Source organism: Endozoicomonas ascidiicola (assembly GCF_001646945.1).
GTDB classification, from domain to species: Bacteria; Pseudomonadota; Gammaproteobacteria; order Pseudomonadales; family Endozoicomonadaceae; genus Endozoicomonas; species Endozoicomonas ascidiicola.
In genome coordinates, this window is the sequence record NZ_LUTV01000002.1 from 57,672 (window position 1) to 115,342 (window position 57,671).

46 protein-coding genes (2 of these 46 cut by a window edge) are annotated in these 57,671 nt (G+C 46.5%); 20 read left to right on the top strand and 26 right to left on the bottom strand.

Going from position 1 to position 57,671, the window contains the following annotated elements; translation table 11 throughout:
• Nucleotides 1-2,055: the final stretch of a WD40 repeat domain-containing protein gene (locus AKL11_RS04400; protein WP_067515433.1), read on the top strand. 4,161 nt of this gene lie to the left of the window's left edge; 2,055 of the gene's 6,216 nt are visible here — the last part of the coding sequence; its start codon lies beyond the left edge, outside the window; its stop codon occupies nucleotides 2,053-2,055.
• A gap of 267 nt (nucleotides 2,056-2,322) precedes the next feature.
• On the opposite strand, the gene glnA is transcribed toward AKL11_RS04400, so the two are convergent.
• Entirely contained in the window at nucleotides 2,323-3,726 is a 1,404-nt protein-coding gene (gene glnA / locus AKL11_RS04405; protein ID WP_067515434.1) for a glutamate--ammonia ligase, read from the bottom strand.
• Between the two features lie 522 nt (nucleotides 3,727-4,248).
• Between glnA and thiI the strand changes: the two genes are divergently transcribed.
• The 3 genes from thiI (at nucleotide 4,249) to AKL11_RS04420 (ending at nucleotide 9,179) form a co-directional block, all read left to right on the top strand.
• Nucleotides 4,249-5,709, top strand: a complete 1,461-nt coding sequence (gene thiI, locus AKL11_RS04410; RefSeq protein WP_067515435.1) for a tRNA uracil 4-sulfurtransferase ThiI — start codon at nucleotides 4,249-4,251, stop codon at nucleotides 5,707-5,709.
• A 67-nt stretch (nucleotides 5,710-5,776) separates the two neighbouring features.
• Nucleotides 5,777-6,292, top strand: coding sequence for a dihydrofolate reductase (locus tag AKL11_RS04415; protein ID WP_067515436.1), 516 nt, complete (start codon nucleotides 5,777-5,779; stop codon nucleotides 6,290-6,292).
• A 118-nt stretch (nucleotides 6,293-6,410) separates the two neighbouring features.
• A complete protein-coding gene (locus AKL11_RS04420; RefSeq protein WP_157673417.1) occupies nucleotides 6,411-9,179 on the top strand; it encodes a hypothetical protein in 2,769 nt (922 codons plus the stop codon).
• 27 nt (nucleotides 9,180-9,206) lie between these two features.
• On the opposite strand, the gene argA is transcribed toward AKL11_RS04420, so the two are convergent.
• The 5 genes from argA to AKL11_RS04445 all read right to left on the bottom strand — a co-directional run bounded on the left by argA (nucleotide 9,207) and on the right by AKL11_RS04445 (nucleotide 15,923).
• Nucleotides 9,207-10,529 (bottom strand): amino-acid N-acetyltransferase, encoded by a 1,323-nt coding sequence (gene argA / locus AKL11_RS04425; RefSeq protein WP_067515438.1) that lies wholly within the window; start codon nucleotides 10,527-10,529, stop codon nucleotides 9,207-9,209.
• A gap of 84 nt (nucleotides 10,530-10,613) precedes the next feature.
• The gene (gene argE, locus AKL11_RS04430; RefSeq protein WP_216636757.1) at nucleotides 10,614-11,765 is read right to left on the bottom strand and encodes an acetylornithine deacetylase; all 1,152 of its coding nucleotides are present in this window, start codon (nucleotides 11,763-11,765) and stop codon (nucleotides 10,614-10,616) included.
• A 103-nt stretch (nucleotides 11,766-11,868) separates the two neighbouring features.
• Complete coding sequence (locus tag AKL11_RS04435; RefSeq protein WP_157673418.1) at nucleotides 11,869-13,521, bottom strand: ankyrin repeat domain-containing protein; 1,653 nt, start codon at nucleotides 13,519-13,521, stop codon at nucleotides 11,869-11,871.
• Between the two features lie 430 nt (nucleotides 13,522-13,951).
• A complete protein-coding gene (locus tag AKL11_RS04440) occupies nucleotides 13,952-15,223 on the bottom strand; it encodes an inorganic phosphate transporter (RefSeq protein ID WP_067515441.1) in 1,272 nt (423 codons plus the stop codon).
• Nucleotides 15,224-15,242: 19 nt separating this feature from the next.
• The gene (locus tag AKL11_RS04445) at nucleotides 15,243-15,923 is read right to left on the bottom strand and encodes a TIGR00153 family protein (protein WP_067515442.1); all 681 of its coding nucleotides are present in this window, start codon (nucleotides 15,921-15,923) and stop codon (nucleotides 15,243-15,245) included.
• 78 nt (nucleotides 15,924-16,001) lie between these two features.
• Between AKL11_RS04445 and AKL11_RS04450 the strand changes: the two genes are divergently transcribed.
• From AKL11_RS04450 to AKL11_RS04460, 3 genes are all read left to right on the top strand, one after another.
• Nucleotides 16,002-16,622 carry a CYTH domain-containing protein gene (locus AKL11_RS04450; RefSeq protein WP_067515443.1) on the top strand — a complete coding sequence of 207 codons (621 nt, stop codon included), beginning with the start codon at nucleotides 16,002-16,004 and terminating at the stop codon, nucleotides 16,620-16,622.
• Between the two features lie 119 nt (nucleotides 16,623-16,741).
• The gene (gene tfpB, locus AKL11_RS04455) at nucleotides 16,742-18,514 is read left to right on the top strand and encodes a type IV pilus assembly ATPase TfpB (protein ID WP_067515444.1); all 1,773 of its coding nucleotides are present in this window, start codon (nucleotides 16,742-16,744) and stop codon (nucleotides 18,512-18,514) included.
• A gap of 171 nt (nucleotides 18,515-18,685) precedes the next feature.
• Complete coding sequence (locus AKL11_RS04460; RefSeq protein WP_067515445.1) at nucleotides 18,686-19,726, top strand: OmpA family protein; 1,041 nt, start codon at nucleotides 18,686-18,688, stop codon at nucleotides 19,724-19,726.
• 28 nt (nucleotides 19,727-19,754) lie between these two features.
• Here AKL11_RS04460 and AKL11_RS04465 read toward each other — a convergent pair whose 3' ends face one another.
• The gene (locus AKL11_RS04465) at nucleotides 19,755-20,834 is read right to left on the bottom strand and encodes a ricin-type beta-trefoil lectin domain protein (protein WP_067515446.1); all 1,080 of its coding nucleotides are present in this window, start codon (nucleotides 20,832-20,834) and stop codon (nucleotides 19,755-19,757) included.
• Between the two features lie 132 nt (nucleotides 20,835-20,966).
• On the bottom strand, nucleotides 20,967-22,745 hold the full coding sequence (locus tag AKL11_RS04470; RefSeq protein WP_067515447.1) for an acyl-CoA dehydrogenase C-terminal domain-containing protein: 1,779 nt from the start codon (nucleotides 22,743-22,745) through the stop codon (nucleotides 20,967-20,969).
• A 265-nt stretch (nucleotides 22,746-23,010) separates the two neighbouring features.
• Here AKL11_RS04470 and AKL11_RS04475 point away from each other — a divergent pair, with 265 nt between their 5' ends.
• Complete coding sequence (locus AKL11_RS04475; protein ID WP_067515448.1) at nucleotides 23,011-23,253, top strand: hypothetical protein; 243 nt, start codon at nucleotides 23,011-23,013, stop codon at nucleotides 23,251-23,253.
• A gap of 56 nt (nucleotides 23,254-23,309) precedes the next feature.
• Here the strand turns inward: AKL11_RS04475 and AKL11_RS04480 are convergent, their stop codons facing one another.
• The 7 genes from AKL11_RS04480 to bioB form a co-directional block, all read right to left on the bottom strand.
• On the bottom strand, nucleotides 23,310-25,100 hold the full coding sequence (locus tag AKL11_RS04480; RefSeq protein WP_067515449.1) for an acyl-CoA dehydrogenase C-terminal domain-containing protein: 1,791 nt from the start codon (nucleotides 25,098-25,100) through the stop codon (nucleotides 23,310-23,312).
• 198 nt (nucleotides 25,101-25,298) lie between these two features.
• Entirely contained in the window at nucleotides 25,299-25,979 is a 681-nt protein-coding gene (bioD, locus tag AKL11_RS04485) for a dethiobiotin synthase (RefSeq protein WP_067515949.1), read from the bottom strand.
• 25 nt (nucleotides 25,980-26,004) lie between these two features.
• Complete coding sequence (locus tag AKL11_RS04490; protein ID WP_067515450.1) at nucleotides 26,005-26,556, bottom strand: hypothetical protein; 552 nt, start codon at nucleotides 26,554-26,556, stop codon at nucleotides 26,005-26,007.
• Between the two features lie 93 nt (nucleotides 26,557-26,649).
• On the bottom strand, nucleotides 26,650-27,501 hold the full coding sequence (gene bioC / locus AKL11_RS04495; RefSeq protein ID WP_067515451.1) for a malonyl-ACP O-methyltransferase BioC: 852 nt from the start codon (nucleotides 27,499-27,501) through the stop codon (nucleotides 26,650-26,652).
• A complete protein-coding gene (locus tag AKL11_RS04500) occupies nucleotides 27,483-28,235 on the bottom strand; it encodes an alpha/beta fold hydrolase (protein WP_067515452.1) in 753 nt (250 codons plus the stop codon). Before AKL11_RS04500 ends, bioC begins: the two co-directional genes overlap by 19 nt.
• Nucleotides 28,232-29,458 carry an 8-amino-7-oxononanoate synthase gene (bioF, locus tag AKL11_RS04505; RefSeq protein WP_095210179.1) on the bottom strand — a complete coding sequence of 409 codons (1,227 nt, stop codon included), beginning with the start codon at nucleotides 29,456-29,458 and terminating at the stop codon, nucleotides 28,232-28,234. Before bioF ends, AKL11_RS04500 begins: the two co-directional genes overlap by 4 nt.
• Nucleotides 29,458-30,573: a biotin synthase BioB gene (gene bioB, locus AKL11_RS04510; RefSeq protein WP_216636577.1), complete on the bottom strand. Its 1,116-nt coding sequence runs from the start codon at nucleotides 30,571-30,573 to the stop codon at nucleotides 29,458-29,460. The genes bioF and bioB overlap by 1 nt, the downstream gene beginning before the upstream one ends.
• Nucleotides 30,574-30,945: 372 nt before the next feature.
• Between bioB and AKL11_RS25860 the strand changes: the two genes are divergently transcribed.
• The 4 genes from AKL11_RS25860 (at nucleotide 30,946) to AKL11_RS04530 (ending at nucleotide 33,853) form a co-directional block, all read left to right on the top strand.
• Nucleotides 30,946-31,401 carry a ComF family protein gene (locus tag AKL11_RS25860; protein ID WP_157794254.1) on the top strand — a complete coding sequence of 152 codons (456 nt, stop codon included), beginning with the start codon at nucleotides 30,946-30,948 and terminating at the stop codon, nucleotides 31,399-31,401.
• 76 nt (nucleotides 31,402-31,477) lie between these two features.
• Entirely contained in the window at nucleotides 31,478-32,266 is a 789-nt protein-coding gene (locus AKL11_RS04520; RefSeq protein ID WP_067515454.1) for a threonine/serine exporter family protein, read from the top strand.
• Entirely contained in the window at nucleotides 32,263-32,757 is a 495-nt protein-coding gene (locus AKL11_RS04525) for a threonine/serine exporter family protein (protein ID WP_067515455.1), read from the top strand. The genes AKL11_RS04520 and AKL11_RS04525 overlap by 4 nt, the downstream gene beginning before the upstream one ends.
• 97 nt (nucleotides 32,758-32,854) lie before the next feature.
• The gene (locus AKL11_RS04530) at nucleotides 32,855-33,853 is read left to right on the top strand and encodes a serine/threonine protein kinase (protein ID WP_067515951.1); all 999 of its coding nucleotides are present in this window, start codon (nucleotides 32,855-32,857) and stop codon (nucleotides 33,851-33,853) included.
• A 9-nt stretch (nucleotides 33,854-33,862) separates the two neighbouring features.
• Here the strand turns inward: AKL11_RS04530 and dnaB are convergent, their stop codons facing one another.
• From dnaB to rpsF, 7 genes are all read right to left on the bottom strand, one after another.
• A complete protein-coding gene (gene dnaB / locus AKL11_RS04535) occupies nucleotides 33,863-35,266 on the bottom strand; it encodes a replicative DNA helicase (protein ID WP_095210180.1) in 1,404 nt (467 codons plus the stop codon).
• Nucleotides 35,267-35,550: 284 nt separating this feature from the next.
• Nucleotides 35,551-36,138 (bottom strand): DUF4145 domain-containing protein, encoded by a 588-nt coding sequence (locus AKL11_RS04540; protein ID WP_067515456.1) that lies wholly within the window; start codon nucleotides 36,136-36,138, stop codon nucleotides 35,551-35,553.
• Nucleotides 36,139-36,328: 190 nt separating this feature from the next.
• On the bottom strand, nucleotides 36,329-37,363 hold the full coding sequence (locus tag AKL11_RS04545) for an ankyrin repeat domain-containing protein (RefSeq protein ID WP_157673419.1): 1,035 nt from the start codon (nucleotides 37,361-37,363) through the stop codon (nucleotides 36,329-36,331).
• Between the two features lie 262 nt (nucleotides 37,364-37,625).
• Nucleotides 37,626-38,072 carry a 50S ribosomal protein L9 gene (rplI, locus tag AKL11_RS04550; protein WP_067515458.1) on the bottom strand — a complete coding sequence of 149 codons (447 nt, stop codon included), beginning with the start codon at nucleotides 38,070-38,072 and terminating at the stop codon, nucleotides 37,626-37,628.
• Between the two features lie 25 nt (nucleotides 38,073-38,097).
• Nucleotides 38,098-38,967 carry a hypothetical protein gene (locus AKL11_RS04555; RefSeq protein ID WP_067515459.1) on the bottom strand — a complete coding sequence of 290 codons (870 nt, stop codon included), beginning with the start codon at nucleotides 38,965-38,967 and terminating at the stop codon, nucleotides 38,098-38,100.
• Nucleotides 38,968-38,998: 31 nt separating this feature from the next.
• Complete coding sequence (gene rpsR, locus AKL11_RS04560) at nucleotides 38,999-39,223, bottom strand: 30S ribosomal protein S18 (protein ID WP_020584246.1); 225 nt, start codon at nucleotides 39,221-39,223, stop codon at nucleotides 38,999-39,001.
• A gap of 78 nt (nucleotides 39,224-39,301) precedes the next feature.
• Nucleotides 39,302-39,760, bottom strand: a complete 459-nt coding sequence (rpsF, locus tag AKL11_RS04565; RefSeq protein ID WP_067515460.1) for a 30S ribosomal protein S6 — start codon at nucleotides 39,758-39,760, stop codon at nucleotides 39,302-39,304.
• A 413-nt stretch (nucleotides 39,761-40,173) separates the two neighbouring features.
• Between rpsF and tamA the strand changes: the two genes are divergently transcribed.
• From tamA to AKL11_RS04580, 3 genes are all read left to right on the top strand, one after another.
• Nucleotides 40,174-41,868 (top strand): autotransporter assembly complex protein TamA, encoded by a 1,695-nt coding sequence (tamA, locus tag AKL11_RS04570; protein WP_067515953.1) that lies wholly within the window; start codon nucleotides 40,174-40,176, stop codon nucleotides 41,866-41,868.
• Nucleotides 41,865-45,728, top strand: a complete 3,864-nt coding sequence (gene tamB, locus AKL11_RS04575) for an autotransporter assembly complex protein TamB (protein WP_067515461.1) — start codon at nucleotides 41,865-41,867, stop codon at nucleotides 45,726-45,728. Before tamA ends, tamB begins: the two co-directional genes overlap by 4 nt.
• Nucleotides 45,729-45,997: 269 nt before the next feature.
• Nucleotides 45,998-48,943, top strand: a complete 2,946-nt coding sequence (locus AKL11_RS04580; protein ID WP_067515462.1) for a ricin-type beta-trefoil lectin domain protein — start codon at nucleotides 45,998-46,000, stop codon at nucleotides 48,941-48,943.
• Nucleotides 48,944-48,979: 36 nt separating this feature from the next.
• Here AKL11_RS04580 and AKL11_RS04585 read toward each other — a convergent pair whose 3' ends face one another.
• Together AKL11_RS04585 and rlmB are read right to left on the bottom strand one after the other, a co-directional pair.
• Nucleotides 48,980-50,392, bottom strand: a complete 1,413-nt coding sequence (locus tag AKL11_RS04585) for a hypothetical protein (RefSeq protein WP_067515463.1) — start codon at nucleotides 50,390-50,392, stop codon at nucleotides 48,980-48,982.
• A gap of 74 nt (nucleotides 50,393-50,466) precedes the next feature.
• Nucleotides 50,467-51,219 (bottom strand): 23S rRNA (guanosine(2251)-2'-O)-methyltransferase RlmB, encoded by a 753-nt coding sequence (rlmB, locus tag AKL11_RS04590; protein WP_067515464.1) that lies wholly within the window; start codon nucleotides 51,217-51,219, stop codon nucleotides 50,467-50,469.
• Nucleotides 51,220-51,645: 426 nt separating this feature from the next.
• On the opposite strand from rlmB, the gene AKL11_RS04595 reads away from it, so the two are divergent.
• A complete protein-coding gene (locus AKL11_RS04595) occupies nucleotides 51,646-52,437 on the top strand; it encodes a MipA/OmpV family protein (RefSeq protein WP_067515465.1) in 792 nt (263 codons plus the stop codon).
• Nucleotides 52,438-52,448: 11 nt separating this feature from the next.
• On the opposite strand, the gene pdxR is transcribed toward AKL11_RS04595, so the two are convergent.
• Nucleotides 52,449-53,921, bottom strand: coding sequence for a MocR-like pyridoxine biosynthesis transcription factor PdxR (gene pdxR, locus AKL11_RS04600; protein ID WP_095210182.1), 1,473 nt, complete (start codon nucleotides 53,919-53,921; stop codon nucleotides 52,449-52,451).
• Nucleotides 53,922-54,047: 126 nt separating this feature from the next.
• On the opposite strand from pdxR, the gene AKL11_RS04605 reads away from it, so the two are divergent.
• A complete protein-coding gene (locus AKL11_RS04605) occupies nucleotides 54,048-54,692 on the top strand; it encodes a pyridoxamine 5'-phosphate oxidase family protein (RefSeq protein ID WP_067515466.1) in 645 nt (214 codons plus the stop codon).
• A 9-nt stretch (nucleotides 54,693-54,701) separates the two neighbouring features.
• On the opposite strand, the gene AKL11_RS04610 is transcribed toward AKL11_RS04605, so the two are convergent.
• Entirely contained in the window at nucleotides 54,702-56,360 is a 1,659-nt protein-coding gene (locus AKL11_RS04610) for an FAD-dependent oxidoreductase (protein WP_067515467.1), read from the bottom strand.
• 155 nt (nucleotides 56,361-56,515) lie between these two features.
• On the opposite strand from AKL11_RS04610, the gene AKL11_RS04615 reads away from it, so the two are divergent.
• The 3 genes in view from AKL11_RS04615 to AKL11_RS04625 are tightly spaced (at most 21 nt apart) and all read left to right on the top strand, a layout consistent with a single transcriptional unit that may run on beyond the window.
• Nucleotides 56,516-56,812 (top strand): ArsR/SmtB family transcription factor, encoded by a 297-nt coding sequence (locus AKL11_RS04615; protein WP_067515468.1) that lies wholly within the window; start codon nucleotides 56,516-56,518, stop codon nucleotides 56,810-56,812.
• A gap of 21 nt (nucleotides 56,813-56,833) precedes the next feature.
• Complete coding sequence (locus AKL11_RS04620; protein WP_067515469.1) at nucleotides 56,834-57,253, top strand: YeeE/YedE family protein; 420 nt, start codon at nucleotides 56,834-56,836, stop codon at nucleotides 57,251-57,253.
• A 13-nt stretch (nucleotides 57,254-57,266) separates the two neighbouring features.
• Nucleotides 57,267-57,671, top strand: partial view of a YeeE/YedE family protein gene (locus AKL11_RS04625; protein ID WP_067515470.1) — the 5' portion only. It continues 15 nt past the right edge of the window; the window shows 405 of its 420 coding nt (coding positions 1-405); the start codon lies at nucleotides 57,267-57,269; the stop codon falls past the right edge of the window.

A 57,671-nucleotide genomic window follows, 5' to 3' on the forward strand; every position in this document is an offset into this window, starting at 1 on the left:
AAGATTTTTACATATGCCAAGTCACTCATTGATGAAAGCCGTATCAGCAGCAATCAAAAGAAGCAGTTAACAGACAATTTAAAAAACACCTTGAAAAGTCATTTAAGAAAAACAGATTTAACTATGTTTATTAGGGATTTTAAGGAATGGAAGAAGCTGATTGTTGATTTTTTGATGCTGCCAACTCATTCCGAATCATTCAGCTCTTTCATGTTTTCCTCTATTGACTGGAGTAGAAATCATCTCGAAAATTATTATGATTACAATCAAACTTTAAAAGCATTTCGTCACATAAAAGATAATGATCATGGCTTTACACTGCTTAAAATGGCAGTGCTTCAGGCCATGAAAGACAAAGATTTCGGGAAAAGCTGCATCTATACAAGCCTGATCATATCTGCCGTATCAGCAGCATTGCATCAGTTGAATGGGGTGCTCAGCCTGAACAATGTAACTCCTTGGAAAGTCACGTTACTCAAGGGTTCAAGCATTTTATGTGCTTTATATAGGCACATATCATCAGTAGAACCAGCAGTATTTATGCCCTTTAGGCAAGCAAGACTTCGCGCACATAATTCATACATCAATCAGGCGGAGCACCCGTTGAATGGAACAGTGCCGGAATGCGGCGAGGCTTTGAACTCACGTAACAACGTGTTGAAATCGTACTTGGTAAAAGCGATTAAATCCGAAGGCCACAACACGGGCATCCTGTTAAAAGCTGCCATGAACATTTGTGGGCAGAAAACGCCTGAACAAGTGATTGAACAGCTTATTGCTTCGAACCTGATTCCTAAAACAGAAATTTATGGGCTGTTCAAGCAACAGAGCCCTGCATTTGTTGAAAGGCTGATTGACGGATCAATCGAAGTTTACGAATCAATCGAAGTTTACGAATCAATCAGGAAACAATCGAAAATATTGCAGGAAATTGAGAAGCATAGACACACAATACCCGATGCTCACACAAAAAGTATTTGGTCGTTGCTGTCATTGCACGATCATCGTTTTGCTTCAGTGTCTTTCGATAAATCCATCAAAATATGGCAGCTCGAAACTGATGGTGTCATGAGTTTATTGCACACTTTGGAAGGCCATCGAGGCGCTGTACGATGTATTAAAAAGTTACCCGATGGTAGCCTGGTAACCGGTGGAGATGACAGCAACGTGCTTTTATGGCGTCCTGATGGGCGTGGCGGCTTCAAGCCTCCCGTAGCCCTGAAAAGCAAAAAAAGTGGCCAGCATTGTGCAGTTGATATGTGCTTGCAGGCTAATGGCCGCCTGGTGGTCAGTTGGGGAGGTGCAACTCTGGAACGCTGGCAGTTAAATCGGGATAGCGAGCCTTACCACAGAGGCCTGATCCCTGAGACGCATAAACACCATGCAGGAGTTTTGGCGGTGTTACCGGATAACAGGCTTATTACCGCGTCAGATGACCACACCCTGAAAATATGGGATCTTGATCAACCAAAAGGCAAGCAGCTTCTGGAAACCCGAGAGAGTCACCACTATGGTATTCAATGTATAACCCTGCTTGGTGACGGTCATCAATTTGCTACCGGCTCATCAATGGAGCCTGTCATTGAAATCTGGGATTCTAATTACAATCGGCCTGAGCCACTCTATAAACTGGAAAGTGGACATAAAGCGAGTATTTCAAGTTTGGTGAGCCTTCCCGGGAATCGTCTGGCTTCGGCCGCAGAAGATGGTACCGTCTGCTTATGGGACCTTGAAAAACCACAAGGCGAGCAGTTGCTCTATGTCATTCAAGGTTCTGATAATGCCAAACCTATCAAGCTTATTCATCAGGGAAAGCACTTGATTTTGGCCGGTAGATACAGTCGGCAACTCATTTCTTTGCCAATTTCTGGGGTGCTCAGCCTGAATAATGTAACTCCTTGGAAAGTCACGTTACTCAAGGGATCAAGCATTTTATGTGATTTATATAGGCTCATATCATCAGTAGAACCAACAGTATTTATGCCCCTTAGGCAAGCAAGACTTCGCGCACATAATTCATACATCAATCAGGCGGAGCACCAAATTTCTGATTAGTTGTTGACTCGCAGAATACCCCAGAGAAAATTGGGATTTCATTCTGCCACAGGGCAACCATGTCGGGATACCGACCATCCATGGCATAACCCCGAAAATTGCTCCTGCACTTGTGCCCTCGGGTATTTTCGGGATACCGGCCATCCATGGCATAACCCCGAAAATTGCTCCTGCATTTTCGGGATACCGGCCATCCATGGCCATAAAAAAAGCCAGAGTAAAAACGCTGGCTTTTTGTTACATCAGATAACACTCAGGAGATGAACGTTATACGGAGTAGTACAGATCGAACTCAACAGGGTGAGTGGTCTGGCTAACCGCAAGACACTCTTCCTTCTTCAGTTCGATGTAACCGTCGATCATGTCGTCGGTGAATACGCCACCGGCGGTCAGGAATTCACGGTCTGCGTCCAGAGCAGCCAGCGCTTCTTCGAAGCTTTCAGCTACGGTTGGGATTTCAGCGGCTTCTTCTGGTGGCAGGTCGTACAGATCCTTGTCAGCAGCGTCGCCAGGGTGGATCTTGTTTTTGATGCCGTCCAGACCAGCCATCATCAGAGCAGCGAAGGCCAAGTATGGGTTAGCGGTTGGATCAGGGAAGCGTACTTCGATACGACGGGCCTTAGGGCTGTTGACGTAAGGAATACGGATAGAAGCAGAACGGTTACGGGCAGAGTAAGCCAGCATTACCGGAGCTTCGAAACCAGGAATCAGACGCTTGTAGGAGTTAGTAGAAGCGTTAGCGAAAGCGTTGATGGCTTTAGCATGTTTGATAACACCACCGATGTAGTACAGCGCTTCTTCAGACAGACCGGCATAGCCGTCGCCCGCAAACAGGTTTTCACCGTTCTTGGACAGAGACATGTGTACGTGCATACCGGAACCATTGTCGCCTACCAGCGGCTTGGGCATAAAGGTAGCGGTTTTGCCATAAGCGTGAGCAACGTTATGAACGGCATACTTGAGGATCTGAACTTCGTCAGCTTTCTTAACCAGTGTGTTGAACTTAACACCGATTTCACACTGACCAGCAGTACCCACTTCGTGGTGATGCACTTCAACTTCAAGACCCTGAGCTTCCATGGCTTCACACATAGCGCCACGAAGATCGTGCAGAGAGTCAACAGGAGGAACCGGGAAGTAACCGCCTTTTACTTTAGGACGGTGACCCGTGTTACCACCTTCAAACTTGGCGTTAGAAGACCAGGCCGCTTCTTCAGAATTTACTTCGTAAGAAGCACCGGAGATATCAACGTTCCACTTAACGTCGTCAAATACGAAGAACTCTGGCTCTGGGCCAAAGAAAGCGGTGTCGGCAATACCGGTAGACTTCAAATATTCTTCAGCGCGCTTGGCAACGGAACGTGGGTCACGCTCATAACCCTGCATGGTTGAAGGCTCAACGATGTCGCAACGCAGGTTCAGAGTAGAAGCTTCGGTGAAAGGATCGATAGTGGCCGTGTCGTCCACTGGCATCAGAATCATGTCGGATTCGTTAATGCCCTTCCAGCCCGCGATGGAGGAGCCATCGAACATTTTACCGATTTCGAAGAACTCATCATCGATTTCACTGATGGGGATGGATACGTGCTGCTCTTTACCTTTGGTATCGGTGAAGCGCATATCTACCCACTTAACGTCATGTTCCTTAATCAGGCTAAGAGTCTTCGACATTTTTATTTCCTCCAGAGGACAAACACCGCGCTGTAATGCCAGGCTCTATTGACATAAGAATCAGGCGGTTACTGATCAATTTCTGAATACTTTTTGTTAATGCAAAAAAGTAACAGAGAAAAGTGCTTGCTGGAGCAATAGCAATTGCTATGCCATTTTCCGGTAATTAGCGTGGAAGCCCGATAACGTCTAGGTTCGATAAGCTGCCCCCTTGCCATTTGCCCTCTATTGCGTTCTTCAGAGAGTTCGCCAAGAACACATACTGCACCAAAATAGTGCGCCATAACTCAATAGAGAGCCAAAACAGTGCAGGAGATCTTCTCTTACGTCCACCACCTTGCCAGCGCAGAAAAGTGTACTCCCTTTACCCAACTATTTGCACTTTTACTTACACTGGTAGATATATCCACTAATCGGATTTGAGCAGACGTTCAGACTGTCCAGAAGGCTACGTTTTTCGTTATAATGTGTAGCTAGCACTCGAATACCTGCCGTACTAAATCCCCAAGAGCCACCAGACCCATGAAGTTCATCATTAAACTGTTCCCGGAAATCACCATCAAAAGTGCTCCGGTAAGAAAACGCTTTATTAAAATGCTGCGACAGAACCTTCGCACCATTCTTAAGCGCGTGGATGAAGACATTGATGTCTCTGGCACCTGGGATTACGTCGAAGTCACGACCAGCCACAATGATGAAATTCTCATTGCTGAAATCAGTGACCACCTCAGCCACATTCCTGGCATTGCCTACTGGCTTCAGGTGGCTGAACACAAACTGATCAGCCTTGACGATATTCTGGAAAAAGCACTGGAAGCCCATGCAGACAGTCTGGAAGGAAAAACCTTCTGTGTACGTTGCAACCGCCACGGTAAACATGACTTCCAGTCCATCGACGTAGAACGTTTCGTTGGCGGCGGTCTGAACCAGCAAAGCAAAGCTAAAGGCGTCAGTCTGAAAGACCCTGAAGTCACTGTGCGTATCGATATCAAACATGATCGCTACTTCATGACTCAAAAGCGTGGAGAAGGCCTTGGTGGTTATCCTCTTGGTTCTCAAGAACCTGTGCTGTCTCTAATTTCTGGTGGTTTTGACTCCACCGTTTCCAGCTTCCTGACCATGAAGCGCGGCATTCGCACACACTTCTGCTTTTTCAACCTTGGCGGCCATGCCCATGAGTTGGCGGTTAAAGAAGTGGCATTTTACTTATGGAACCGCTTTGGCGCTTCGCATCGGGTTAAGTTTGTCACGATTCCTTTTGAAGGCGTGGTGGAAGAAATCCTCACCAAGGTTGATAACTCCCAGATGGGGGTCATTCTCAAACGAATGATGCTGCGAGCTGCCACCAAGGTGGGCGAAGAAATGAAAATGTCAGCACTAGTAACCGGCGAAGCCATTGGTCAGGTTTCCAGCCAGACGCTGCCCAACCTTGCGGTCATTGATTCAGTGACGGATGCATTGGTTCTCAGACCTCTGATCACCATGGACAAGCAGGCCATTATTGATATTTCCATCGATATTGGCACCGAAGAGTTTGTTCGTAATATTCCGGAATACTGCGCGGTTATCTCCAAGAACCCGACGACTCGAGCTAAAGAAGACAGAGTTGCCCACGAAGAGTCCAAATTCGACTTTGACGTTCTGGAACAGGCCATCACTGATCGTCGTATGGTGTCTATTCACGACATCATCGCCGATGACTTGTCCCGCGAGGAAGTAGAGGTTTACAGCGAAGTGCCTCAAGGCGAAGTGATTATCGATATCCGCCATCACACTGAGCAGGAAATCAAACCCTTCTCCATGCCTGACCGGGAAGTGATCGAAATCCCGTTTTACCGGCTCAGATCCCATTTCCCGGAACTGGACAAAACCCGTCATTACCTGCTCTACTGCGAAAAAGGCGTGATGAGCCAGCTGCACGCTATGCACCTGCGTGAAGAAGGGCATAACAATGTTGGGGTTTACAGCCCGGCAGAAAAATAAGATTTTATGAAAACCGCAGGAGTCACAATAAGGCATTGTGACTGCCTCAAACTTTGGAGTAGCAAGGATGAAACTGGCACTTATCGCCGCGGTAGCTGACAATAACGCCATTGGCATCAACAACAAAATGCCCTGGTATCTGCCAGGTGATTTGCGCTACTTCAAAGCAGTGACCATGGGAAAGCCCATTATTATGGGTCGTAAAACCTTTGATTCTTTGCGAAAACCACTGCCAGGCAGAACCAATATAGTGATCACCCGAGATACCAGCTGGCATCATGACGGTGTAAAAGTGGTTCATCATCTGCAAGATGCTATTTCGCTCGCAGAAGATGTAGCCCTGATTAATGGCAATGAAGAGATTATGGTGATTGGTGGTGAGCAGATTTATCGTCAGGCTATCGCTCAAGCCACTCGACTTTACCTGACCCGTGTATACCAAAGTTTTGACGGCGATGCTTTTTTCCCGGAATTTGATCAACAACAGTGGCGGGAAACCTCAAGAGAAGACATTCATTCTGACGAAGAAGAGTCCATTAATTACAGCTATCTTGTTTTAGATAGAGCTCATCAAGACTCTTAATTTAATATCCCCTTCAGTGCGTTTTTATAAAATGCGCCAACCTTCACTTAGCTATAGTAAATAAACGGATTTATTTACTTTTATTTGGCCTGCAACGGGCTGCCTTAGGGAATGAGGAATGCCTAACATACCACCATCCGGCAGAAATTCCGGTCCTGTTCAGAACGACCAGCGTATGCCGGTGCAGCATACTGAGGCCGATAAAAAGACAGTAAATCCAACGCCTTCCCCTCATCTGTCAGAGAGCATTAAGAACATTGAATCCAAATACTGGCATAACAGACTGGTATCATTTTGCCTTAAAACCATTCAACGAATCACCCAACCTCCCAAGTCATTTCTTATTCAACAGCAGATTTCATCATTATCCGATGGCTCGGATAGAAGTAAAATTAAAGTATTGGCAGCTTTAAAGCTACACAGCGAAAAAGGTACGAAAAATATACCCCTACACACAGCTGCTCAATCAACTATTGACGGAAGCATAGCGCTATCCCAAAAAACTCTCAGAAAGGTAGATCAAACCTTGCAGTTATCATCTGTTGGGATTGGTTATGAGTACTACAGAAAGGGAAAACATGTTCCTGATGGCTATTTAGAAAACTTACTCTTCCCTGAATTAGCCCAAATGGTTTTAGATTCCATCCATGAACTCAAAAAAAACACCTCACTTACTGAGTTGCAACAATCAATCACTGACACTGAAATAGCAAAAAAACTCGTAATAACCGAAGCGGAAAAAGCTGGCATAAAGAAAGATAAAGACTTTTCTTTTGAGCGCATTCTAGAGCTAAAGCAAGGAATACGAAATAATCTAGTCATCTCTATTGAAGAACAACAGTCGATGAGCAAGGCAGTAAGTGAAATTGACAAGCTAAGGAAAAACACCTCTAACCCAGAGCCACCTAAGCTAGAGCCACCTAATAAAACGAATCATTTCATCGAAAAAGAAGATCGAAAACATATTAAAAAATTGGTCACTCAAGATCGCTTTTTCTCATGGCTAAATATAAAAGATGCTGCAAACCGAACCAAAAGAATGCTACTCAGAAATAAACTGCACGGCGGTATTTTACTATTTTCACTTGCGATGACCGCAGTACTTTCCGTGATATTTCCCCCCGCAGGAGCAACCCTTGGTATAGCTGTATTAACTGGGCTAGGAATAGAGCTTGCCTATATCTCATTCTGGTCTGGAACTGACTCCCTATGGCAGAGACTCAGAATTTTCATTGGATTAAAACAAATAAAAAAGCACTCAAATTTTAAATACGACACCCTGGACCCAAGAAATGACCGAAAAAGAATGAAGCTCATAAAGGAGCTAGCAACTATTTGCAAAATAAAGAATTTCACACACATCTATAACACCTATGCCGAGCTTGAAAAGCTTGCAACAAAAATAAACAAGATCGATCAAAAAGAAAGTATAAAAGAATCAATAAAACTTGAAAAACTTAGAGCACTTTATAAAAAACGACACAAAGAACTTTTTTCAAACATGCTATTCTTTGATCAACTCAGAGAAAACATCATTATAAACAAAACAATACTAGAAGATCGTCTTAGAAATAATTTATTGGATATATGGGAAGAGAAATTCTCTAATAGGCCAAAAGAAGAACTGGAAAAAATATTTCTATCTGCCAATAAGAAAGGTTCACTAATTATTCATAACCAAGAGATAGACTCAACCGATAAAGAATGGCTCAGCAAGACAATTCCTTTTTGGATGAAAAATGCAAGCACTAAAACCTCACCAGAAGATAACCTGAAAGAAAAAATACTAACGAAACAAAAAGAATCTTTTTTTTCTGGAATCAAAAAATACACAAAACATATTTCACGCTCAACCATAATAAGGCAAGCAAAGAAATTCACTTTCAACAATATGAGAGATTTAATAAGAAACGCATTTAAATCAAAACCACACTCAGCTGAAATTGTTTTCTCTCATACCAATCCTTTTTCATCAGCAGCAAATGCTTCTGGATATTCATCTTTTGTCATTGCTTTTATTTTAGAAACCCTAGCCAGCAAAGCAAACCAAAAAATCAATGAAAAAAGAATGGAAGAGATAAAATCTGGCAAAAAAGGGACGACATTCAGTTTATTTGGATCAAGACCTAGAACAGGAAGAGAAGAAATTTCAACCTATCAAGCCTTATCAAAGAATGACGTTGAACCAATGATTCAATTATTATCGGAGGCAATGCTTGAATCTGACAAAATCAATAAAAAAATATTAAAGGCAAAATTTTCAGCACCATTAAACAGTTTACATCGATATGACTCTATAAGCGATCAAAAAGCAGCGGAATTTATATTAAAATTTGCCATATGGAATCTGTTAATTGAGAAAGAAAAAAATAATACTGTAAACTTATTTTACAAAGATATCTTGGAAAAATCCGAAAAAAGGAACAGTGAAGTATCTAGTGCCCTAAAAATAAACGGTAAAAAACCACTATCTATTAAGAAAATATCAATTCCCAGTGCATTCAATTACATAACTAATATAGATCAAAATAATAGCAGTATAGATCCAGAGCCATTTATCGTATCTCGTGCTATCTATCGAGAACAATCTGATGTTATTTTGCATCGCATACACAACAAACCCTCAGGACAGTTGATCATTGCACTGCTTCAAAAAAATCTCACGGAGCAACAAGCCATCAAAAGGATTCACACCCTTGATCTTGATGAGCTTAGGGTATTACAACATTGGGCAAGTTATGCATCTCGGGAGGACAGCTTCCGGGCCCATAAAGCTATTCTGAAAAAATTTGATCGCATAGTCGCTCATGCTATTCACCAACGATATAGCGATCATAGCCATTCATCCCCTCCCAGAACTTTCCAGAGGCCAGTAGATCCACTCTAGGAGCCTGTCGGCTAAGTCCAACGGCTCCTAGCCAAGTATTTTCTTCAAGACTTTAGACTGTCGCTTACGGTTGTACTTCTCTTTTAACACTTCTGGTAAGGCTTTAATTGAACCCTCATCAAACCCTCGCTCGATAAACCAGTGTGCCGTCTGAGTGGTTTGTGCATACAATTCCTTGATACCTTTCTCTTGTGCCAGCGCTTCAATATGACTCAACAACAAGTCGCCACGATTCGACTGCCGATAATCAGGGTGGACAACGACACAAGCAAGCTCTGCAACACTAACCCCTTTGTTGTCAAATGGATGCAAAGCTGCACAGCCAATGATCATGCCATCCAGCAACACCACTTTGAACCAATGTATTTCTCTTTCCAATTCTTTCCTGGAACGACGGCGAAGAATACCTTTCTCTTCAAAAGGACGAATCAATTCCAAAATACCCGCGACGTCGTCAATGGTAGCTCGGCGAACTTCCTCATAACTGTCTCTGGATATCAGTGTGCCAGCGCCATCTCTTGTAAACAGCTCCATCAATAAAGAACCGTCTACCTGGAAACTGATAATCTGAACTCGATCCACCCCTTCAGTACAGGCTTTGGTAGCAGACGACAATAGTCGCTTCTGTTCACCTGCAAGATGATGAATTTGTGTTTGGGCTTCTACAGGTGATATCCGACTGATCAGCTCCCCTTTATCATTAATAACGCCGTCTTTGGATCCATAGAAAACCAATTTCTCTGCATTCAGGCTAATCGCAGTTTGTGTCGCTACCTCTTCAGCCTCAATATTAAAAACCTCACCAGTAGGTGATAAGCCCAGGCAAGATAATAAAACCACGTAGCCGCTGTTTAATAGCTGATCAATAGCCTGATCATCCACCTTACGTACCGTTCCGGTATGCTTAAAATCCACGCCATCGTGCACTCCAAGAGGTTTGGCGGTCACAAAATTACCGCCAACCACCCGAATTCTTGCACCGTGCATAGGAGAGTTCACCAGACCAACAGAAAGTTTGGATTCAATTAATGCTCTCATGTTGCCAACGGCATCAATCACCGACTCAAGGCTCTGCTTATCAGTGACCCGCCGTTCATTATAAAACGCTGATTGAATACCTCGTTGCTGAAGGCGGTCTTCTATCTGTGGGCGTGCACCATGGACGATCACCAGCCGAACGCCCAGGCTACTCATGAGTGCAATATCGCTGATGATATTACTCAGATTGGTATGTGCCAGTGTTTCACCACTGAGCATAATGACAAATGTCTTCCCCCTATGCGCGTGTATGTACGGAGATGACTGACGGAAAAATTTCACATAGTCCGCTTTATTATCTTTTTTGTTCACTGTGTGCACTTGTCATTGAGTTGAAAATAAAAAACGTTAACTACAAATAGCTTTTCTATAAGCCGCTTTTCTACAAACTGTCTTCTACAAACAGTAGCGCCTTATCAACGATTTAAGCATATCAACCATCGGGTTAATACGGTCAAGGGACAGATATTCATCCGGCTGGTGTGCTTGATCAATATCACCCGGGCCAAGAACTACCGTGTCCATGCCCATACTGTTCAGAAGCGGTGCTTCGGTGGCAAAAGCAGCACTTTCCGCTTGATGGCCTGTCAGTTTCTCGCAGGTCTTCACAAAATCAGAATGAATATCGGTAGCAAACGCTTCAACAGGTGCGATGAGCTTTTCAATCGAAATCTCAACGCCATCTCTTTCTGCAATAGGCGCCATCCTCTGTCGTATTTCCTGCCGAAGCTGGTCACTGTTCAGCCCGGGAAGCATGCGAATATCAAAGTCCAACTGACAATGACCACAAATACGATTCGGGTTATCGCCACCATGAATGCAACCCAGATTGATCGTTGGTACAGGGATCGTAAACCCCGGGTTCTGATAACGATCAGCCAGCTCCGCACGAAATTTCATGAGCTCACCAATCACACTATGAGCAGATTCCATAGCGTTTCTGCCAAGGGATGGGTTGCTGGAATGGCCTGACTGCCCAAGGATTTGGATACGCTCCATCATCACGCCCTTGTGCATATGAATAGGCCGCATGCCCGTAGGTTCGCCAATCACCGCATAACGTGCTCTGGGTCTACCCAACTTTACCAATTCACGTGCTCCCGACATGGATGTTTCCTCATCTGCCGTTGCCAGGATAATCAGAGGCGCTTTGAATGGCGCCTGCAAAAAATCACGTGCAGCTTCCATTGCCAAGGCAAAAAAACCTTTCATATCGCAGGTTCCCAACCCGTAAAAACGATTGTCCCTCTCTGACAGGGAAAACGGCGAGCTATCCCAGAGTTTTTCATTGCATGGGACGGTATCGGTATGACCAGCCAGAACCAACCCTCCGGCTCCGGAGCCAAGAGTGGCAATTAAATTTGCTTTATGGGGCGCTTCCGGCAACGGTAACACCTCACAGTTAAACCCCATTGTTTCCAACCAGAAGGCAAGCTCGTTAATAACGGGCAGGTTGCCCATATCCAATTCAGCCAGAGTGGAGCTCACTGAAGGGATTTCAATCAGTCGAGACAGTGTCTGCTTAAGATCGGGCTGAAGTGTGGCCAAAGTAATTGCTCCTCAGGAAGCGTTAAGCACGCGAACCGTATGACTGGTTACTTATCAATGAGATCTGATGACTTAGTCTACCCTAAACGTATGATAAATCGTGCTATACAGCGCCACTTATTCCACTTCTTATTTCACTTGGATGTTTATTCATTGCCTGATGAGCTTTAATAACCTTTACAACATCATGATGGGAGTATTTAGCGGCCATATCCAGAGCAGTCTTGCCGAACCGGTTCGTCTGCTGATGATTTTTTGTCATCCCGAGTAAAAAGTTGACCGCCTCAAGGTTTCCTTTTTTAGCTGCTCTCATTAACGCATTGTTACCATCTTTATCAATCGCTTCGCAGTTAGCCCCGTTCTCCATAAGATAGAGGAAAACTTTATTTGAGCCATTATTGATAGAATGCATTAATAGCGACTCTCGTTCGGAAAATAACGTAGAATTTAAGCTAGCATCAAAATGCTCAAAGTAAAATTGTAATAGTTCTATATCATCAAGCTTGATTAAGCGACTTAGGGTTTTATCTTTCAAGCCAATCATTTTTAAAATAGATTTAATTTTGCTTTTATTCCGATCCGATGCATATAAATGATCAAACAGCTCATTTTTCAATGAGCCCGAGGCTAGTAGATGTTTGCCAATCATCTTTTCAGCCTGAAGAATATAATGCCGGTCTTGAAAATCAACCTTAAAAACTTTCCAGAAAAAATACTGCAACCTAAAAGACCACTTCTTCTTTTTAGCAACAACACCTGAGTAATAATATTCAATATCATTAAAACTACCAGACTCTTCGATACGCTTCGTCATCTGCGATGTTTTCTGATGAATTCCTCCAGCAGACAAGTATTGATTTACTTCTCTGGAAAACTGAACTGTTGTCTCTGGCATTTGAAAGAGAACCCTTCGATTCTCAAATAAAGGCTTAACACCACTAACACCTGACTTTATTACCTTTGCGACAAAACTGCTGCAATTATTTGTCATATAGCGATAATCACCATTTTCAAATAGCTTCTTTGCTCTCCTGATCATTTTCTCGGTATCAAGTCCTTTTATCAGCTCCATTCTTCCATTATCGATTAAGTCTGCATGCCCTACTATATCTTGATACAACCTTAGTCTCTCTATGTTTTCTTCTGAAGACTCGCCTGTAATCTTGTCCAAACTTTCAAGACCAAACCGCTCAACTATTTTTGGATTAAAGCTTCTAGAGCCATATGAAAAATAACGGACAGGGCCATTTTCAGGTCTTATAATAATTGCACTGTGATATCCATTCCCGTAGTCAAGAGTCAATACCTGCCCCTTCTTAGAACAATTAAATAGCTCTATTGTTCTTGTTTCACACTTAGCCTTAAGCTTTTCTACCTCTTCTGGCTTGGCGGTTCCACTTGAACACCTTTTATTTAAACAGTAAAACTCTGACAGCTTTGTCCTCATTCTAAAACCTGTTTTCAAATGATAAAAAAGATGTTTGAAAACACCTTTTATTGAAAATTTATCCGTATAATCAATTTTACCAACATTTCTCTCTGATAGCTTTTTGTTAAGAATCTCACCTTTCTTTTTTACACAGTACTCATAAAACTGACGAATCTTTCTTTTGAATAAAGGTAATTCTGATCTAGATCGATCTTCCGGCTGTTGAATATTCGGAAAGGTTTCTGACAATGCTGGCTTTTCTGGTAGTTGGTCGAAACTATTAACTTTTACCTTTTCACATCCTGACAATATTTGACCTGTTTGCATAAGTAATCCCTCCCCCCTTATAACCATCCAATGGCTCCAGCTTTGTGAATAGTCAATCTAGGAGCCTGTCGGACTTACCACTGACCTACTGCGAAAAAGCCGGATTTGGCCATTTTTTATGCTCCTTTTCGTTGAATAGCTCGCTATTCGCCTCAAATGAGAATAAAAACTGACTCAAACCGGACTTTTTCTCGCTACGGTCGGCTAAGTCCGACAGGCTCCTAGTGCAAGGAAGCGTTAATACCCATACCGTTCGCACTGAGCGGAGTCGAAGTGTGGTGCTTTGATCCTTCGACTCCGCTCAGGATGAACGGGGATGTATGTCTTATAAAGCTTGGCTGCACTAGTAAAAAACAAACTATAGTACTAAATTAAATTTCTTACGATAACAAACCTGTCAGCATCACTAACATAATATGAGGAAAGGCATTTAACCGAAGATCAATCTGAGTATATGGAAGAATATAATGGCAAGAATGGCTCCAGCAGGCAGGGTTATTAACCAGGACATGAAAATTGTACTGATCACGCGAAGATTCAGAGCTCCAATACCTCTTGCCAAGCCAACGCCCAAAACAGCACCGACTAAAGTGTGCGTAGTTGATATGGGCAGCCCTGTGCCGGATGCCATTACAACAGTGGAAGCTGCTGCCAGCTCTGCAGCAAAACCACGGCTTGGCGTCAGTTCGGTAATATGGGTGCCAATGGTTGCCATCACTTTATAACCCCAAGTGGCCAATCCAACGACGATACCAGCTGCACCAAGGAGCAACACCCAGGGAGGAACTGAGGACTTACCGACGATTTCACCACCACTGTGCACGACACTGACAACTGCTGCCAAAGGTCCAACGGCATTGGCCACATCATTTGAGCCATGAGCAAACGCCATGGAACAGGCGGTAAAAATCATCATGACACCAAAGACTTTCTCGACACTGGAAAAATGAAAAGCAGCATCCGCCTTCTCGTCTTCTCTGACCTTGGAAAGCGCCATTTTCCCAATAAACATGATGACAAGACCGATCACAATAGAAAGCAGCAACCCCTGGTGATCATCAAGCGGCAACCCAATATGCTTAAGGCCTTTGGTCAAGGTTACCATGGACATCATAAAGCCCACGAGAAACATATAAATGGGCATATAACGTTTGGCGTTTTGGAAAGGCTTGTCTGTATCCAGAATTAACTTTTGTACCGAGACAAATATTAAAAAGGCCATAACCCCAGACATCATCGGAGAGACAACCCAGCTGGCAACGATGGTTAACACTTTACCCCAGCTCACCGCGTCCGCAGAGATACCCACCGCCGCAAAACCAACAATAGCGCCAACAATTGAGTGAGTGGTAGAAACGGGCCAACCGTATTGAGTCGCGACCATCAGCCAGGTACCCGCAGCCAGTAAAGAGGCCAGCATGCCATAAATTAATAAATTCGGATTCTCCACCAGATACGGCATATTCGGATCAATAATGCCCTTTCTAATGGTTTCGGTCACCGATCCCCCAGCCAGATAAGCACCTGTGAACTCCAGAAGAACAGCAATCAAAATCGCCTGACGAATCGTCAGCGCACCGGAGCCAACCGAGGTACCCATGGCATTTGCCACATCATTGGCACCTACGCCCCACGCCATGAAAAACCCAAAAAGGCAGGCAAGAATCAACAGGACGGTGCCATATTCAGCGATGATACTCATGAGACGGCTCCCGATTCAGTTAACGGGCAAGCAATAATTGAAGATGGCTACCAACTCTTGAAGCGCGGTCAGCCAAATCTCCAACCCAATCAATGATCTTATACAAAAAGATCACATCAATGGGAGGAAGTGTTTGCTCTATATCGAAAAGTAGACGTCTGACCTTTACCTGATCCTGATCTGTTTCGCTTTCGATACTGTTTAACTCTTCAACCATTCTTTCTACCAAATCAACTTCGCGCCCTTGAAACCCTGTCTCCAACAGAGAGTCCAGCTCATGAATCGCTGTCAGTGCCTGAGCCGAGGTTTTAATTGAAAGACGCACATAAGCAATAAATGAGTCATGCATGGATTCAGGTACCATCATCTTTCGCCCAATCATCAATCCTGCGATATCTTTGGCTCGATTGGCCACTTTATCCTGAACAGTAACAATCTCCAGTAAATCCGTTCTGGGTACCGGTAAAAACAGGCTTTTGGGTAGTGAGAGACGAATTCTTCGTTTGATAGCATCCGCTTTATTTTCAAGCTTTGTGATCTTTTGCTGCAGCACCTCAGCCTCATCCCAATCACTGGCAAACACAGCCAGAAAAAAAGGTTCAAGCTGCAATGCACATTCATGGACGGTGCTTATATGTTTTTGGATGGGCCCAATAGGCGAGCGGCCAAATACACTCGCCAGAATGTTGCTGTTAGGCATTATTCGAATCAATCCTGATTGAACACGGTTTGGCTATCGAGTATAGAATGCAGATCCACTTTCTGCACGGACATGTCCATGAGTCAAGAAATCGAGCTGAAACTTGCGGTACCTCAAGCACTGATAAACACCGTTAAACATCACCCATTCTGGCAGTCGTACTCTGCATCGGCACCGAAAACAGTCCAGCTTGGTAATATCTATTTTGATACTGCTGATTTGAAGTTGAATCAGGAAAAAGTCGCTCTTAGAATTCGGGATATCGATGGCGAATTTATCCAGACACTGAAAACCAAAGGCACCAGTCATCAAGGCATAACACGTCGCGGTGAGTGGGAATGGCAATTAGCCAGCCCTGAGCTGGATCTCACCTTATTAAAGCCGGTGTGGCCTGAATCATTGGGTGCTATCAATGCTGAGCAGCTCATACCTCTTTTCAGCACCAACTTCCACCGCACAAAATGGTTACTTACCTGCGAAGCACCCTATGCAAAAATTGAAGCAGCGCTGGATGTCGGTGAAGTGCGATCCGGAGACAAAAGTAGCCCAATCAGCGAGTTAGAATTGGAGTTACTCGAAGGTGATGAAAAAGCGCTGGAAGTTATCGCCCAAAAACTGAATAGCGAATTAAACCTGAAGCCATCGGATGAAAGTAAGGCAGAAAAAGGGTTTAACTTACTGGCATCTTCTCGATCTTAAGGAGGGTTGGGCGTTTTCAAACCCAGCAAGGACAGGCACTTTTATCAATCTGCCTGTCCTTTCGCCGAAAAACAGTAGAGAATATAAAATAAAGCTATCGTTCAGGTTTGTAGTATTTAATGAACACAACAGGTTTACAGCACCGGGAACAAATGCTCGATCTTTCAATGGTGGTTTCTGACCTGGTCAGAACCGGTTACATCACTCAAGATACCGCAGACGGGATACTCAGCTACTCAAGAACCGCTGAGCAGACTCGTATGCATCCGCTGGAATATCTGGCGGATCTTGAGCTGGACGACCTGAAAAGACCCGGAAAGAAGCTGGATCTGGAATACCTTTGCCACTGGCTGGCAACGCTATCTGGCCAGGATTATTTCCACATTGACCCCCTGAAAATCGATGTTGCCGCTATCACGCCAGTGATGTCCCACGCCTTTGCCATTCGACATCAGATTCTGGCGGTAGATGTTAATAATACCGACATCACCATCGCCTCTGCTCAGCCATGGCATAAAGCGTGGGAAGATAATCTCCGCCACGTCACTCGCAAAGAGATCAAACGAGTCGTTGCCAATCCAGCGGATATTCGACGTTTCAGTCTGGAGTTTTACCGTCTGGCCCAATCGGTGATGGGAGCCAGTTCCGATGCTGGTGTTACTGCCACGTCACTCAATAGTTTCGAGCAAATGCTGGAACTGGGGAACATGAAAACCCCAGACGCTAATGACCAACACATCGTGAATATTGTGGATTGGCTGCTGCAATACGCTTTTGAACAACGCGCCAGTGATATTCACGTTGAACCACGCCGCGATCAATGCAACCTCCGTTTCCGTATTGATGGTGTTCTCCACACCATTTATCAGATGCCAGCAAAAGTGGCTGCAGCGGTGATCAGCCGGATCAAAATTCTGGGACGTATGAACGTTGCTGAAAAACGCAAACCTCAGGATGGACGACTGAAAACCCGCAACCACGACGGTTACGAAGTTGAACTACGTCTTTCCACCTTACCAACAGCGTTTGGTGAGAAGATGGTGATGCGTATTTTTGATCCGGAAGTGCTGGTTAAATCCTTCGGCGACCTTGGTTTTTCCAGAGAAGATGAAAAGCGCTGGCGCTACATGTCCAGCCAGCCCAGTGGCATTATTCTGGTGACCGGTCCGACCGGCTCCGGTAAAACCACCACTCTGTATTCCACGCTTAAGCACCTTGCTACCGAGCAAGTCAATGTTTGCACCATTGAAGACCCCATTGAGATGGTTGAATCCTCTTTCAACCAAATGCAGGTTCAACACAATATTGATTTGACCTTTGCCTCCGGCTTACGAGCATTGTTGCGACAAGACCCGGACATCATAATGGTGGGTGAGATCCGTGACCTTGAAACCGCAGAAATGGCTATTCAAGCAGCGCTCACTGGCCACCTGGTACTGTCGACATTGCACACCAATGATGCGCCCTCAGCATTGACCCGTTTACTTGAGCTGGGCGTTCCTTCTTATCTGATTAAAAACACGGTGCTGGGTGTTATGGCGCAGCGTCTTGTTCGAACCCTGTGCCAAAACTGCAAAGAACAAGCTTCCGTGGATAACCATGGCTGGAAAGCGCTCACCAAACCCTGGTCAGCAGCAGCACCTGCCGAGGTCATGCAACCAGTGGGTTGTTTGGAATGCCGGGAAACCGGTTATCGGGGTCGGGCAGGTTTGTATGAAATCCTGACCATGAGCGATCAGGTAAAAGAACTGATTGTTGAAAACCCGGATATTGACCGACTGAAAAACCAGTGCATAAAAGAAGGCATGTACAGTTTGCGACTTTCTGGTGCGCAAAAAGTGGCAAGTGGCCTGACTACTATTGAAGAAGTAATTCGCGTTACACCGGAATAATCCATTCACTCATTACCATTTAAATGCGCTTCATTTAAATGGTAATGAGAAAGCGTTTAGAAAAATTAAAATTCCACTCCCTTTTATATAAACATTCACTTATCATTTAATTCCTCGGTTAAAGTCGTTCCGAGAATAACAACAATAGATTTCTAAACGCAGGGACTCACCATGAAAGTGCACAGTTTTGCACCGTCGGTTATCGCCATTGCTGCTGCAGCCATTATTTCACATTCCGCTACAGCGGCACCGGTTGTCGATAAAGGATTAACGTTATCACTTGGCGCCAGTTTTAATGACCTGGACAGTTACCGGGGTTTAGACGATGCAATAGCGCCGGAAGTCGGTATTGGCTACCGATATAATGATCAATTTAGCTTGATGACAACCTATTCACAGTTCAGCACGGATCAAAAAAATGGTGATGATTCCGATCTGAAAGCTTATCGCCTTGATGCCTTTTATGATTTATCCCCATGGACCGGTCAGCTAACACCGTATCTGGTCGGTGGTATTGATTACCTGAAAGAAAAACCCGACCATGACGATTCCCGTGATGATACCCGTTTAAATGCAGGGTTCGGGTTACGAAAGGCTCTATCGCCAAATCTTTCAATTCAAGGTGATCTACGCGCCATCCGATCTCTGGATTACAATCAAACAGAAGGCCTATTAAACGTTGCCCTTAGCTGGACATTTGGAGCAGTAGCAAAGTCTGTAGCAGCGGCAAAACCCGTTATACAAAAGCCTGCACCAAAGCCGGTGGTTGCCAAAGTAAAAGACAGTGATCGTGACGGTGTTCTGGATAACATTGATCTCTGCCCTGAAACGCCGGCAGGAAATGAAGTGGATCAAACTGGCTGTGAACCTCAAGAAACCATCAATTTACTGGTCACTTTCGACTTTGATTCTGATGCTATTCAAGCCAACGCCTGGGATCGGATTAACAAAATGGGTGAGTTTCTCCAGCGGTACCCCGATGTGAAAATCGATATCACTGGCCATACCGACAGCATGGGATCAGAGCAATACAACCTGACACTTTCCAGTCAACGCGCTGATGCTGTCCGTAAAGCGCTCATTGAAAAGTTTGGTATTAAAGCTGAACGACTGCAGTCTTTTGGTGCCGGTGAAGTGAAACCTATTGCCAGCAATGCAACTGATGATGGACGGCTGCAAAACCGTCGCGTTGTTGCTGATATTGTTGAATAAGCATGAGCACCAGGGAAGGTAGTGTGAGCTACTTTCCTTTATCCAGCTCGCAACTGCTTATCCAATGCCCATCTACAGGATCAAACCCACAAGCTGAGCTTTCATCTTTCCAGAAATACCTTATATCGATACCTGTTGGCAGTGCTTTTTGATACTCATAAGCATCTTTAACCGAGTGCAACCAGTGAAGAAGCCCTTTATTTTTGGCATACCACCAACCTCTGCCCGGAATAAAATACCATTTTTGACTGAAACTGTTTCGTACAACGCAGTGCTCCAATGAAAATTTACCCTCCAGCCATGACAGGCAAAAATGCTCACCGGCCAGTACATTAAACAGACGCTTTGATGCAATATCATGAATCCAAAACTGCCCCGCCGATTGATTACACTGACTGGCTCGAATGGTTGCCCCACCAAAACAATCATATTGACCCACGCTATCAATATTGCAGGGAGCAACTTCCAGACAAGAATCTTTCTTTATATCTTTTAATTTCAGCATGCCTGTTAACTTTTTCTTTTCCCCTAACCATGGCCAAAGTTTAGAAAAGCCTGGATCATTAATTACCGGGTTATCCGCAGGCTCTACCTTATTTTCAAAGTCGATACATTCATACTTGCCGGTGAATGGGCTGATAAAACAATGATCTGAATCATAATCAATCATTGAATAATGTAAGCGACCAGCCTTTCCCTCTTCATGCACTAAAGAATTCATGTAAGAGCGTTGACTGATACGGCTGAGCAGTTCTCCTCTTTGATTGAAATACCATGCCTGCTTCATACCACCTTGCCGACAAGTAGCCAAGGTCATTCCACCGGCTTCATTACTCAAGCAACCATTCTCAGAAAAACTCATCGACCTCAACGTCTTACCAGAAAAATCAAATGACCAGTTCTGGGAAGGTAAGTCAGTATCGCAGGGACTTAATACAATGGACTGATTACAACTTTCTGCGTCTGATTCCTCACAGTCCGAATCCATAGTCGTAAGGCACTGACCCGTGTCAGAATATTTCAGTTGAAAAGTTTCGCTTTCTTCAGAAAAACTCACGCTACTGGTAAGAAGGAATAAAAAGCTGAGAAGGCAGATAAGATAACGCATAAGAGCACTACTAGATAATTTATAAACTGATACTAAGAGTGAACCTTTAGTTTCTATTTAGTTCCTTTGTTTAATAAAAAAGCCCCGAAAAACGGGGCTCTATAGGAAATTATTTATACTATGGTTCAGATATCAGAACAGCGCATCATCCAGAGCATAGAGTTCTTCTGTTCCTGACAGCGCTGCTAAAGCGGCACTTTCAAACCTTGGTAACAAACGCTTGAAGTAGTAACGGGCAGTGATTTGTTTTGCCTGCATCCACTCTTTCTCTTCAGTGCCGTCGGCCAGCTTCTCAGTGGCCTTTTTGGACATTAATGACCACATCCAGCCATAAGCTACATAGGCAAAAGCGTTCAGATAATCGACGCAAGCAGCGTTGATCAGGTTTGGATCATCTTTAGCCTGATTCAGCAGCTTGTGGGTAAGCTCTTCCAACTTATCCACTGCTGGCAAAAGCTGCTCTGCGAATTCGTCATCAGCACTGGTTGAGTTACGGATTTCACTCAGGAAGGTTTCCAGATACGTGCCCCCGCTCATGGCGATTTTACGACCCAACAGATCCAGCGCCTGAATGCCGTTGGTGCCTTCGTAAATCTGGGTAATACGAACGTCACGAACCAGCTGTTCCTGGCCCCACTCGCGGATATAACCGTGACCACCCAACACCTGCTGACCGGCAACGCAGCTTTCCAAACCAGCATCGGTGAGGAATGCTTTAACAACAGGCGTTAACAGCGCAACCAGCGCCTCAGCCTTTTTTTGTTCCTGATCATCTTTACTGTACTTGGCGATATCCAACTGCTTGGCAACGTAGGTGGAGAATGCACGACCACCTTCGTTCAAGGCTTTCATGTTCAGCAACATACGACGAATGTCGCCATGAACCATCAGTGGGTCAGCGGCTTTTTCTTTATTCTTGGCACCTGTGGCAGAACGACCCTGAATACGATCTTTGGCGTATTCCAGAGCAGTCTGATAAGACATTTCGCTACTGCCCAAACCTTGGATGCCAACAAACACGCGCTCGTAGTTCATCATGGTGAACATGGCGTTCAGGCCTTTGTTCACTTCACCAACGAGATAACCTTTAGCGTTATCAAAGTTCATAACGCAAGTGGCGGAACCATTGATGCCCATCTTGTGTTCGATGGAACCACAGGCCGCACCATTTCTTTCACCCAAAGAGCCATCTTCATTGACCATGAATTTTGGCACGAGGAACAGAGAGATGCCTTTTGGCCCTTTAGGCGCATCAGGAAGCTTTGCCAGAACCAAGTGGATAATGTTATCCGTCAGGTCATGCTCACCACCGGTGATGAAGATTTTCGTACCGGTGATGTCGTAACTGCCATCGCCATTATCTTCGGCTTTGGTTCGGATAATGCCCAGGTCAGTACCCGCGTGTGGCTCGGTCAAACACATGGTGCCGGACCATTCGCCGGAGTACATTTTTGGCAGGTAGGTTTCTTTCAATGTTTCAGAAGCGTGAGCATCAATGGCCAGAGAAGCACCGGCACCCAAACTTGGGTAGAGAATAAAGGCAAGGCTGGCACTGCAGGCCATTTCATCAAACTGAGCCGCCAGTACTTTTGGCATGCCCATGCCGCCGTAGGCCGGGTTACCGCCCAAGCCACTCCAGCCACCTTCAGCAAAGGTTTTGTAGGCTTCTTTGTAGCCAGCCGGTGTGCTGACGTTGCCGTTATCCCAAGAGCAGGCTTCTTCATCACCGGAACGGTTCAGTGGAGCAATAGTACGGGAGGCCAGTTTAGCGGCTTCTTCCAGAATGGCATCGGCGGTTTCAGCATCCACCATCTCGCTGACAGCAGGCCACTGAGACCACTGCTCAGCCACATTGAACACGTCATACATTACAAAACGCATGTCACGCAGGGGGGCTTTGTACTCGGCCATGATTCTCCACTCCTGGAATAATTTTTATCGATTAAAGTACCGATGTTACCCACTGAATTTATACGAAAAATTGGCTTCAGTGGCTCACATGGGTGAGTGAATTTCGTCATAGAAATTTTAACGGATTAAACGCTTGTTTGACAGCATACTCCCCGGTTTTCACTCTCACTCAAACGCGAATTGCCGATGAAATACGCTACGGTTAAATAATGTGGTTAACTAACTAATAACCCGTTGTAGTCCTAAATCTTACTTCAGGTTTTCTATGCGCTACGTCTTAATGCTGGTCACAACAATACTGCGAATTTCACTGCTCTCCCTTCTTGATCGGTTGGCTGCTGAGCAGCTGGCCTTATCCAAAAAGGAACAGGTAAAGCGGGGCTGGGTAAAAAGTCTCTGGCTCTGCGCCGGTATCCTGATGCTTTTCAACCCTGTTCTGCCGGTTATGCTGATTATTGCCCTGCCAACGACCTTTCTGAGCTTTATGATTCTCGATGAACTGAAATAAACGTTCAGACAAAAAAGGCTACCATCCGGTAGCCTTTCTTATGAACTCAGCAACGCTTACACGTCACCGAAATCTTCTTCTTTGATCGCCATCAGGTTATCTGCGCCACTCTCAAAGCATGCCTTATGCATTTGAGCTCTTGGCAGAATACGCTGGAAGTAGAACTGCGCAGTCTGAATCTTCGCCTGATAGAAACCAGTTTCAGTGGTTCCGTTAGCCAGCGCTTCTTTAGCCGTCTGAGCCATTTGCGCCCAGAAGTAAGCCAGAGTTACGTAGCCGGAATACATCAGGTAATCCACAGAAGCCGCACCGACTTCTTCTTTGTTCTGCATGGCTTTCATGCCGATCTGCATGGTCACGTCGCCCCACTCTTTGTTCAGAGCGGCCAGTGGCTTGATGAATTCCTGCAGACCTTCATTGTCCGCCTGAGCCTGACAGAACTTGTGCACCACCTTGGTGAACGGCTTCATGGTTGCGCCCTGAGTCATCAGAACTTTACGACCCAGCAGGTCGAGCGCCTGAATACCAGTGGTTCCTTCGTACAGCATTGAGATACGGCTATCACGAACGTTCTGTTCCATGCCCCACTCGCTGATGAAACCGTGGCCACCGTAGCATTGCATGCCAAGATTTGCGGCTTCAAAACCAGTTTCGGTGATGAACGCTTTAACGATTGGCGTCAGGAAACCCATTTCCAGATCAGCTTGCTTAGCAACTTCTGCATCTTTGCTATGGGTCAGGTCAGCCAGCTTGGCTACGTAGTAAATCATCGCCCGGTTACCTTCAGCGAAGGCTTTGACAGTCAGCAGCATACGGCGAACGTCAGGGTGAACAATGATTGGATCAGCTGGGCCGTCAGGATTCTTAGGGCCAGTCAACGAACGCATTTGCAGGCGATCACGGGCATAACGAACAGCGCCCTGATAAGCGATCTCAGCGTGAGCCAGACCTTGAACACCAGTTCCCAAACGGGCGGAGTTCATAAAGGTAAACATGGCATTCAAACCCTTGTTTGGCTCGCCAATCAGGTAGCCAGTAGCATCATCAAAGTTCATGACGCAGGTTGCGTTACCGTGGATACCCATTTTGTGCTCCAGAGAGCCACAGGTTACGCCGTTGCTTTCGCCAATCGCGTCAGAACGGAACTTTGGTACGATGAACAGGGAAATACCCTTGGTGCCTTCAGGGGCGCCTGGCAGACGAGCCAGTACGATATGAACGATGTTCTCTGCCATGTCGTGATCACCGGCAGAGATAAAGATCTTGGTGCCAGAAATACGATAACTGCCGTCTTCTTCAGGTGTCGCCTTGGTCTTCAATATACCAAGGTCAGTACCACAGTGCGGCTCGGTCAGACACATGGTGCCGGTCCATTCGCCGGAGATCAGCTTGGTCAGGTAAGTTTCTTTCTGCTCGGTTGTGCCGTGAGCTTCCAGAGTATTCATAGCACCGTGGCTCAAGCCAGGATACATACCCCAGGACCAGTTCGACTCACCCATCAATTCGCTGAGCACGATGCCCAGAGATGCTGGCAGACCCTGGCCGCCGAACTCGGCATCGCTTGCCAGTGATGGCCAGCCGCCTTCAACAAACTGCTGGTAGGCTTCTTTAAAGCCTGTTGGCGTTTTCACGCCGTTTTCAGTCAGGGTACAACCTTCTTCGTCACCCACACGGTTCAGAGGAGAAAGCACCTGTTCACAGAATTTTGCACCCTCTTCCAGAATGGCATCCACCATGTCTGGAGTGGCATCTTCACCTTCAGGGATGCTGGCGTAGTGCTCAGCGTAGCCAAGCAGTTCATCGCGAACGAAACGGATATCACGCAGGGGAGCTTTATAGTCTGGCATGGTCCATCCTCGGAATTCTTTTAGTTATTTCTATGAAAAGTATAGCACTATTCAAACAGGTGTTTGAAACTTACGTTTAGATACAATTAAAGTCAATAGATGCTCAGTAAAGTTAACCGGTGTTAACGAGGGAAATTGTGCAGGAATAAGCGCAGCCCTGCATTGTCACAGGGCATAAAGAGAGGGGTTTTTGCTGACTTAAATAAGAGAAGAAACATCCAAATAGGGCGCAACCGCTTCCTTACTGAAATCGCTCAGATAGGGCACTGTTCCAAGGCGTGGAGCCGGGATCAAACGGGTTAAGGTCGCCAGATTTTCTTCGTATCGATTCATATCTGGATCAATCTGGTTAGCAACCCAACCTGCTAACTTCACACCATCACGTAGGATGGCTTCCGCTGTTAATAGCCCATGATTCAAACAGCCTAACTTCATGCCGACCACCAGAATAACGGGAGTGTTTAATGCCTTTGGTAATCCTGAAAGCATCTCTCTGCCATTCAGTGGAACTCGCCAACCACCAGCACCTTCGATGAGAGCTAAATCGTATTTCTTCATCAAAGCGCCACGGCAATAACCGGTCAGACGATCAAGCGTCATGCGAACACCCGCTTCTTCTGCCGCTATATGTGGAGCAACGGGCGGCTCAAATGCCAAGGGGTTCATCTGCTCATAAGGCAATGACATCGTCATTGCCTCAATCAAAACCTCAGCATCATCATTACGAAGCCCTTCACTGGTTTGATGACAACCCGCAGACACTGGCTTCAGTGCCAGTGTTGATAAGCCTTGCAAACGAGCGGCTTCCAGAAGGCCACAAGTAACCACTGTTTTACCGGCATCTGTATCAGTACCTGTTACAAAAAATATTTTCCCCACCACAACTCACTTATTTTGCAGATGTTCACAATCTTGAGATAGCCTGGCTATCATATGCTGAGTACTGTTCAAACAGGCTTACAATCGCTGAGTGTTCTTCATAGTTATCAGGCTTTTCAGGTAAGCTTTCTGAAGCTGTGTCCGTATTATCAGACTCTTCAATGGACGCAACAGGCCTTTCCCATCGCCCAATCAAATCGTCACGAGACAAAACAGGCTGGCGGAATATTACCTGTTCTTTCGGTGACTGGTTACAGCATTTCCGCAGGGCAAGGCCTATCTGCACGGCTCCTGCTAGTGAACCACCTGTGACAGCACCGCAAATAGGAATTTCCAAATGAGCTAAAAACCCCGCGGGCACGCAGCCTGCTGCAACGCCAACCAATCTGGGAACCTCACAAAACACACCGCCTATAATAAACCCAATCCCTGCTCCAATCACTGGAGGAGCAACAATCTTACAGGTTCTGATACAGCATTCCCCTGTAAATTGCCCAACCTTCTTGCAGTGGTTGTACGAAGTATCAGCTTGTGTATTGGAAATAATAGATTTTGGCTGAGCAGTTACCGCATCCATCAACCAGCCCTCTTAACAGCATCGATGTAAGCGCAGGAAAACAAATTTCCTACGCCATACTAAGACAAATAATGTTGCAAAAGGTTCGATAATCTATTTAATCAAAGTGCCATAAACCACTTGATAAGTCAGAGGTAGACCACTCAGTTCTCTAAGCGACTCATAAATATCTTTCAAGACATCCAGCTTTCGTCGTGTAAGTAGGCTGGGCGTTCCTTCCAGAACGGTATTAACTCCCAGCGCCTTCAATGATCGCAGCATCGTAATTACATCAGGGTAATAAACCACTTCAGTTTGGAGAGACATACTATTCAAGCTCATTCCTGAACGATGAATAATTTCTTGCTGTTTCTCAAACTCGGCAAACTGATTAACTCGACCACTCTCTCCCGCCTGAGTCCAGGAAGCATTCAGTTCATGCAAGCTGCCGTCGGATAGCGTGGAGAACACAAACTGCCCTCCCGGCTTCAGTACCCGCGACACTTCATCAAGGACTCGTTCCAGGTTACACCATTGAATAGCAAGGCTTGAAAAAATGAGGTCAATCGATTCGGATGCAAACGGCAGTGACTCAATATCACCGGAGCACCAGCGAACACGATTGCATGAAGAATGCTGCCGTTGCGCAAACTGCAGCATGCCCATAGAAAGATCCAACCCGGTCACCAATGCAGAAGCGTACCTGTCAGCCAACGCCACGGAGTGAATGCCTGTTCCGCTGCCCAGATCCAGCACACGATTAACAACAGCATTCGTCGGCAGCCCTAGCATCGCCCTTGCCGCAACCCGATGTTGCAACACCGCTGCAGCATCGTAACTTTGAGCGGCTCTACCAAAATTACGGGCGATTAGTCGCTTAACACTAACCTTGTTAGCGCGAGAAGCTACATCACTGCGTGGGACACCTAACTCAGAGGAGTAATCATCTAGGGTATATGGAGACACAGCTGCTGCACCTCCCTGACAACGGCACCCGGATCATCCATAAAGAACGTATGTCCACCTTCCAACACCTGAATCCGATGCTTGGGAAAACGAGCTTCAATCAACTCGGCAGCACTGGCCGGCACCAATCCGTCGGCTTTTCCAAACATATGGCTGATCGGACAGCGAAGATCAGCAAGCGCTGAACGGAGATCACTACTCCCCAACAAAGCCAACAGTTCCTGTAACGTTGTTTGATCGAGTTCAGCGTCATCCACCAGGGATTGCAACAGCGTAATTTGTGCTTTTCGCTGAGGGCTGCCTGAAGCACACAAAAGGACAAACTGTCGTAAGGTTTTACCGGCAGATTCTGCAAGACCTTCTGAGAAACTGGAAAACAATGCCGGTGACATGGCTTCTGGCCAGTCAGGCTGCTGAACAAAACATGCATTGGCTGCAAGGTTAACGACACCGGCGACATTTTCCGGATGGCGACTTGCATACAATGTCGCCAACATGCCACCCAGTGACCAACCCACCAGTACCGAAGGCTTTTCAAATAATTGCTGATCCAGATAATCCAGCAGTACGTTCCAGTCGTAGGGTTTTCTGTAAGCGTCAAGCTCACTCACCAAACCCGGAAGTTGCACAATTGAGACACGACGATGATCGGCATCCAGCGCTTCAGCCAGGGTTTCCATAACACCGGCTGGCATTGCCCAGCCACTGATCAACACAATTGGGTACTGGCTCATCCCGTCGTCACTCCTGAATTTGATAATTCTTCTGGGCTTATGTCGTTTACACAGGGTCTATGTAACGCTTTAGACATAACTTTTTCAAGAGCGCTGAGCAGATCATCAACATGTTGTCGCGTATGAGTGGCACTGAAAGTAATGCGTAATCGGGAAGAACCCTTTGGTACCGTAGGCGGGCGGATGGCGGTCACCAGAATATTCTGTTGCGCCAATTTATTGCTGATTTCCATGGCTCGCTTTTCACAACCCACGAGCAACGGTTGAATCGGTGTCTGTGAATCCATAAGGGGAAAGCCCAGCTGTTCACAGCCTTTTCGGAAATAGCGGATCAGATCCTGCAAATGCTCCCGACGCCAACTTTCCTTTTGCACAATTTTGAGACTCGTTCTCGTAGCCTCCGCCACCGCAGGCGGCATAGATGTCGTATAAATGTAACTTCGGGCAAATTGGATCAGCGTTTCGATCAACGCATCGCTACCAGCCACAAATGCACCGTAGGTGCCAAAACCTTTACCCAGTGTTCCCATCAACACCGGCAGCTGCTCTTGGCTTAAACCAAAAGTCTGAGCGACACCACCACCGGTTTCACCAAGAAAGCCAAAGCCGTGGGCATCATCCACCATCAGCCACGCCTGATGTTGCTGGGCAATGTCTGCCAGTTGATCAATGGGGGCAACATCTCCGTCCATGCTGAATACACCATCGGTAACAATCAATTTACGACGGGCGTCTGTTTTTTTAAGGCGGAGCTCGAGATTCTCAACATCGTTATGGAGATAACGCTGAAAGCGGGCGCCCGACAACTGCCCGGCATCCAATAACGATGCATGATTCAAACGATCTTCAAACACCGCATCCTGCTTACCCACTAAAGCCGTGATTGCACCCAGGTTGGCCATATAGCCATTGGAAAACAGCAATGCTCGATCACGGCCAGTAAACTCTGCTAATTCATCTTCCAGCTGATGGTGCGCTCTACTGTGACCAATCACCAAATGAGAAGCGCCGCCGCCCAACCCGTAGTCATTCGTCGCCTGTTGAAAGCTGGCGATAATCTCAGGATGGTTTGCCAAACCAAGATAATCGTTGCTGCAAAAAGCCAGATACTGCTTTCCATCAATCACTACTTCTGGCTGCTGAGGGGTTTCCAGCATTTTTCGGCGTCGATATAACCCTGCTGCCTGACGATGACGGAGATCCTGCTCCAGTTCGAAACTCATTAACTCTGCCCAGTCGATCCTGTGGAAGCCGTTGCATCGTAATATTGATCGTTACTTTTCTCACGATCGTAAAACGCTTTGATCGGGCAGGTTTCCGGCGCATCAACACCTTCACCATCGCCTTCACCCCAATCGTGATTCTGATTGATGCCCAACTTATCGAACAGCGCCCGATCCCTGTTTGCTTCGGGATTGGCGGTGGTCAGCAACTTATCACCGAGGAAAATCGAATTCGCACCCGCCAAAAAAGCCAGCGCCTGTAATTCATCACTCATCTTTTCACGCCCGGCGGATAAGCGAACATTCGACGCTGGCATCATAATTTTAGCGACGGCGATGGTACGGACAAAATCAATGCCTTCCACCTCATCAACATTTTCCATGGGCGTGCCCGCCACTTTGACCAACATATTGATGGGCACACTTTCCGGATGCTTTGGCATGTTCGCCAGTTGAACCAGCATGCCAGCACGATCGCGCTCCGTTTCACCCAAACCCACAATGCCGCCACTGCACACATTCATGCCGGCATCACGAACGTGGGACAGGGTGTTCAAACGATCAGAGAACGTTCGGGTGGTGATAATGCTGCCGTAGAATTCTGGTGAAGTGTCCAGGTTGTGGTTGTAGTAATCCAGACCTGCGGTGGCAAGATCATTCGCCTGATCTTCACTGAGCATGCCCAAGGTCATGCAGGACTCTAACCCTAAATCTTTAACGCCTTTGATCATCTCAATAATTAACGGCATATCTTTTGCCGGTGGATTCTTCCAGGCGGCGCCCATGCAAAAACGAGTCGCGCCAGAGGCTTTGGCGGCTTTGGCTTCTTCCAGAACCTTTTTCACTTCCATCAATTTTTCTTTTGCCAGACCGGTGTTGTAGTGACCGCTCTGAGGGCAATATTTACAATCTTCTGGACAAGCGCCCGTCTTAATAGAGAGCAGTGTGCTAACCTGCACCTGGTTTGGATCGAAGTGCGCGCGATGCGCCAGTTGCGCTTCAAAGATCAAATCATTGAATGGCTTTTGAAACAAAGCTTCGACCTCCGCCATGGTCCAGTCATGACGAAAATCGCTGGAAGAATCGGCGGACACCGCCTGGTTAGTACTGACCATGACACCCTCTGGATAGGAACTCACTCTATGACACATGGTGAGTTTTATTAATTCTGAAAATGAAAACGATGATAACGGATTAAGCAGAACCGTCAACCAATGCTAAAGACCATAGTTTACAACTGGTTTAAAATTAAACAATTTATAGAAATAAAGTGCATACTCTGTCGCGGCTTCACCACTCTGAATCAGCCTCTGTGCACCCTTTGCCTCAATTCATTCCCGGTACCAACGTGCTTTTGTTCCACCTGTGGAATTCCCATTAATGAAAGTGAAACGGGGCTTTGTCCTCAATGCATTATTCAGCCACCGTTGTTTGATCATTGCCTTGCGCCTTTTTTGTACCAGTTCCCTATTAATAAGGTTCTGCAGATGGTGAAATACCAATCACGACTTGAACTGATCAAACCCATCACCCAGCCAATGGCCGATTTATTGTCAGATTTTTATCTGGAAGACCAGTGGCCAGAAGTTGTTGTTCCAGTACCGCTTCATGAAAAGCGCCTACGGAAGCGTGGCTATGATCAGGCATTGCTGCTAGCCAAGGCTTTGAAAAAACAACTTCCGGATGTCATTACCCTTGAGAGCCACTTGCTCAAGCGGGTCAAGCACTCCAGTCCTCAGCAAAATCTGGATGCAAAAAATCGCCAGAAGAATATTAAACAGGCCTTTGCTCTCCAGAAAGATCTGCAATACAGGCACATCGCACTCGTAGACGACGTTGTTACCACGGGCGCTACGGTCAGTGAGATCACAAAGCTACTGAAGAAAGCCGGTGCCGAACGTGTGGATATCTGGAGCATTGCCAGAACGCCGGAAAACCAATAACTGTTATTGCTACTTATTAAATTACTGCCCATCTACCAATAAGATACCCACTTTCACTCATAAAATACCTTATCTCATGAACACTGGCTCCCAAACCGCCTGTTCAATCAGTGCCCACAGATCATCTCACCTGCTTCTGGATGCAGCCGTTTTACTAATGGCTTCTGGCGCTCATACCGAAAGGGTCAACCGAAACCTGAAGCGTCTTGCGGCGGCACTAGGGTTTGAAGTCGAACTGTTTTTTTCCCTTTCTGGCATCACACTGACACTCTCTGATCATCGTCATGAACCCATTACCGCGTTTCGAAAAGTGCCCGCCTATGGCGTTCAGCTCAGCGTTGTATCCGCCATTAGTCGTTTAAGTTGGAAGGCAATGGAAGAACAGATGCCTTTTGACGCCATTGAAAAAGAAATTCAACGCATTCGACAACTGCCTCATTATCCCAAACCACTGGTTATTTTGATGATTGCTCTGGCAGGCATGGCCTTTTGTCGTGTATCCGGCGCAGATTATCTTTCAGTCGCTCTGGCAGGAATGGCGACAGCACTGGGTTTTTACACCCGCAATCTACTGTTACAAAAACACTATACGCTGCCCGTCTGTGTTGCGATGGCGGCGTTTGTTGCCAGTGGCGTCAGCGGCATTGGTTATGTAAATGCCGTCATCCCTCATCCGGAAATCGCCGTAGCCACTTCGGTTTTGTTTTTAATTCCAGGCATTCCCATGATCAATAGCATTGTTGATCTGGTGCATGGTCATATCATTACCGGTCAGGGAAGAGCTATGCAGGCCATCGTGATTTCCATGGCCATCGCCATGGGGATTACGTTGAGCTCTGCATTATTGGGAGTGCTGATTCCATGAGCTTTATATTTATCGAAAAAGTGCTCTGGGCCGTGGTTGCCGCACTCGGGTTTGCCACATTATTTACCGTTCCCCGTCGTGCATTTTGGGCTGTGGCTGTGCTGGCTGCTATTGGTTATGCATTAAGAGGCTTTGCTTTGGATAATGGTGCCAGCCTTGTACTGGCGACGTTGCTGGGCTCCTGCGCCATGGGCTTGCTGTCTATTCAGCTGGCACACTGGGTTCATACGCCCACTACCGTATTTATGGCACCCGCTGTTATCCCTATGGTTCCGGGTATTTACGCTTACCGTTTTATGATGGGGCTTCTGGAGATCAGCAATAACCCGGATGTACCGGTGGAGCTACTGACTCAAACCTCCAGCAACGGGCTGAAAGCCGTGTTCGTCATTCTGGCGCTGGCCATTGGTGTGACAATTCCATCTCTGCTGTTCCGCAAAAGTGTAAAAGAGATTCGGCTACGAAAACGTCTTAGAAAACAGCACCGCTAAATTGGAACTACTGGTCTGCATATTTCGTTGCCTATAGAATCTCCACCTACAATCAGTCAGGCTGTTAATTAAATAGTCGATGTTTCCGGAGATCTTTATGAACAGTCCAGCTAAACACCCCTATGACCAGCTGACTCCGGACAGAGTGCTGGATGCCGTGGAGAGCCAGGGATATCTCAGCGATGCCCGTATTCTTGCGCTGAACAGCTACGAAAATCGTGTATACCAAGTGGGCATTGAAGACAAAGACCCGCTGATTGCCAAGTTCTATCGCCCAGAACGATGGACCAGAGAACAGATCGAGGAAGAACACCAGTTCACCCTTGAGCTGAAAAATATGGAAATGCCGGTGGTCGCACCGTTAGTGAATGAAGCGGGTAACTCGCTGCATGAGTTTGAGGGGTTTCTCTTTGCTTTGTTCCCACGTCAGGGAGGCCACGCTCCCGAATTGGATAACCCTGACAATCTTCTAACGATGGGGCGCACTCTGGGTCGAATCCATAAACTGGGTTCAGCTGCTCAGTTCCAGAATCGCCCAGAAATCACATTACAACGCTACGGCATCGACAGTGTTGAATACCTGCTGGAAAACGACTTCATTCCGTCTTCACTGATGGAAGCTTATCAGACATTAACTCGTGACCTGCTTCATCGGCTAGACCGAATCCGTCAGCAAAATCAGTGGCAATCCATTCGTGTTCATGGCGATTGCCATGGTGGCAATATTCTCTGGCGGGACAACGCTCCGCACTTTGTGGATTTTGATGACACTCAGACGGCGCCAGCCATTCAGGATTTATGGATGCTGCTCTCTGGTGACCGACAAGAGCAAACTCTGCAAATGGCAGAGCTGTTGGACGGCTACAACGAGTTTATGGATTTCAACCCGGCAGAGTTAAACCTTGTTGAATATTTCAGAACCCTGCGTTTATTGAATTACAGTGGCTGGCTGGCGAAGCGCTGGGATGATCCGGCATTCCCTATGGCGTTTACCTGGTTCAATACCGAACGGTATTGGGCAGAGCATATTCTGGAGTTGCGAGAACAGTTGGCGGCACTGGATGAACCGCCACTGGTGCTATTCGGTCAGATTTAATCCTGATCTTCAATCATCATCAAAACGCCCGTAGGCATCGGGCGCCAAGTTCTCAAAACGGGTGAACTGGCCAATAAATGCTAAACGACAGGTGCCAATTGGGCCGTTACGTTGCTTACCAATGATAATCTCCGCAACGCCTTTGTATTCCGTATCGGGGTTATAAACTTCATCCCGATAGATAAACATGATCACGTCCGCATCCTGCTCGATCGCACCGGATTCACGAAGATCGGAGTTTACCGGGCGCTTGTTGGGTCGTTGTTCCAGAGCTCGGTTCAACTGCGACAATGCAATCACCGGAACTTTAAATTCCTTGGCAATGGCTTTTAGCGATCGAGAGATTTCAGAAATTTCGTTGGTACGGCCTTCACCAAAACCGGGAATCTGCATCAGCTGCAAATAGTCGATCATGATCATGCCCAGCTCGCCGTGTTCACGCACTACACGGCGAACCCTTGAGCGCATTTCCGATGGGCTGATGCCAGCGGTATCGTCAATAAACAGTTTTTTATCTTTGATGCGCTCAACGGCAGATAACAGCTTCGGCCAATCTTCTTCTTCCAACTGACCACTTCTCACTTTGGACTGGTTGATGCGACCAAGGGAAGAAAGCATACGCATCATCAACTGTTCACCTGGCATTTCCAGACTGAACACCATGACGCCTTTTTCACTGTTCAACAGCGCGTTTTCCACCAAGTTCATGGCGAAGGTCGTCTTACCCATGGAAGGACGTGCCGCCACAATAACCATATCCGAAGGCTGCAGACCAGAGGTCATCTCATCAAGATCTTTAAAGCCCGTAGTGGTACCGGTAATGGCGTTACCGGCGTTGAACATTTCATCGATTTTCTTAACGGTGTTTTCGAGAATCTCCCGAACACCCACCGGCCCACCGGTATTGGGTCGATCTTCGGCGATGTTGAAGACCATTCGCTCGGCTTCATCGAGCAATGTCTGACTGTCTTTACCATCGGGGTTGTAGGCACCGTCTGCGATTTTCTGACCGGTGTTGATCAGTTTACGAAGCAGCGAGCGTTCAAAAATAATATCTGCGTAGGCTCGAATATTCGCCACGCTGGGCACGCTGCTGGCCAGTTCTGCCAGATACACCAGACCACCCACGTCGTCCAGATCACCTCGATTTTCCAGCACCTCTGCCACGGTGAGAGGGTCAAAAGGTTTGCTCTCATTGGTCAGATAACTGATGGCCGCGTAAATGTGCCGATGGCCGGGATTGTAGAAATCTTCAGCCGTCAGTTTATCCACCACCCGGTCCCAGGCTTGGTTGTCCAGCATCAGGCCGCCTAAGACGGACTGCTCCGCTTCTATGGAGTGGGGAGGAGTTTTGATGGCAACCGTGGCTTCATCAATTGGAAGCTCGGGCTCCCGTGAAAGGGCATCCAGCATAGTTGGTCGTCTGAGAAGTAAACAGGAATTCAATATCTGAGATTTAGCATACCTGATTCCAGGTCAAAAAAGCACTGGAGATCATTACTTCTCTTATAGAGAATAGAACTGAAGCATCACTTTTTACGCCCGCTACGTACAGACTACGAGGTCAGTTGCAGATTATTTATGGAAGAATTTTCAAACATTCTCGCCAGCAAAAACTGGCGAGGCTTTATGAGCGAGACAGAGGGGGAGACTGCACTTGTGACACCGCTTCTGCGGCATCACAAGCAAAGTTCTAATTAGCTATCAATCGCCGTCTGGTTTTGAGCCATCAGTTTCCAGATCTCACCAATGATGATTTCAGACTGTTCTCTGGAAACCTGTATAAATTTGGAGGCTTCAAGCTCAGTAATATTGAAATCGTAGTTATGAACGGCTTTGTTTCTCAATACCCGAAGCTCACTCACGATTGAGAACGTATCAGAACTGATAATCTTTTTATTCACCAACGATTTCAGTATGCCGCTGAAGGAGTGAACCTTTTCCACAGAGTCCAGATCGAGCAGGCGATACGTCGATGTTACCGAGTTTTCCAGGGCAATCCATGATTCCAGAATGGCGGCTCTTGGTGATGATTTTTTCACTTCATCAAGATAGTACTCTTCTTCTTTGTCTGGTGTTACCGGGTTAGGAAAAATGGATCTTATCGAGTCGGACCGATTCTGCAGTTTGTCCAGTTCATTGTTAAAATCCTCAGCAACTATTACCTGCTTCATCCCGGTCAATGTTGCGAGAATCTCAAGAACCGGTGTCTTCAAAATATAAACAACCAGTAATGTGGTGAGCGGCCAGACCAGAATCTCAAGCACGTCCGTAAAGAATTCCATAACACCCCTTTATTTATAGATTTATAACGTCTGCGCAGAGACTACCCCATCCTTTTGAAAAAATACCAGCAAAAAAAACCGGAACTCGAAAGAGCTCCGGTTTTTTTGTATCAAGTCCAACAAAACTGATTATTTATAGGGCGACTTGAAATTCGTTCATAAGAATACACAATTGCAATGATGGCACAGGCTACAGCTTGATCACATTCTTAAGCAGCTTCGGGAAGTTAAGCCGGTCAATCCCTTCGTCAATCGTTTCTTTGGGAAATATGTGTTTTCTGACAACCAATGCAGACAGGCTCTTAAGTGAACTGACACCATCATTTAAGCATGCTTCAAGTTTATTTCGACCCGCTTCATATACTTCGTCACTCACACCTTCTGTTTGTTCAAATAAGGTCAGTGGAGTTCTCCCTCCATGATCAACACTATTTTTTGCTCCGAATTGCTTCAACAGTGATACACATTCCAAACGGTTATTTAACGCCGCACAGTGAAGCGGTGTTCGGCCTTCCTTATCCTTAATGTTCGGGTCAGCACCCCTGTCCAGCAGATACAGCAGGATTTGGCGGATCGACACTTCTTCGCTGCCTCTATTCCCGGCGATCAGGTGTAAAGGCGTTTTGCCCAGCCCCATAGATTTGCTATTCACTTTTGCACCGGCTGATACCAGTGCTTTAATGATATCCAGACTGGGTCGTTCGTGATAACAGGTAATACCGAGCGGTGTTTCCGATCTGCTGCTTCTGGCATTTACCCTGGCCTCCATGGAAAGCAACTCATTGACAAGTCGAACATCAATGGTAACCGCTAGCATCAAAGCGGTTTCAGCCGTTCCGGTACTGGCTGTATTGGCCAGAGCGCCGGATTTACGAAGTAACTTAACAATCTTCAATGCCATATCAACGCTGGGCTCGGGGATTTCTCCATTTTGATGATCGCGCTGCAGGCAACGAAAGAGCAGATGAAGTGGAGTATCCCCTCTTGGTCCCATTCCATTAACTCCCGCCCCCGCTTCAAGCAAGGCATCAGTGGCGTTCAGATCATGAACAATTATCGCCTGATGGAGAGGCAATAGACTTTCATATTCAGTGGCAACAAACCGGGTTCCAGAAATGGTCGCCCCTTTGGATAGATAGTATTCAATATCTTCATAACAGGCGATTTTTCTATCTCTTATGGCCCGAAAAAAACACTCTTGCTGGGCATTATGGTCCCGAAGCATTTGAACCGTTTCAAGTGACAAAGAGCTAGAATTCGCCGAAGATGACTCTTCAACTTCATCGGAGTGTTCAGCAGTGCCTAAGCAGGAGAAACACCTTGTAAGAGATGACAGCATTTATTTCACGGCATTATAAGTAGTCGTGTAACTTACGACCCAAAATGCTGCAAATAATTCCAAAGAATTGAGCGAAAAACAGATACCCAATAAAAAAGCCGGAACCCTAAAGAGCCCCGGCTTTTTTCATCAAGTCCAACCAAACCGATTACTCAGCTTCGATGAATACCTTGATAGTAGCGGCAACGTCAGAGTGCAGCTGGATACCAACATCGTACTCACCAGTAGCACGGATTGGGCCTTCTGGCAGACGAATTTCGCTTTTGGCAACCGCAACACCGGCAGAAGTAATTGCTTCAGCCAGATCACGAGGACCGATAGAACCGAACAACTTACCTTCGTCGCCAGCTTTGGCAGTCAGGGTCAGTTCGATTTCAGCCATTTCTTCAGCACGTTTCTGAGCAGAACTCAGAAGATCGCCAGCGGCTTTTTCAAGCTCAGCACGACGTGTTTCAAAAGTAGCCAGATTCGCTTCAGTAGCAGGCAGAGCCTTACCAAAAGGAATCAAAAAGTTGCGGCCATAACCGTTTTTAACGGTGACCTTGTCGCCCAGCTTACCAAGCTTGGCGATTTGCTCGAGCAGGATCACTTCCATTTCGCTAGCCTCTATCTAGTACCTGTCATCCCTGATGCAGTCGGTTATTCACACGGGTGCGAAAATCTAAAAGACTGTCCAGACATGCAGTTAAAACAATGACCGGGTACGCCAGTTGCGTGGCGAAGATTAACAGGATGTAAAAACCCACCAGCCAGAAACTTCCCATCTGTTTCATCCCTACTAAGCCGTGGATCATCGCCAGACCCGCTACCAGTAAAGGCAGCGTAGCCACAGGCACCACGACCAGTAAAGATGGAACAGCGGCAACACCTACAAGGGTAAATGCCAGAAGCCCCATAGCCATCGGTGCTGACAGGCGAATTCGATGAAACTCTTCACGGAATCCACCCGGATTGTACAGTTGCGCTTGCCAGGCTCTGCCCAGTATCAGCCCAAATATACAGCTCACCAGGTTAAACCAGGCGACCATACCGATTACGCAATATTCAACCAGCGTCCTGAGACCTACTATGTCGTCCGTAGACTGACCGGATTGTTGGAAATAGTCATGAATAAACTTCAAGACCAGTTCGCTGATCTGGGCAATCTGTTGTGGAGCCAGCTGAGCCATCACGAGAGCAGCAAGCCCTCCGAGTGGCACCAGCGCCAGTAGCGTTTTTTGCCAGGAAACGGTGTTGCGCAATGTCACCGCCAGAGCGACGGTCATTACTAATCCTGTGATGGTGGAGAACTGTCCCATTGAAGCCCAGGCAATACCGGGCAAGATGGCCCAGCCGAGTACTTTCAGCCCTTCAGCGGTGCCGCGACGAAGCGTCACCAGAGAAATAATGGCTGCACTCACCCAGAACAACATGGGAATACAGGCAAAAATCGTCGCCAGAACAGTTGCCTGTTTCGGGCCACGCATTGCCAGTTCCGCCAATCCACGCATCAGTTATACCCTGTTAATAAGGTGACAGTATTTAATGGCGATCGGTGTATGGCAGCAGAGCCACGTAACGAGCGCGTTTGATGGCAGTTGCCAGCTGACGCTGATAACGAGCCTTGGTACCAGTGATGCGGCTAGGAACAATCTTGCCGGTTTCAGATACATAAGCTTTCAGGGTGTTCAGATCTTTGTAATCGATCTCTTTCACGCCTTCAGCGGTAAAACGGCAGAACTTTCTGCGACGGAAAAAACGTGCCATGACAACGTCTCCTTGAATGATTGCGCTTGTATGGTTAAGAGAAGAGCTCTGATGACCTCAAGGGTCAACGCAGAAAACTTACTCTTCAGACTCGTCCGCATCGCTTTCAACAGCGACTTCTTCTTCAGCACGCTCTTCGCGACGCTCACCGCGACGATCATCTCGATCATCACGACGATCTTCACGATCACCACGGTCTTCACGACGGTCACGCTTTTCGTCAGCTTGCAGCATGATAGAAGCTTCGGTGATGGCTTCATCACGACGAATAACCATGTTACGGATAACTGCGTCGTTATAACGGAAGTTATCAGTCAGCTCGCTCAGGGATTCATTGCCACACTCAAGGTTCATCAGAACGTAATGAGCTTTGTGGATTTTGTTGATTGGGTAAGCCAGCTGGCGACGGCCCCAATCTTCAAGACGGTGTACCTTGCCGCCATTTTCAGTGATTGTGCGAGTGTAACGCTCAACCATGGCTGGTACTTGTTCGCTCTGGTCAGGATGAACCAGGAAAACGATTTCGTAATGACGCATTATTTGCTCCTTACGGGTTAAATAGCCTTCTGCGTTACGCTAGTTCCGGAACAAGCCGAAAACAGTGTTATGCAGTAAGGCAAGGAGAGCGGGAACGCAAGCGTTCACCAATGTACTTTATATAGAACTTGATGCATTGTGATCTGGAATACGCTTTAAAGCGGCTTTAAAACACTCAGACACATTGCCCCAAGCATATAAAGAGCGGAGATTCTAGAGACTTGTCCCGTGGGATGCAAGGGGAGCGAGCAACTTCCGTGCCGGTAGTATCCGGAACCGTAGTAGTCATTTACCTTTATGAAGCAAAACACCGCCACTACTATTGAAATATGATTAACCTTAATAGCCACCGGCTCATCAGGTATTTGTTCACCACAAGGTTTCGCAACCTGTGGTTCGCCGTGGCGGTTATCTTGTTTTCCAGTACCCTCAAAGCCAGTGAAATCACATGGAAAATTAATGGGTTAGATAGTGCGCTCCAGCAAAATGCTTTGATGTACCTGAAAAACCTACCTGAGTTTCCAGCCAACCGTTATCAGGATCACCAACCTGAAATTCGCGAAGCATTGAGCAGCGCACTGAAAGCCCTGGGTTATTACCAACCCTCGATCCAACTCACCTACAACAAAGATAAGCCCAAAACGCTCTCCATAGACATTAATGCCGGCCTGCCCGTGATTGTACGAGCGGTGAAGATAACCCTGAACGGTGACGCTCAATCCGACAAAGCCTTTAAACGCTTAATAAAGCAGCAACCATTGACCATGGGAGAAGTACTCAATGATGGCTTGTATGAATCGCTGAAGACCAGCCTGACCAGCTTAGCCCTCAGCCGCGGCTATTTTAATGCTGAGCTTTCCAGGCACCAGATTCGAGTGTCTCCTCAGAGGCAGTCGGCAGAAATCATTCTTACTCTGGATTCGGGTCGGCGATATCGGTTTGGCCAGGTGATTTTTGATCAATCCATCACCAAAGGCATCCGTAAACTGATCGCCCCGATGATCACCATGGAACCGGGCAGCCCTTACCTGGCTGAACGTGTCAGCCAACTCAGCCGGGATCTATCAACAACGGGCTATTTTAATTACGTTGATGTGCAACCTTTAAAAGACCAGGCCATGAATGATGAAGTGCCCATCAGCATCAGCGTCACGCCAAAAACAGCTTGGGAGCTGGAAACGGGAATCGGTTTCTCCACCGATGAAGGGCCAAGAATAACCCTCAGCATCGATAAGCCGTGGCTGGGAGAAAAGGGTCACAGTTTTGCCAGCGACATCAAATATTCAGACAAAGTGAGTGAACTCAGCGGACGCTATAAAATTCCCTATGGCAACCCATTATCGGAATACTACAGCCTGGACGGCGGTTATCAGCGAAACGCGTTGGAGGATACCAACAGCCAACTAATCTCTACCTCGATCAACAAATGGAACAAAAGGCCTGGTAACTGGGATCAAAACTTCTTTTTCCGAGTAGATTACGAAGACTTTACCCAGGGGCTACAAACCAGCAATTCTTTGCTGCTCATTCCCGGTATGTCCCTTGATCGACGGAAGGTGCGAGGAAACCCTACCGACCCTCGATCTGGTAATGTTTTCAACTTTAAAATCGAAACGTCCTCTAACGCCTGGCAGTCCGATGTGAATTTTGTGAAAGTCTGGGGGCGAGCCAAATGGTTAACCCGCTTCCGTGACGACCATCGATTGATTGCCAGAGTTGAACAAGGCGCCATCTGGGTGGATGACATTCAGAACATTCCCCCATCCATTCGCTTCTTTACCGGTGGCGATCAAACCATCCGCGGTTACAGCTACAACAGCATCTCGCCAAAAGACAACAGTGGCCAACTGATTGGCGGGCAATATCTCACTGTTGGCAGCCTTGAGTACAACTTTGAGGTTTCTGAAAGCTGGCGGCTGGCGCTGTTTATTGATAAAGGCACCGTGACCAACTCCTATGAAAAGGACAAAGTAGAGTGGAAGACTGGCGCAGGCCCTGGTATTCGATGGATAACGCCCCTGGGACCATTGAAGTTGGATTTTTCGTTTGCCATCAGCGAACCCAACTCACCACTTCGAATCAGTTTCACCATAGGGCCTGATCTATGAGTACAGATCCCGCCAAAGCCGGACCACACGCTTCCCCTGATAAGAAAGCCAAAAGAAATATCACTCTGGCCACCAGAATCACATCGGTTCTTCTTGGCCTGGTTGCAGTTATCCTGTGTTTATTCAGCCTTCTGGTGTTTACCCAAAGCGGCAATGCATTCATCTGGCGACAACTGACTTATTCAATTTCACCATTAAGCGGAGAGTTTGTGAAAGGAGAGCTTCTCTCCGGCTGGACATTAAACAATCTTACATGGACTGACCATCAAACACGCTTCAACGCCGACGAAGTCATACTGGAGTGGCACTTTGCCAAGCTGTTAAACAGAGAGTTACCTATACAACTTATTCGATTAAAAAACACACGACTGATAATAAATAACATCCCTGAAAAAGTGGATGTAGGAAAGACAGAGCCTGAAGCCGATTCACCTTTCAAGCTTCCCTTCAACCTCAGGGTTGACCAGATTTATCTGGATAATTTCACGCTGCAAAGTCCTAAAGCGGATCTTTCTGTCGGTACGCTGCATTCAATCATTCAGCTAAAAAACAACCTGCTCACCATTCCAGAACTGATCGTTGATCAGTTTCACCTGAAGATGAAACCGACAGAACATACGCCGCCCTCTGCAATAGGCTCATTTTCGCTAGCAAAAGGTATAGACCTTTCTAAAACGAATCTTCCCAGGATTCAAACCCCGATCCCCATTACACTGGACAGATTTCTGCTAACCAATGCATCTCTTGAGAATCAGAATGTTAAGGAAAGTCTGCAAAAATTAGAGCTGGGCTTAAGGTGGGATGACTCCGAAATAAAAAACCTTTCGGCTGCCCTGAAATCCCCAAAAATTGATGCTCAATTAACAGGCACAATGCAGCTGTCTGATAATTACCCTTCGGATATAAATCTCGAGGCCACGCTCTACGACAACTTCAACATAGCTGAACTGAATGGCATCAAGGATGAGCAACTAACCCTGAAAACCTCTGGTGACCTGAATCTGCTGACGATCGATGTTAAGACCAAAGGCCTGATCAACGCAGAGATACAAGGAACCATCAGCCCGTTAAAACCACAAATACCCATGAATTTGCGTATCTCATGGCAGAACCTGAAGTGGCCGCCTCTGGCGGATGCGCCACAATTAATCTCTGACTTCGGATCAGTTCACCTTTTCGGCAAACTCGACCAGTATCAATTGACGATTGATGCTGCCCTGCACGCTATTGACCAACCTGAAGCACACCTCAAACTGATAAGTAATGGCAACCTGGAAACCTTATCGATCAAAGAACTGTCTGCTAATCCAGTAGACACGACCAATAAAGAGACAAGCGCTCAAAAAGCAGTCAATCTTACCGGTATATTGAACTGGAAAAATGGCATTCAATGGCAGGGAAAAGTGCAGCTCTCACAGTTAACACCAGAGCTGTGGTTACCGGATATTCCGGGTACATTGAATGGCACCCTGCAGTCGCAGTTTTCGCTGCAGAATGAGAAATGGCAGTTACAACTTTCAGATATGGACATCAACGGTACTCTGCTTAATCAGCCGGCATCCGCCAAAGGCAAGCTAAAAGCGACTAGTATCCGTTCATCGTCTTATGCTCTGCCTTTTACCGCTACTGCCAACAACCTGCATCTTTCTTTGGGTGATAACCAGTTGGATGTTCACGGCACTCTGGCTGAAAAAGTAGCACTGCGAGCTGAAATAAATGCCCAAACACTTGGGTTGCTGCATCAAGATCTTGCCGGCCAACTTCAAGGTAACATTAACGTCAGTGGCACTAACCAGCAGCCATCCCTGACCTATTCAATCAATAGCTCCCGATTTGTTTATCAACAAACCAGCATCACCGGACTCAAAGCAACCGGCAACTTAACAAAAGGTAAAGTGATTGAAGGGAGGACTGAAATAGATGCTGTCGCGCTTAATCATGAGGCTTTGCAGTTAAACGACTTCTCTCTCACAGCCAGTGGCGATGAACTGAAACACATCATTGCGATTAAAACGGCTGGTAACCCCATTGGCGGTGAACTCACCATTAATGCTTCCTGGAAAAACAATCAATGGAGTGCTGATATTCCTGAAGCAATATTGGCAACACCTGTGGATAAGTGGGCACTGGAAAAGCCTGTCTCCATCCAGTTAAACCGGAAACAACATGGGACAATCTCAGATCAGTGCTGGCTATCAAGCCCTGCAAAACTCTGTATTGGGAGGTCCCATTTGTCACCAAATCAAGCCACTACCAGCTTTGTGTTATCGGATCTCGATTTATCCACGCTGAGCCCTCTTTTTCCCAATACCTTTAATTGGGAAGCAAAACTCTCTGGCAACGGTGAACTGCAATGGATTGATGGTATTCCAAAAGCCAACGCCAGATTGCAAACGACACCCGGTAAGTTAATCAATAAATCTGCTGCATCCGTCGTCGCTGAATACCAACAGCTCAACGCCAGTATAAACCTTGATTCAGAAACCTTGACGGCGAAACTCGACTTCCTGTCCAAAGTACTGGGAACTGCACAATTAAACCTTTCTGTCAGCGATATTCAGAAGCAACAGCAATTGAGTGGCACCGCTGATATTCAGAGCATAAAGTTAACGTTTCTTCAGCCTCTGATACCCGAACTAAGACGTCTTGATGGGTTCCTCTCTATGAATACCCGAATGGCTGGCACACTGAAAGAACCAATGCTGTATGGCAAGCTGCAACTCAGTGATGGCAACGCGATATCCCGGGGAGATACTGTCAAAGTCAGCAGCCTTAAAACACAACTGGCTTTTAAAGGCGACCATGCTCTGCTAAATGGCAGCCTCAAGGTGGGTGATGGTGATATGCAACTGTCGGGCGACATGAACTGGCAACAGCAACCACTTCGCGGGCAACTTACCATGAAAGGAAAAGACCTGGAGGCTCGTTACCCAGGTATTCTTCAGCTGAAAGCCTCACCGAATTTAACCATCAACCTTGGTGATTCCGACACCCTCTCCGGCACTGTTCATATTCCCTGGGCCAGAGTACAAGTGAAGCAACTACCAAAGCAGGCTGTTAAACCTTCGGATGATGTCGTTATTGTTACCTCCGAATCCACAACAAAAACCAACTCTGCTTCTACTTTATCCATGGATGTGGATATGGTTCTGGGTAATGACATCAAGATAGACGCCTATGGTCTGAAAGCTAACCTTGCTGGCCACTTGAGAATAAACCAGCAACCGGAAAAACCACTCACCGGCAATGGTTCAATCCAGCTACTGAAAGGCCGTTATCATCAGTTCGGTCAGGATCTATTAATCAAAGAGGGCGATATTATTTTCTCAGGCCCTCTTTCCAGCCCTTATCTGGCGGTCAATGCCATTCGTAACCCCGACAGTATAGAAGGCAATGTAACGGTAGGCGTTCAGGTCAGTGGTCCACCGGATCGTCCTGAGTTTACTATTTATTCCGACCCCGCCATGGCACAGGAAGAACAGTGGTCATACCTGCTTCGTGGGTATGGTCTGGAGGGCGATGACAACTCGGCAGTACAGGCTATGTTAATCAGCTTCGGAGTCAGCCAATTCGGCGGTGTGGTAACAACACTGGGCAAAGCGGTGGGAATATCCGATGTGACATTAGCAACACAAGGCAGCGGTGATGATACTCAGGTGACTATTGGTGGAACACTGGCACCAGGGCTAAGAGTTCAATACGGCGCTGGTGTCTTCAACTCCATTGCCGAATTGAAGGTTCGCTATGAACTGATGCCAAGGTTATATCTTCAAGCCGTCAGTGGTGTTGCTCAGGCTGTTGATCTGTTTTATCAATTTAAGGTCCAGTCCAACGACCATGATCCGCTAAGCATGCAATGAATCATCAACACACCATTTTATAACTCAAAACACTTATCTGCTTCACCAAATACAAAGCCAAGTTCTATTTTGTGAACTTTTGTCAGATTTTTTGATTATTCAAACAAGTGTTTGTATAGTAATTGATCAGATGAATAATTATTGCGCCGCGTATTTATTCTGCTTATGGCTGGATAGGCCAATGAGAATTCATTTAGCAAGGATCTGTTGAGTTCAAGGTGTCCCCCAGAACCTGATTGACAATAAAAATAACAATCAAGAGATCTCCTATGAAAACCAAACTAACCGGCTGCGGTCTGCTGGCTTGCGCTGCCCTACTTTCGTCAGGGCTACAGGCCAACCCCGCAGAAGATGCAGTATATAGTCTTGCCCAGGGATGCTATGCCATCCAATCACCACACAATGGCAACTACCTTAAGAAGTTTTATAAAGGTGGCGCTGTTGATAACGGTTTAAGTTATCGTTTTGACAACAATAATGTAGATGACGCTGCACGTTTCTTTATGAAGCCAACGTCGTTTTCTCATTATTTGATGACTGACGTTGATGGCCGTTACCTCGCATCTCATCTTCCCGCAGAAATCAGTGCCGGCCGCTACGCCGGTGAATTCGCTGAATGGCGCATTAACGCTGTACCAATTACTGGTGGTGAGCACTTGTTCAGCTTCCACGGTACAGGTCTAAACAGAACACTGCGCCACAACTGGGCAGATGGCGGGCTCTACTTCTTTGACCTGCTAAACCCAAATGATTACACCAGTGAAAACCGCTTTAAACTGGTTGCCCAGGAAGACTGTACACCGTTCCCTGAAGTAGAAGTGAACGTTGCAGGCCCTATTGATGGGCTGAAAGGCGACCCAGCCAGCCCGGTTCGAGGCTATGTTGATCCTCATACCCACATCACCTCCTATGAATTCATGGGCGGCAAAATGATGCACGGCGAACCATTCCATCGCTGGGGCGTAGCTGAAGCACTGCGCGACAGTAAAGACATTCATGGTCCTAACGGCTCTCTGGATATCATCGGTAATCTCTACGCCTTTAACGACGTGAATTTCCGTTACGACACCCGAGGCTGGCCTGAGTTTCCCTTCTGGCCAAACAATAAATCCCTGAGCCATATGGGTTACTACTATAAGTGGATTGAGCGAGCGTATCTCTCAGGCCTGAAGATGATGGTCACCCATCTTGTAGAAAACGAAGTGCTCTGTAATGTGCAGAAAACGGTCAACCCTGGCAGCTGGGTAAACCCCAACAGTTGTAACACTATGGACAGTATTCGTCTGCAGATTCGGCGGTTGCATCAAATGCAGGCTTATATTGATGCTCAAGCTGGCGGTCCGGGCAAAGGCTTTTTCCGTCTGGTCACATCACCCGAACAAGCACGACAGGTGATGGCCAATGGTCAGATGGCAGTGCTGATGGGCGTCGAAGCTTCGGAAACCTTCAACTGTGGACAAAAAGATAAATGTAATCGCAACACTGTAGAAAGTGCGTTGAATGAATTGTACGACGCCGGTGTGCGAGTTATCTATCCAACCCATAAGTTTGATAACCAGATTGCTGGCTCCAGAGTAGAAAATGGCTTTATCAACGTGGGCCAGTGGCTTGCTGGTAACCGTTTCTTTGAAACCAAAGCTTGCGATGCAGACACCAAAGGTGCGGCATTTACCTCAGGGTTCCCACTCATTGGTGAAGTGCCGTTTATTAAGGATATTCTTAACGGTGTTGGCCTGAACCCCCAATACGATGAAACCATCGAACACTGTAACAAGCTTGGCCTGTCACAGCTGGGTGTTTATCTGGTCAATCGCATGATCGATAAGAAAATGCTGATTGAGATGGACCACATGAGCCCGGATACTGCGACATCTGTCATGGATATTGTTGAAGCCCGGAGCTACAGTGGAGTGGTCACCTCCCATAGCTGGATGAATGCAGCCAGTAATGGTGGTCTTCACAAAAATACTAAGCGTGTGATCAAAGCTGGTGGTTTCTCTGCGCCTTACAACTCAAATGTCTACGGAATGGAATCGAAAGTTTCCACCTTCCTCGATGAAATTGAGCAGACACCTTATCTTGCCGGTGTTGGTGTTGGTACCGACATGAGCGGCCTTGGTGGTCAACATGGTCCTCGAAGTGATGCAGAAACTGATCCACTTGAGTACCCGTTCACTTCTGAGTTTGGCCTGACCTTTGATGTGCAACAGTCAGGTAATCGAGCGTTCGATTACAACAAAGAAGGCATGGCCCACTACGGCATGTTGGCGGACGAAATTCAGGACATCCGTGAACGGGGTTCGAACCGGGTGTACGAAGCGGTGATGAATTCTGCAGAAGCCTACCTGCAAGTTTGGGAAAGAGCTGAAAGTAATACCGACGTCGCTTATATAGACCCACTTGAGCCGTTTGTGAAAATCGTCAACCGTGACGCTAACCGCTGTATGGACATCGATGGTCGCGATAATAATCTGGTTAACGGTGCCAATGTGCAGCTCTGGAATTGTGATGATTACTCCTTTGATCAGGATTGGATTTTCAACAAACATTCCGGAATGCTTGAGAACAGAGCAGATCGCAGCAAATGCCTGGATAACCGTGGCGAAGCCTATAACAATGGTGGAGTCGTCATCTGGGACTGTGTCGACAGTGATAACCTGCGATGGACGTATAATGCCAACAATATTTCCAGCATCTACAATCCGCTGATCGTTGCTGACGCCTATGGCTTAATCAACGGCAGTAATGTCGGCCAGTGGGAATACCATGGCGCTGCATGGCAAGCATGGGAGCTACGCCCAGAATCAGCCATCCATCGCTGGGTTGATTTCCGCGATAAGCGTTCAGGCAAATGCTGGAATGTCGCCAATGGCAGTAACGCTAGCGGCACAAGCGTTCAACTCAATACCTGTAACGCAACAGCCGGACAGCAGTGGTATTTTGATCCGGTGAAAGGCACGATCAAAAGTCAGTTGCCGGGTAATATGTGCATGACTGTGCCTAACGGCAACACCGGAAATGGTACGCAGCTGCAAATTGCCCAGTGCGATGAGCACAATCTCAGTCAACAATTCAATAAAAATGGTGCTCGATTTAGCCCAAGGCTAAATGGTAACCAGGTGATTGATGCTGATGGTACCAGCGATGGTGTCGCCATTATCTTATGGAGTAGCCATGGCGGTAATAATCAAAAGTGGCGGGCTGGTTTGAATTAATAGGCCTTAAGTAATGTCGGTATAGTTATACCGGCATTACCACAACTTTGAAAAGAAAGATCGCACTTGAAACTTTCCTTTATTCCATAAACTCGGAGCCTGCTTTTCAGGCTTCTGGTTTTCTATATTTTTTGGCCATTTATATTGAACAAGAAATTTTTCAAATTGATCTCTATGAGAAATTTTGCCGTTTATTTCCGCAGCAGGTTTTACACGAATGCAATCACCCCGTTGGTCCTGAAAATAATACTTGTATTCGTATTCGTATTTGTATTTGTATTCCGATGATTCACGAACTTCATTAGCCACTTTAAAAGCATATTCCAGAAGTTCTTTCTTGTTATTTCCAGAGAAGGGATCAATGACACATTTGGCTCCAATTTTCCTGTATCCTATTGAATAGCGATCCAACATCTCTTTCTTTATTGGTGACGTAAAAAGCGCTTTATTTGAAATTTCATCTTTACTAAACGGAATAGCCAGCTTTGTTCTAATATCTGTATGAAATGCCTTTACACTCGAAATGATATTTTCATCTTTTATCAAGCACTCTTTTTTCCTTTGCTGATAAAGAACACCAGTAACATGGCATTTATCATTTTTAACGGCCTCTACAATGCTATTTTCTATATAATGAAAAGCAGCAATGGGGATTTTATCTTTCAATCGAATTTCAAGAATACAAACCGGGTTTTGTTTATTATAACCCTGACCTAAATAGCTCTTTGCAGCGGCTTTCGTAGTTGCCACATACAAACCATAACCAAAAGCAGTTCTCTGAACATTCACTGTTTCTTCTTCAAAAATTCGCTCCCGCCTTTTAGCTCTTTGACAGCGACCAAGCTCATCTTGCGCAGTACAATAAGAACCCACTCGATAATAGGTTGTATTTTTACTGTTGCATCTTACGTCTTTGCTCTGCAAAAATCCGCGTAACTCTTTTTCTTTCGCCACGTTATAATCTTTAAAAAGGCTGATCAGATCAGAGAACGTCATACTTGCGTTGAGTAATCCCTGTATACGCCCTTTGTCTGATATTCTGCGAACCGCAAAACGTTCAAAAACAAAATCAGAGAACTCCTTACCACTGAATTCTGCTAATTTTTTTTGTCGCAGAGTGGAACTTTCCTTATCAAGAATCGAGTAAACTTCCTTAACCGTTTCTCCCACATTGGCGGCATTCGCTCCAGGAAAGTAAGGCTCAATATAAGGTAAGAGTTTTTCCTGCTGCGCAGACAGAGACAATTGAGGCTGTATTGACATCTCTGACAGCCTCATGGCTTCTGCTAACTGTCTGTCTTCCTGCTCGCTAATAACCATAGGATTAACGGGGGCAACCTGAATATTCCGTCCCCCTGAGCTTACTTGCTCACGACCTGAACTACTTGCTGGAGCCTCACAAGTTTGTAATGGCCGACTTGGGCCAGCCTGCTCTTCGATAACAGCCATGATTGTTGTCTTCTGCCCTCCGCCATAAAAAGAAAGAACAATGGTTTAGGACAGATAACAATCCATTTAGTTCACTAACTCTTCAATTCAAGGGTACCGCGCTGCCGAACAGCCTCAAAAAGACACACACCAGTAGCCACTGACACATTAAGACTGCTGACCGAACCCGCCATCGGGATAAAAATCAGAGAATCGCATAAATCGCGGGTTAAACGACGCATACCTTTTCCTTCCGCGCCCATCACCAGCCCAAGCGGCCCTTTTAAATCGGACTGATAAATATTGCCGGAACTTTCGCCAGCAGTACCAATCATCCAGATACCACGCTCTTTCAACCACTCCATGGTTCTGGCGAGGTTAGTCACCTGAATGAGGGGCACATTATCCGCTGCACCACAGGCCACTTTCGTAGCAGTCGCATTAAGCGTGGCGGACTTGTCTTTTGGCACAATCACCGCCTGAACACCGGCAGCATCCGCCGTACGCAGGCAAGCACCCAAGTTATGAGGGTCGGTCACACCGTCCAGAATGAGCAGAAACGGCGCTTCACTCAGAGCATCCAGCAGATCTTCCAGATCTTCTTCCCGATAAACCCGGGCAGCTGAGACTTTGGCCATAATCCCCTGGTGAACACCATCGACTTTGGCATCCAGACGACTGCGCTCTACGAAACGAACCGCAACGCCCTGATTTCTGGCTTCATCCACCAGCGCGTTAATTCGCTTATCCGTTCTACCCTTTTGAATCTGCAGTTCCAGCACTCGTTCAGGGGATTTTTCAAACAGGCTCTGCACGGCATGCAGGCCAAAAATTACATCATCGTTCATGGAGTTCCCGTCAGGCAGATCAGGAGAGATAAACCGGCAATTCTAACAGATATGCAGCATCAGAAGGTATCGTCCGATGGGCCGCCTCGAATTTCAAGTCAATGTGCGTTCCCATCACGTCCTACCTGAGAACATAGGCCAAAATCAGCCACTCAGTCTGCGGCATTACAACTCCGGTCACATAGCTACGGCTATGCTCCCTGCGTTGTGCCTTGCATAGCACTTGCCCACTCGGCCAGAAATATTCGATTCCAAATGGCCACTACTTACAGTGTGATAAGGAACATTCAACCCATCAATTGACGAAACATCACTACCGAATGAACAGAATTCTTAGACCGGCTTTCAATAATTTAAAATGTGATGGGTTGAGAACACGCTCGTTTTAACCAGACTGTTACTCCCTTCTTGTTACCCTGAATAAAAATGACCAAAAAAAGGGTAAAGCAGGTGCAGATAATTCAAAAATTACCATTAGCCGTTTTATTCTCAAGTATCAGTTTTTTCTCTACGGCAGAAGAGGGGATCTATGACAACTTTGAAGTTCTCGGACTGGGAATAGGCTATGGCTCAGACCAGTCCATTTACAAAGGCGGTAAAACAGAAGGATCTATTACACCGGGGGTTGAAGTGCAATGGGGGCCGCTATTTTTGCGTGGAGGACAACTAGGGTCTTACCTTTATGGCGGAGAGAACTTTGGCATCGCTGCTGCTATTGGTATGGGCGATGAGGTGGGCAGTACCGATCGTGGCGACAGTGATGACTTAAAAGACATGACAAAGCTCGATGATGTGACAACCGGCAGCATTATGTTCTTCTACGAAGCTGATTTTGGTGACATCGATTTTGTACTGACCAGTGACATCAGTGGCAAGCATAAAGGTCAGACAGCAGCTCTTTCATACGCTTACCCCATCGAGCTTTCTTCTCGCTGGGAACTGGCGCCATCCATCTCTGCCCAGTGGGTCAGTGGCAAAACCAACAACTATTACTACGGTGTAACCCAGACAGACGTCAAAGCCGATAGAGCCTATTACAAAGCCGGTTCTGGGGTGAACTACAGTGCGGGTCTATCGGCCATGTACGAAATCACAGAGCACCATGGATTAATGTTTGATGCATCATACACACGTTATTCTAGCCAAGTAACTGATAGCCCGATTGTAGATCGTAAAAGCTCTAGCGGAGTTTCTGTTATGTATCAGTACAGATTCTGACATCTGCTGTATTAACAAGAAGGTTGCGAGCAGGGTTTCAACACTGCAATACCCTGCTCTCTTTCTTCCTCTGTCGTATTTGCAAAGCCCAATACCAATCCCTGCGCTCTCAAGGGTGAATAGTAATAACTGCTCAAAGGTGAACTTCCAAACCCCTGCTTTCTGAATTTCTTACTCACCTGAGCATCATCCATCCGCTGATCATCAAAAGTTAGTGCGATGTGCATACCGGCACTCTGGGCAACGGGAGTCATCAACCCCGCAAGGTGTTGTGTGCATAACTGCTGCATATGTTCCCACTTTTGTTGATAGCTTTTCCGGCAGCGGCGAAGGTGTCGATAGAAATACCCTTCTTCGATAAAGTCGGCAACCACCGCTTGGGTAAACAGTGGTGTTTCACCACTGCTATACGCTTTTGCATCCACAAAAACATCCACAAGGTGTTCAGGTACGACCAGATAGCCCAGCCGTAGTCCGGGTAGCAGCGTCTTACTGAAACTGCCCATATAGATAACCGGCGTCTGCTCAGCCATACCAGCCATGGCTGCAATGGGCTTACTGTAATAATGAAACTCACTGTCATAGTCGTCTTCAATGATCCAACATTGGTTTCTTTCAGCCCACTGCAATAATTCCATACGTTCACTGGCGGATAAAATACCGCCCATCGGGTATTGATGGGTCGGCGTGCAACAAAGCACACGATAATCGCCAGTCTCAGGCAGCTCTGGAATATTGATACCGTTCTTGCTGTGTCTTATTGGAGAAATGTGCGCTCCCATTGCAGAGAATGCGTTTCGAGCGCCGGTGTAGCCAGGCTCCTCCATCAGCACTTTATCACCTGAATTCAGTAATAACTGCGCACACAATGCCAAACCGTGCTGAGCACCCTGAGTAATAACAATTTGCTCTGAACGGCAATTCATTCCTCGACTGGAATTTAGATAGGCTGCCAGTGCTTTGCGTAAAGGCTCATAGCCCTGATAATCGTGATAACCCATCAAAACACGACGATCACAATGACGACGAACCAGTTGCTGCCAGACTTTATTGGGAAATAATCGAAAATCAGGCAACCCAACAGTAAAAGGCAGGTTATCCATAGTCCCTTTTTTATCGTTCCGTACAGAGAACCTTTGTAGACGACTGCCGTATTCAGAAAGCTCAGGCCACTGATTTAACCGTTTTCCTGACACCGCTTCAGGCGCAAGATCAGCCTTAGGCAATTGAGCACTTATGAAAAACCCACTGCCTTCTCGACTGGTCACATAGCCTTCAGCACGTAATTGTTCATAGGCACTGTTTACCGTATTTCTACTAATGCCCAGATCACTCGCCAGTACCCGGGATGCAGGTAAGCGACTACTTGTGGATAACTGACGAGCCAGAATCTTCTGTCGCAAAGCAAAAAACAGTTGCTGACTGAGAGAGGCACCATCTCTCTCTGGTGCTGACTGTTGGAGCTGAATATCCCGTAAATCCAAATTGGTACCTAGATTATTATAAAATTGGATCTTATTAAGAGACCAATACCTTAAGATAATTATGCCTATCTGAACAGAGTCAGCTTTCAGGAAGACAGATATGGATCAGCTATCAGGAAGACAGATATGGATCAGCTATGCCTAACCAGACAACAGAAAGTTGATGATCAATTTTCCACCACTGCCCGCTCCACCGTTCGCCGTGGTAAGAAAAATGCCAGCTACGACAAGCAAGCGATCTTTCAGCTGATTGATGATTTAAAACTAGGCCACATGGCGTTTATGGATAAAGACAGTCAGTGTCCGGTAATTATTCCCATGACCTTCTGGCGGGTTGATGAACACCTGTACTTTCATACTCTGAATAAAACCCGGCTCGATACGCTGATTTCAAGTGGTGCAGAAGTCAGTATCTCTTTTGCAGAAGCCAGCGAGTGGGTGCTTTCCAAATCCGCCTATCACACCAGCGTCAATTACCGGTCTGCGGTTTTGTTCTGCACTGGCAGTCGAGTAGATTCACCCGATGAATTTGATCAGGCGTTCCAAAGGATCATTGATGATATTGAACCCGGGCGATGGAGCCAGGTTCGTCCACCGAACGACAAAGAAAGAAAAGCCACCGCACTCCTTAAACTGACCATTAACGAAGCGTCGTTTAAATCCCGCACTGGAGGCCCTAATGAAGATGAAGAAGATCTGTCATTACCAGTCTGGAATGGCACACTACCGATTGACGGCCCGAAGGGTGGAGGGTGCCCATTCCAGAGGTAGCCTTGCTGGTTACTGGTTTGCCAGTAGCCAGGTTTTGTATCCTCCTAAGAGATTACGGGAGTTAAAGCCCTGATTAATCAGCTGACGATGAGCCACATAACCTCTTAGCCCCACCAGACAGTAAACGACAATTTCTTTATCTCGTGGCAGTTCATGAATACGATCACGAAGCTGGCACAATGGGATATTGATGGCTCCCGGAATAAATCCACACTCAGATAATTCATCAGGGCCACGAACATCCAGAAGCACTCTGTCTTCTGTTAAATTAGTAATCTCATTAAAATGAATGGACTTCAAATCACCTTTCAAAATATTGGTGGCCACAAAAGCAGCCTGATTAATTACATCTTTCGCATTACCGAAGGGCGGTGCATAAGTGAGCTCAAGATGCTGCAGTTGCTCTACGGTCATGCCTGCCCGAATAGCCACAGAGAGAACATCGATACGCTTATCGATACCTTCTTTCCCCAGAGCCTGGGCACCTAGAATCTTTCCAGATGATGGGTCAAATAATAGCTTCAGGGAAACCGTTTCTGCTCCTGGGTAGTAACTGGCATGGCTGGCACCATGCACATAGACTTTCTCAAAACTCAGCCCATCTCTTTTTAATGCTTTTTCACTTTTTCCGGTTGCAGCTACAGTCAGATCAAATACTCTGCAAATGGAGGTTCCCTGAGTCCCCTGATAGCTTTCCACTCTACCCAGCATATTGTCTGCTGCAATTCGACCCTGTCGATTCGCCGGACCCGCTAATGGAATTAACGTTGGCTCACCTGTTATTAAGTCACTGACTTCTACTGCATCACCGACGGCATAAATACTCGGATCACTGGTCTGCATAAGGTCATTAGTGACAATACCGCCAAGCTTACCAATGTCCAGACCGGCTTCCCGAGCCAATGAAATCTCTGGTCGAACCCCAATGGCCATTATCAGCAGCTCTGTTTCCATCGTACTGCCATCGCCCAGATTCAACAGTAAATCATTACCCGCTGAGCGATAATCAACGCTGTTAAGGCCAACTCCAAGCTTAAGATCAACACCTTGGCTGGTGATTTCCTGATGCAGAAATGCCGCCATCTCCGGATCGACCGGAGCCATCACCTGATCAGACAATTCAAGCAATGTTGTTTTAATGCCTCGATGATGAAACGCTTCCGCCATTTCCAGACCGATAAAACCACCACCAACGACAGTGGCATGCTCAGGTTTATTCATCTCAATGGATTGTAGAATATTATCCATGTCCGGAATATTTCGGAGAGAAAACGTCAGTGGGTTATTAATTCCGGGTAGGGGAAGAATAACGGGCGCTGCACCCGGGCTCAGTAATAAGCGATCATAGCTTTCAATATATTCTGAGCCATCAAAACGATTCAGCACTGATACCGTTTTCTTATGGCGATTGATGAAAACCACTTCACTATTAACTCGTACATCGACATTAAATCGACTGTGAAAGCTCTCGGGCGTTTGCAGTAATAGTGAATCCCTGTCTTCTATATCACCCGCAATATGGTAAGGCAGCCCACAGTTAGCAAATGATATGTACGGCCCTCTTTCAAAAAGAACGATCTTCGCAACCTCACTCAAGCGTCGCGCCCTGGCTGCTGCCGATGCACCGCCTGCAACACCACCGATAATAACGATTTTCTCACTGCCCATGGTCATTTCCTTTTCACATCTGATTATTTGAAAAACACCATATTAGAAATTACTAATATAATCTATACTTATTTAGCTTTATCTAATATAGTATTGACTGAATTATGACACTTGGTAGGATTGGGGTTATTAAATCAGGGTGAGGGTCTAACCCCATGATGCTTAACGAGATGCAGGCAAATGCGTCAGAAGCTGCTGGAATTTTGAAAATCCTATCCCATCCGGCACGACTAATCGTGGTTTGTCAGTTGGTCGATGGCGAAATGGGCGCAGGGCAACTTCAAGAAAGTTCGGCCCTCAGCCAGTCCGCTTTTTCACAGCATCTAACCGTGTTACGAAATCACAAGTTGGTGAAAGTGCGCAAAGAATCTCAACAGGTTTTTTATTCTCTGGCAGACCCGAGAATAAAAGCACTGATACATGCCATGCACGAGATTTTTTGCAGCCAATAATAATGAAAAGAGGGAAATTTAATGGAGTTTGCAGTTCCATGGTCGTCTTTATTGGGCGGCATACTTTTGGGTGCATCAGCGCTTCTGTTATTACTGTTCAACGGTAAAGTTGCTGGCATCAGCGGTATTATTGGAGGCCTGATCAGCCCCGGGAAACAAGACTTTCTCTGGCGACTGCTTTTTCTTCTGGGAATGGTGGGTGGCGGCTGGCTTGCTATCCAATTTCTGGGGATTACCTTCCCTTCCGATTTCAGCGCTTCTCCCATAGTCATTATTATCGCAGGCTTATTCGTTGGGCTTGGCTCTGGTTTGGGAAATGGTTGCACCAGCGGACATGGCATCTGTGGCATTGGTCGTTTATCAGTCAGATCCATTGCCGCTACCTGCACGTTTATGGCCGTTGCTGCGGTGACTGTTTTTATCCGACTTCACGTGATGTAAGGGAGTATTGCTGATGTTTTATATTATCTCTTTACTCACGGGTCTGATATTTGGAATTGGCATGGCGTTATCCGGCATGATTGATCCCGCCGTGGTTATTGCTTTTCTGGATGTAGCCGGCGAATGGAACCCAGCCCTGATGTTTGTGATGGGCGGTGCGCTGCTGGTGTTTATTCCGGGTTATCAGCTGCTCATTAAAAAGCGACAGCAACCGGTTATTGCAGAGAAATGGTCGCTTAATTCGCTAAAAGCGTTGGATCGTCCGCTGATTATCGGTGCTGCACTGTTCGGATTGGGATGGGGAATTCTGGGCGTTTGCCCTGGACCCGCAGTGACGTCCATGCTTGCGGGTAACAGTGATGTATGGCTATTTATGGCTGCCATGATCGCAGGGCTTTTCATCAGTCAAAAGCTAAAG

Coding starts and splice junctions, on each gene's coding strand:
- glnA (WP_067515434.1), bottom strand. CDS start 3,726: ATGTCGAAGACTCTTAGCCTGATTAAGGAACATGACGTTAAGTGGGTA.
- thiI (WP_067515435.1), top strand. CDS start 4,249: ATGAAGTTCATCATTAAACTGTTCCCGGAAATCACCATCAAAAGTGCT.
- AKL11_RS04415 (WP_067515436.1), top strand. CDS start 5,777: ATGAAACTGGCACTTATCGCCGCGGTAGCTGACAATAACGCCATTGGC.
- AKL11_RS04420 (WP_157673417.1), top strand. CDS start 6,411: ATGCCTAACATACCACCATCCGGCAGAAATTCCGGTCCTGTTCAGAAC.
- AKL11_RS04435 (WP_157673418.1), bottom strand. CDS start 13,521: ATGCAAACAGGTCAAATATTGTCAGGATGTGAAAAGGTAAAAGTTAAT.
- AKL11_RS04440 (WP_067515441.1), bottom strand. CDS start 15,223: ATGAGTATCATCGCTGAATATGGCACCGTCCTGTTGATTCTTGCCTGC.
- AKL11_RS04445 (WP_067515442.1), bottom strand. CDS start 15,923: ATGCCTAACAGCAACATTCTGGCGAGTGTATTTGGCCGCTCGCCTATT.
- AKL11_RS04450 (WP_067515443.1), top strand. CDS start 16,002: ATGAGTCAAGAAATCGAGCTGAAACTTGCGGTACCTCAAGCACTGATA.
- tfpB (WP_067515444.1), top strand. CDS start 16,742: ATGAACACAACAGGTTTACAGCACCGGGAACAAATGCTCGATCTTTCA.
- AKL11_RS04460 (WP_067515445.1), top strand. CDS start 18,686: ATGAAAGTGCACAGTTTTGCACCGTCGGTTATCGCCATTGCTGCTGCA.
- AKL11_RS04465 (WP_067515446.1), bottom strand. CDS start 20,834: ATGCGTTATCTTATCTGCCTTCTCAGCTTTTTATTCCTTCTTACCAGT.
- AKL11_RS04470 (WP_067515447.1), bottom strand. CDS start 22,745: ATGGCCGAGTACAAAGCCCCCCTGCGTGACATGCGTTTTGTAATGTAT.
- AKL11_RS04475 (WP_067515448.1), top strand. CDS start 23,011: ATGCGCTACGTCTTAATGCTGGTCACAACAATACTGCGAATTTCACTG.
- AKL11_RS04480 (WP_067515449.1), bottom strand. CDS start 25,100: ATGCCAGACTATAAAGCTCCCCTGCGTGATATCCGTTTCGTTCGCGAT.
- AKL11_RS04490 (WP_067515450.1), bottom strand. CDS start 26,556: ATGGATGCGGTAACTGCTCAGCCAAAATCTATTATTTCCAATACACAA.
- AKL11_RS04500 (WP_067515452.1), bottom strand. CDS start 28,235: ATGAGCCAGTACCCAATTGTGTTGATCAGTGGCTGGGCAATGCCAGCC.
- bioF (WP_095210179.1), bottom strand. CDS start 29,458: ATGAGTTTCGAACTGGAGCAGGATCTCCGTCATCGTCAGGCAGCAGGG.
- bioB (WP_216636577.1), bottom strand. CDS start 30,573: ATGGTCAGTACTAACCAGGCGGTGTCCGCCGATTCTTCCAGCGATTTT.
- AKL11_RS25860 (WP_157794254.1), top strand. CDS start 30,946: ATGGTGAAATACCAATCACGACTTGAACTGATCAAACCCATCACCCAG.
- AKL11_RS04520 (WP_067515454.1), top strand. CDS start 31,478: ATGAACACTGGCTCCCAAACCGCCTGTTCAATCAGTGCCCACAGATCA.
- AKL11_RS04525 (WP_067515455.1), top strand. CDS start 32,263: ATGAGCTTTATATTTATCGAAAAAGTGCTCTGGGCCGTGGTTGCCGCA.
- AKL11_RS04530 (WP_067515951.1), top strand. CDS start 32,855: ATGAACAGTCCAGCTAAACACCCCTATGACCAGCTGACTCCGGACAGA.
- dnaB (WP_095210180.1), bottom strand. CDS start 35,266: ATGCTGGATGCCCTTTCACGGGAGCCCGAGCTTCCAATTGATGAAGCC.
- AKL11_RS04540 (WP_067515456.1), bottom strand. CDS start 36,138: ATGGAATTCTTTACGGACGTGCTTGAGATTCTGGTCTGGCCGCTCACC.
- AKL11_RS04545 (WP_157673419.1), bottom strand. CDS start 37,363: ATGCTTCGGGACCATAATGCCCAGCAAGAGTGTTTTTTTCGGGCCATA.
- rplI (WP_067515458.1), bottom strand. CDS start 38,072: ATGGAAGTGATCCTGCTCGAGCAAATCGCCAAGCTTGGTAAGCTGGGC.
- AKL11_RS04555 (WP_067515459.1), bottom strand. CDS start 38,967: ATGCGTGGATTGGCGGAACTGGCAATGCGTGGCCCGAAACAGGCAACT.
- rpsR (WP_020584246.1), bottom strand. CDS start 39,223: ATGGCACGTTTTTTCCGTCGCAGAAAGTTCTGCCGTTTTACCGCTGAA.
- rpsF (WP_067515460.1), bottom strand. CDS start 39,760: ATGCGTCATTACGAAATCGTTTTCCTGGTTCATCCTGACCAGAGCGAA.
- tamB (WP_067515461.1), top strand. CDS start 41,865: ATGAGTACAGATCCCGCCAAAGCCGGACCACACGCTTCCCCTGATAAG.
- AKL11_RS04580 (WP_067515462.1), top strand. CDS start 45,998: ATGAAAACCAAACTAACCGGCTGCGGTCTGCTGGCTTGCGCTGCCCTA.
- AKL11_RS04585 (WP_067515463.1), bottom strand. CDS start 50,392: ATGGCTGTTATCGAAGAGCAGGCTGGCCCAAGTCGGCCATTACAAACT.
- rlmB (WP_067515464.1), bottom strand. CDS start 51,219: ATGAACGATGATGTAATTTTTGGCCTGCATGCCGTGCAGAGCCTGTTT.
- AKL11_RS04595 (WP_067515465.1), top strand. CDS start 51,646: ATGACCAAAAAAAGGGTAAAGCAGGTGCAGATAATTCAAAAATTACCA.
- AKL11_RS04605 (WP_067515466.1), top strand. CDS start 54,048: ATGGATCAGCTATGCCTAACCAGACAACAGAAAGTTGATGATCAATTT.
- AKL11_RS04610 (WP_067515467.1), bottom strand. CDS start 56,360: ATGGGCAGTGAGAAAATCGTTATTATCGGTGGTGTTGCAGGCGGTGCA.
- AKL11_RS04615 (WP_067515468.1), top strand. CDS start 56,516: ATGATGCTTAACGAGATGCAGGCAAATGCGTCAGAAGCTGCTGGAATT.
- AKL11_RS04620 (WP_067515469.1), top strand. CDS start 56,834: ATGGAGTTTGCAGTTCCATGGTCGTCTTTATTGGGCGGCATACTTTTG.